This is a genomic window from Marinomonas sp. ef1 (genome assembly GCF_002806845.1).
Lineage (GTDB): Bacteria > Pseudomonadota > Gammaproteobacteria > Pseudomonadales > Marinomonadaceae > Marinomonas > Marinomonas polaris.
The window spans coordinates 1-57,671 of record NZ_NHTT01000013.1 but is presented as its reverse complement, the minus strand read 5'-3'; the positions used below and the strand labels follow the sequence as shown (position 1 = coordinate 57,671).

Annotated in this window: 57 protein-coding genes and 2 tRNA genes (1 of these 59 running past the window's edge); 30 read left to right on the top strand and 29 right to left on the bottom strand. The window is 41.9% G+C overall.

All coding sequences use genetic code 11. The features are described from left to right. Both CCS02_RS17120 and CCS02_RS17115 read left to right on the top strand, forming a co-directional pair. Window positions 1–150 carry the 3' end of a hypothetical protein gene (locus CCS02_RS17120; RefSeq protein WP_100637237.1) on the top strand. Its footprint begins 276 nt before the window's first position, so only the last 150 of its 426 coding nucleotides appear in the window; the start codon falls outside the window, past its left edge; its stop codon occupies window positions 148–150. 11 nt (window positions 151–161) lie between these two features. After that, window positions 162–524 carry a pyocin activator PrtN family protein gene (locus CCS02_RS17115; RefSeq protein ID WP_100637236.1) on the top strand — a complete coding sequence of 121 codons (363 nt, stop codon included), beginning with the start codon at window positions 162–164 and terminating at the stop codon, window positions 522–524. Between the two features lie 34 nt (window positions 525–558). Here the strand turns inward: CCS02_RS17115 and CCS02_RS17110 are convergent, their stop codons facing one another. Both CCS02_RS17110 and CCS02_RS17105 read right to left on the bottom strand, forming a co-directional pair. After that, window positions 559–1,401: an HNH endonuclease gene (locus CCS02_RS17110; protein ID WP_100637235.1), complete on the bottom strand. Its 843-nt coding sequence runs from the start codon at window positions 1,399–1,401 to the stop codon at window positions 559–561. A gap of 50 nt (window positions 1,402–1,451) precedes the next feature. Beyond that, window positions 1,452–2,600 carry a site-specific integrase gene (locus tag CCS02_RS17105; RefSeq protein WP_100637234.1) on the bottom strand — a complete coding sequence of 383 codons (1,149 nt, stop codon included), beginning with the start codon at window positions 2,598–2,600 and terminating at the stop codon, window positions 1,452–1,454. A gap of 171 nt (window positions 2,601–2,771) precedes the next feature. Here CCS02_RS17105 and dusA point away from each other — a divergent pair, with 171 nt between their 5' ends. The 4 genes from dusA to CCS02_RS17085 all read left to right on the top strand — a co-directional run bounded on the left by dusA (window position 2,772) and on the right by CCS02_RS17085 (window position 6,710). Continuing rightward, on the top strand, window positions 2,772–3,809 hold the full coding sequence (gene dusA, locus CCS02_RS17100) for a tRNA dihydrouridine(20/20a) synthase DusA (RefSeq protein ID WP_198515409.1): 1,038 nt from the start codon (window positions 2,772–2,774) through the stop codon (window positions 3,807–3,809). Between the two features lie 5 nt (window positions 3,810–3,814). Then, window positions 3,815–4,765 (top strand): transaldolase, encoded by a 951-nt coding sequence (gene tal / locus CCS02_RS17095; RefSeq protein ID WP_100637233.1) that lies wholly within the window; start codon window positions 3,815–3,817, stop codon window positions 4,763–4,765. A 68-nt stretch (window positions 4,766–4,833) separates the two neighbouring features. Further along, the gene (locus CCS02_RS17090) at window positions 4,834–5,364 is read left to right on the top strand and encodes a sugar O-acetyltransferase (RefSeq protein ID WP_100637232.1); all 531 of its coding nucleotides are present in this window, start codon (window positions 4,834–4,836) and stop codon (window positions 5,362–5,364) included. 221 nt (window positions 5,365–5,585) lie between these two features. Beyond that, window positions 5,586–6,710, top strand: coding sequence for a PQQ-dependent sugar dehydrogenase (locus CCS02_RS17085; RefSeq protein ID WP_072839741.1), 1,125 nt, complete (start codon window positions 5,586–5,588; stop codon window positions 6,708–6,710). Window positions 6,711–6,801: 91 nt separating this feature from the next. Here CCS02_RS17085 and CCS02_RS17080 read toward each other — a convergent pair whose 3' ends face one another. The 3 genes from CCS02_RS17080 to hrpA all read right to left on the bottom strand — a co-directional run bounded on the left by CCS02_RS17080 (window position 6,802) and on the right by hrpA (window position 12,673). After that, window positions 6,802–7,827, bottom strand: a complete 1,026-nt coding sequence (locus tag CCS02_RS17080; RefSeq protein ID WP_232617177.1) for a GGDEF domain-containing protein — start codon at window positions 7,825–7,827, stop codon at window positions 6,802–6,804. 14 nt (window positions 7,828–7,841) lie between these two features. Beyond that, a complete protein-coding gene (locus tag CCS02_RS17075) occupies window positions 7,842–8,732 on the bottom strand; it encodes an MlaA family lipoprotein (RefSeq protein ID WP_100188015.1) in 891 nt (296 codons plus the stop codon). 65 nt (window positions 8,733–8,797) lie between these two features. After that, window positions 8,798–12,673, bottom strand: a complete 3,876-nt coding sequence (hrpA, locus tag CCS02_RS17070) for an ATP-dependent RNA helicase HrpA (protein WP_100637231.1) — start codon at window positions 12,671–12,673, stop codon at window positions 8,798–8,800. 264 nt (window positions 12,674–12,937) lie between these two features. Here hrpA and cysK point away from each other — a divergent pair, with 264 nt between their 5' ends. Then, a complete protein-coding gene (gene cysK, locus CCS02_RS17065; RefSeq protein ID WP_100637305.1) occupies window positions 12,938–13,903 on the top strand; it encodes a cysteine synthase A in 966 nt (321 codons plus the stop codon). A 100-nt stretch (window positions 13,904–14,003) separates the two neighbouring features. Here the strand turns inward: cysK and CCS02_RS17060 are convergent, their stop codons facing one another. The 3 genes from CCS02_RS17060 to CCS02_RS17050 form a co-directional block, all read right to left on the bottom strand. Further along, window positions 14,004–14,252 (bottom strand): hypothetical protein, encoded by a 249-nt coding sequence (locus CCS02_RS17060; protein WP_072839739.1) that lies wholly within the window; start codon window positions 14,250–14,252, stop codon window positions 14,004–14,006. 113 nt (window positions 14,253–14,365) lie between these two features. After that, window positions 14,366–14,965, bottom strand: a complete 600-nt coding sequence (locus CCS02_RS17055; RefSeq protein ID WP_100188018.1) for a class I SAM-dependent methyltransferase — start codon at window positions 14,963–14,965, stop codon at window positions 14,366–14,368. Between the two features lie 90 nt (window positions 14,966–15,055). Beyond that, the gene (locus CCS02_RS17050) at window positions 15,056–15,427 is read right to left on the bottom strand and encodes a hypothetical protein (RefSeq protein WP_100637230.1); all 372 of its coding nucleotides are present in this window, start codon (window positions 15,425–15,427) and stop codon (window positions 15,056–15,058) included. A 112-nt stretch (window positions 15,428–15,539) separates the two neighbouring features. Here CCS02_RS17050 and CCS02_RS17045 point away from each other — a divergent pair, with 112 nt between their 5' ends. After that, window positions 15,540–15,737 carry a hypothetical protein gene (locus CCS02_RS17045; RefSeq protein WP_100637229.1) on the top strand — a complete coding sequence of 66 codons (198 nt, stop codon included), beginning with the start codon at window positions 15,540–15,542 and terminating at the stop codon, window positions 15,735–15,737. 29 nt (window positions 15,738–15,766) lie between these two features. Here CCS02_RS17045 and CCS02_RS17040 read toward each other — a convergent pair whose 3' ends face one another. The 11 genes from CCS02_RS17040 to CCS02_RS16985 all read right to left on the bottom strand — a co-directional run bounded on the left by CCS02_RS17040 (window position 15,767) and on the right by CCS02_RS16985 (window position 26,797). Then, window positions 15,767–16,282 (bottom strand): ClbS/DfsB family four-helix bundle protein, encoded by a 516-nt coding sequence (locus tag CCS02_RS17040; protein WP_100637228.1) that lies wholly within the window; start codon window positions 16,280–16,282, stop codon window positions 15,767–15,769. A 549-nt stretch (window positions 16,283–16,831) separates the two neighbouring features. Beyond that, complete coding sequence (locus tag CCS02_RS17030) at window positions 16,832–17,614, bottom strand: class II glutamine amidotransferase (RefSeq protein WP_100188022.1); 783 nt, start codon at window positions 17,612–17,614, stop codon at window positions 16,832–16,834. Then, on the bottom strand, window positions 17,607–19,475 hold the full coding sequence (locus CCS02_RS17025; RefSeq protein ID WP_100637227.1) for a VWA domain-containing protein: 1,869 nt from the start codon (window positions 19,473–19,475) through the stop codon (window positions 17,607–17,609). The genes CCS02_RS17030 and CCS02_RS17025 overlap by 8 nt, the downstream gene beginning before the upstream one ends. 70 nt (window positions 19,476–19,545) lie before the next feature. Further along, window positions 19,546–20,025: a YcgN family cysteine cluster protein gene (locus CCS02_RS17020; protein ID WP_100637226.1), complete on the bottom strand. Its 480-nt coding sequence runs from the start codon at window positions 20,023–20,025 to the stop codon at window positions 19,546–19,548. Window positions 20,026–20,042: 17 nt separating this feature from the next. Then, the gene (locus CCS02_RS17015) at window positions 20,043–20,336 is read right to left on the bottom strand and encodes a YcgL domain-containing protein (RefSeq protein WP_072839732.1); all 294 of its coding nucleotides are present in this window, start codon (window positions 20,334–20,336) and stop codon (window positions 20,043–20,045) included. A gap of 47 nt (window positions 20,337–20,383) precedes the next feature. Continuing rightward, a complete protein-coding gene (gene rnd / locus CCS02_RS17010) occupies window positions 20,384–21,538 on the bottom strand; it encodes a ribonuclease D (RefSeq protein ID WP_100188025.1) in 1,155 nt (384 codons plus the stop codon). Window position 21,539: 1 nt separating this feature from the next. Next, window positions 21,540–22,133, bottom strand: a complete 594-nt coding sequence (recR, locus tag CCS02_RS17005) for a recombination mediator RecR (protein WP_100188026.1) — start codon at window positions 22,131–22,133, stop codon at window positions 21,540–21,542. Window positions 22,134–22,142: 9 nt separating this feature from the next. Beyond that, window positions 22,143–22,469, bottom strand: coding sequence for a YbaB/EbfC family nucleoid-associated protein (locus tag CCS02_RS17000; protein WP_012070231.1), 327 nt, complete (start codon window positions 22,467–22,469; stop codon window positions 22,143–22,145). Window positions 22,470–22,486: 17 nt separating this feature from the next. Beyond that, complete coding sequence (gene dnaX / locus CCS02_RS16995) at window positions 22,487–24,778, bottom strand: DNA polymerase III subunit gamma/tau (protein WP_100637225.1); 2,292 nt, start codon at window positions 24,776–24,778, stop codon at window positions 22,487–22,489. 205 nt (window positions 24,779–24,983) lie between these two features. Then, complete coding sequence (gene trhO, locus CCS02_RS16990; RefSeq protein ID WP_100188028.1) at window positions 24,984–25,979, bottom strand: oxygen-dependent tRNA uridine(34) hydroxylase TrhO; 996 nt, start codon at window positions 25,977–25,979, stop codon at window positions 24,984–24,986. Window positions 25,980–26,104: 125 nt separating this feature from the next. After that, a complete protein-coding gene (locus CCS02_RS16985) occupies window positions 26,105–26,797 on the bottom strand; it encodes a 2OG-Fe(II) oxygenase (RefSeq protein ID WP_100188029.1) in 693 nt (230 codons plus the stop codon). Between the two features lie 117 nt (window positions 26,798–26,914). On the opposite strand from CCS02_RS16985, the gene CCS02_RS16980 reads away from it, so the two are divergent. Beyond that, window positions 26,915–28,675: a DEAD/DEAH box helicase gene (locus CCS02_RS16980; RefSeq protein WP_100637224.1), complete on the top strand. Its 1,761-nt coding sequence runs from the start codon at window positions 26,915–26,917 to the stop codon at window positions 28,673–28,675. Here the strand turns inward: CCS02_RS16980 and CCS02_RS16975 are convergent. Continuing rightward, window positions 28,672–29,259 (bottom strand): TetR/AcrR family transcriptional regulator, encoded by a 588-nt coding sequence (locus CCS02_RS16975; protein ID WP_100637223.1) that lies wholly within the window; start codon window positions 29,257–29,259, stop codon window positions 28,672–28,674. The two genes, CCS02_RS16980 and CCS02_RS16975, sit on opposite strands and share 4 nt — an antisense overlap. A gap of 82 nt (window positions 29,260–29,341) precedes the next feature. Then, entirely contained in the window at window positions 29,342–30,106 is a 765-nt protein-coding gene (locus tag CCS02_RS16970) for a DUF1499 domain-containing protein (RefSeq protein WP_100637222.1), read from the bottom strand. 298 nt (window positions 30,107–30,404) lie between these two features. Here CCS02_RS16970 and CCS02_RS16965 point away from each other — a divergent pair, with 298 nt between their 5' ends. Continuing rightward, window positions 30,405–31,115, top strand: a complete 711-nt coding sequence (locus CCS02_RS16965) for a tRNA-uridine aminocarboxypropyltransferase (protein WP_100637221.1) — start codon at window positions 30,405–30,407, stop codon at window positions 31,113–31,115. A gap of 57 nt (window positions 31,116–31,172) precedes the next feature. Here the strand turns inward: CCS02_RS16965 and CCS02_RS16960 are convergent, their stop codons facing one another. Further along, on the bottom strand, window positions 31,173–31,655 hold the full coding sequence (locus tag CCS02_RS16960; protein WP_100188034.1) for a DUF2947 family protein: 483 nt from the start codon (window positions 31,653–31,655) through the stop codon (window positions 31,173–31,175). A 164-nt stretch (window positions 31,656–31,819) separates the two neighbouring features. Here CCS02_RS16960 and CCS02_RS16955 point away from each other — a divergent pair, with 164 nt between their 5' ends. Together CCS02_RS16955 and CCS02_RS16950 are read left to right on the top strand one after the other, a co-directional pair. Further along, on the top strand, window positions 31,820–32,011 hold the full coding sequence (locus tag CCS02_RS16955; RefSeq protein WP_100188035.1) for a hypothetical protein: 192 nt from the start codon (window positions 31,820–31,822) through the stop codon (window positions 32,009–32,011). A gap of 150 nt (window positions 32,012–32,161) precedes the next feature. Next, window positions 32,162–32,806 (top strand): HAD family hydrolase, encoded by a 645-nt coding sequence (locus tag CCS02_RS16950; protein ID WP_100637220.1) that lies wholly within the window; start codon window positions 32,162–32,164, stop codon window positions 32,804–32,806. Window positions 32,807–32,855: 49 nt separating this feature from the next. Here the strand turns inward: CCS02_RS16950 and CCS02_RS16945 are convergent, their stop codons facing one another. Then, complete coding sequence (locus CCS02_RS16945) at window positions 32,856–33,884, bottom strand: nucleoid-associated protein (RefSeq protein WP_100188037.1); 1,029 nt, start codon at window positions 33,882–33,884, stop codon at window positions 32,856–32,858. An 86-nt stretch (window positions 33,885–33,970) separates the two neighbouring features. Between CCS02_RS16945 and CCS02_RS16940 the strand changes: the two genes are divergently transcribed. From CCS02_RS16940 to CCS02_RS16925, 4 genes are all read left to right on the top strand, one after another. Further along, a complete protein-coding gene (locus tag CCS02_RS16940) occupies window positions 33,971–34,288 on the top strand; it encodes a hypothetical protein (protein WP_100188038.1) in 318 nt (105 codons plus the stop codon). 109 nt (window positions 34,289–34,397) lie between these two features. Continuing rightward, window positions 34,398–34,820 carry a VOC family protein gene (locus CCS02_RS16935; protein WP_100637219.1) on the top strand — a complete coding sequence of 141 codons (423 nt, stop codon included), beginning with the start codon at window positions 34,398–34,400 and terminating at the stop codon, window positions 34,818–34,820. Between the two features lie 119 nt (window positions 34,821–34,939). Continuing rightward, window positions 34,940–35,569 carry an OmpA family protein gene (locus CCS02_RS16930; RefSeq protein ID WP_100637218.1) on the top strand — a complete coding sequence of 210 codons (630 nt, stop codon included), beginning with the start codon at window positions 34,940–34,942 and terminating at the stop codon, window positions 35,567–35,569. A 180-nt stretch (window positions 35,570–35,749) separates the two neighbouring features. Then, window positions 35,750–36,610, top strand: a complete 861-nt coding sequence (locus tag CCS02_RS16925) for an NAD(P)-dependent oxidoreductase (RefSeq protein ID WP_100637217.1) — start codon at window positions 35,750–35,752, stop codon at window positions 36,608–36,610. Between the two features lie 356 nt (window positions 36,611–36,966). On the opposite strand, the gene CCS02_RS16920 is transcribed toward CCS02_RS16925, so the two are convergent. Continuing rightward, window positions 36,967–37,512: a TetR/AcrR family transcriptional regulator gene (locus CCS02_RS16920; RefSeq protein ID WP_072839718.1), complete on the bottom strand. Its 546-nt coding sequence runs from the start codon at window positions 37,510–37,512 to the stop codon at window positions 36,967–36,969. Between the two features lie 145 nt (window positions 37,513–37,657). Between CCS02_RS16920 and CCS02_RS16915 the strand changes: the two genes are divergently transcribed. Together CCS02_RS16915 and CCS02_RS16910 are read left to right on the top strand one after the other, a co-directional pair. Beyond that, window positions 37,658–38,641 (top strand): NAD-dependent epimerase/dehydratase family protein, encoded by a 984-nt coding sequence (locus tag CCS02_RS16915; protein WP_100637216.1) that lies wholly within the window; start codon window positions 37,658–37,660, stop codon window positions 38,639–38,641. A gap of 4 nt (window positions 38,642–38,645) precedes the next feature. Next, on the top strand, window positions 38,646–38,858 hold the full coding sequence (locus CCS02_RS16910) for an NAD-binding protein (protein ID WP_232728900.1): 213 nt from the start codon (window positions 38,646–38,648) through the stop codon (window positions 38,856–38,858). Window positions 38,859–38,958: 100 nt separating this feature from the next. Here the strand turns inward: CCS02_RS16910 and CCS02_RS16905 are convergent, their stop codons facing one another. Next, window positions 38,959–39,717: a DeoR/GlpR family DNA-binding transcription regulator gene (locus CCS02_RS16905; RefSeq protein ID WP_100637215.1), complete on the bottom strand. Its 759-nt coding sequence runs from the start codon at window positions 39,715–39,717 to the stop codon at window positions 38,959–38,961. Between the two features lie 281 nt (window positions 39,718–39,998). Here CCS02_RS16905 and ltnD point away from each other — a divergent pair, with 281 nt between their 5' ends. From ltnD to CCS02_RS16875, 6 genes are read left to right on the top strand one after another with little or no spacing between them, the layout of a single operon-like run. Beyond that, the gene (gene ltnD / locus CCS02_RS16900) at window positions 39,999–40,901 is read left to right on the top strand and encodes an L-threonate dehydrogenase (protein ID WP_100637214.1); all 903 of its coding nucleotides are present in this window, start codon (window positions 39,999–40,001) and stop codon (window positions 40,899–40,901) included. Window position 40,902: 1 nt separating this feature from the next. Continuing rightward, entirely contained in the window at window positions 40,903–42,156 is a 1,254-nt protein-coding gene (otnK, locus tag CCS02_RS16895; protein ID WP_100637213.1) for a 3-oxo-tetronate kinase, read from the top strand. Beyond that, window positions 42,156–42,788, top strand: coding sequence for a 3-oxo-tetronate 4-phosphate decarboxylase (gene otnC, locus CCS02_RS16890; protein ID WP_012070249.1), 633 nt, complete (start codon window positions 42,156–42,158; stop codon window positions 42,786–42,788). The genes otnK and otnC overlap by 1 nt, the downstream gene beginning before the upstream one ends. Then, window positions 42,788–43,564 carry a 2-oxo-tetronate isomerase gene (gene otnI, locus CCS02_RS16885; protein ID WP_100637212.1) on the top strand — a complete coding sequence of 259 codons (777 nt, stop codon included), beginning with the start codon at window positions 42,788–42,790 and terminating at the stop codon, window positions 43,562–43,564. The genes otnC and otnI overlap by 1 nt, the downstream gene beginning before the upstream one ends. Before the next feature lie 33 nt (window positions 43,565–43,597). Continuing rightward, complete coding sequence (denD, locus tag CCS02_RS16880; RefSeq protein ID WP_072839710.1) at window positions 43,598–44,545, top strand: D-erythronate dehydrogenase; 948 nt, start codon at window positions 43,598–43,600, stop codon at window positions 44,543–44,545. A gap of 36 nt (window positions 44,546–44,581) precedes the next feature. After that, window positions 44,582–46,066, top strand: coding sequence for a GntP family permease (locus tag CCS02_RS16875; RefSeq protein WP_100637211.1), 1,485 nt, complete (start codon window positions 44,582–44,584; stop codon window positions 46,064–46,066). 55 nt (window positions 46,067–46,121) lie between these two features. Here the strand turns inward: CCS02_RS16875 and CCS02_RS16870 are convergent, their stop codons facing one another. Beyond that, the gene (locus tag CCS02_RS16870) at window positions 46,122–47,300 is read right to left on the bottom strand and encodes an NAD(P)/FAD-dependent oxidoreductase (RefSeq protein WP_100637210.1); all 1,179 of its coding nucleotides are present in this window, start codon (window positions 47,298–47,300) and stop codon (window positions 46,122–46,124) included. A 345-nt stretch (window positions 47,301–47,645) separates the two neighbouring features. Here CCS02_RS16870 and CCS02_RS16865 point away from each other — a divergent pair, with 345 nt between their 5' ends. The 6 genes from CCS02_RS16865 (at window position 47,646) to CCS02_RS16840 (ending at window position 55,624) form a co-directional block, all read left to right on the top strand. After that, window positions 47,646–48,230, top strand: coding sequence for a hypothetical protein (locus tag CCS02_RS16865; protein ID WP_100188049.1), 585 nt, complete (start codon window positions 47,646–47,648; stop codon window positions 48,228–48,230). A gap of 102 nt (window positions 48,231–48,332) precedes the next feature. Further along, complete coding sequence (locus tag CCS02_RS16860) at window positions 48,333–49,628, top strand: imelysin family protein (RefSeq protein WP_100188050.1); 1,296 nt, start codon at window positions 48,333–48,335, stop codon at window positions 49,626–49,628. A gap of 90 nt (window positions 49,629–49,718) precedes the next feature. Beyond that, window positions 49,719–51,098, top strand: a complete 1,380-nt coding sequence (locus CCS02_RS16855; RefSeq protein ID WP_100188051.1) for a di-heme oxidoreductase family protein — start codon at window positions 49,719–49,721, stop codon at window positions 51,096–51,098. Further along, window positions 51,098–52,156 (top strand): imelysin family protein, encoded by a 1,059-nt coding sequence (locus CCS02_RS16850; RefSeq protein ID WP_100188052.1) that lies wholly within the window; start codon window positions 51,098–51,100, stop codon window positions 52,154–52,156. The genes CCS02_RS16855 and CCS02_RS16850 overlap by 1 nt, the downstream gene beginning before the upstream one ends. 6 nt (window positions 52,157–52,162) lie before the next feature. After that, a complete protein-coding gene (locus CCS02_RS16845) occupies window positions 52,163–53,269 on the top strand; it encodes a DUF1513 domain-containing protein (RefSeq protein WP_100188053.1) in 1,107 nt (368 codons plus the stop codon). A 111-nt stretch (window positions 53,270–53,380) separates the two neighbouring features. Further along, entirely contained in the window at window positions 53,381–55,624 is a 2,244-nt protein-coding gene (locus CCS02_RS16840; RefSeq protein ID WP_100637209.1) for a GGDEF domain-containing phosphodiesterase, read from the top strand. Window positions 55,625–55,750: 126 nt separating this feature from the next. On the opposite strand, the gene CCS02_RS16835 is transcribed toward CCS02_RS16840, so the two are convergent. From CCS02_RS16835 to CCS02_RS16825, 3 genes are all read right to left on the bottom strand, one after another. Beyond that, the gene (locus tag CCS02_RS16835; protein WP_100637208.1) at window positions 55,751–57,043 is read right to left on the bottom strand and encodes an OmpP1/FadL family transporter; all 1,293 of its coding nucleotides are present in this window, start codon (window positions 57,041–57,043) and stop codon (window positions 55,751–55,753) included. Between the two features lie 294 nt (window positions 57,044–57,337). Further along, window positions 57,338–57,413: transfer RNA gene (locus tag CCS02_RS16830), tRNA-Val, on the bottom strand. A 155-nt stretch (window positions 57,414–57,568) separates the two neighbouring features. Further along, a tRNA-Asp gene (locus CCS02_RS16825) sits at window positions 57,569–57,645 on the bottom strand. Window positions 57,646–57,671 lie beyond the last annotated feature (26 nt).

Here is a 57,671-nt window from a genome sequence, read left to right as displayed (position 1 = left end):
CCGAAACGCTGTAGAGAATTTATAGACATAGCTAAACGATACGGCGCCAAACAATTAGCGCCTAAGCAATGCATTCGGGTACAAGACCCTAAAAAAGCAGGCAAGTTTAAATCGCAATGGAATGACATTCCTGCAAGTTTAATGAGATAAGGAGAAGGATGATGAGCTCAAAAACACTATTTTTATTAATGGCAGAATTTGAAGGACGAGCAACGGTAAAGCTTGAAGATGTGTTGCACTACACCAACTTCAAAACACTGGCAGAAGCCAACAAAGCAGCCAATGCGGGTGAACTAATGATACCCGCATTCAGAATGGCGCAATCTCAGAAAAGCCCGTATCTCGTCCATCTGGAAGACTTAGCGGAAGCAATAGACACAGCAAGACAAGAAGCAAAAGACAGAGCCCTACTACTAAGCGGTAGAGCTCACGTCGTGATTAAGCAACCAAAGAAACAAACGGTAGAGCAATCTGGGCCACTGCGACGTGGCCGACGCACTCAGCGAGAGGTTATATCGGCTTAACCAAGCCAATCTAACCTCATTCAAAATACTAAGCTCAAATGCTATTTATTAAGGATTGTTCTTTTTCAAGTACGGACTTAATAAGAGATAAATTAAAAACTTCAGCATCCACAGCATAATGAGCTCTTCGATGACAATTTGGACAAAGGGCTATTACGTTTTCTGGATGATCAGGACCACCATCACTTAACTGATGAACATGATGTACTTCAAGAAATGGCCCCGTTTGAGTTTCGAAAGGTGCTTTCTGAAAGCAAGCTTCACAAATTCCGTTCGATCTTTGTAAGGCATATTTTTTTATTGCCTGACAGCGATAATATACTTTCTTTATTTTTACTTCCGCTGGAGCGTCAGTAGGAGACACTTGAAGACAGGCCTCTCTCAATTTTGACAAAGTCATCCTATTTAAAGCGCTTACACGATGTTCATCACTTACTTTTGAGACATCAGATTTTAAATTTAAGCCGGAAGAATCAATATCAAGTTTAAAGATAATGGCTTCTCGCATATTACCCTTAGTATCTTTAGCTGGCGCTTTATAGTGATCAATGTACTCGGCTACGCCTTCATATATAACCCTACCTCCTGGACCATTCAAGCCACGAAATACATGTATAGTGACGCCTTTTTTTTGGTGGTCACGAATGCTCGCGTTGGTGCCGGTCATCACCATATCGCCTTTCTGACCCTCACCTGTATAATGAAAAACGCCTTTACTATCTCGCCCATCACTATAACCATGCTTCTCACCTTGATCAGAAGTAAATATAAACATGTATGGTTGATTTGCTGGGGTAGATATTCCACCAAATCGCTGACCACCAAAAGGAACATGTATCTCACTCTGACGAATGTATTCACGACCAACTTCAAACATAATCTCATCCTTTAAAAATGAAAAGCCTCTAGTTCTGTTTATAAAAACCGCTATATCGGCTTAACCAAGCCGGCCTCTCCGAGGTCCTTCACTGGTTCAAAATCCGCGTATTTATCAAACTTCTCAAACTGACTCAAATGAGTGTATCTAGATAAATTATTCCAGGTGCGATGCCCTGACACCAATGCCACTTGAGGAATTGAATAGTGCAATTCAAACAAATGGCTTACCCCCTCATGCCTAAGATCATGGAAGGTTAATCCTTCGATACCAAAATAACCGTAAGCAGCTCTAAAAGCATTACCTATAGTCGCCTCTCCATATGGAAACACCCTTGGGTCATCGCCTTTTCTTGGCTGTCGCTTAATTATCTCAATCGCTCTATGAGGTAGGTAAAGAAGAACATTATTGCCTTTTGTTTGACGAGGATTTTTAAGGTCGCGAATATACACAGTACCGTCTTTAAAATTAACATCATCCCATTCAATACGGTTTATTTCTCCTAGTCGTCGTGTTGAAAATATAGCGAATAAAATGACATCTCTCAGAGGGGTTTTCATACGTGAGCTGATAAGGCGACCAGACTTACTTTTCATCCTATCCTGATAGCTTAACAACTTTTCAAGCTCTTCAAGCGTCACACGACGAGCTCTTTCCACAGACTTACCAATCTTCCCCTGCTTTTTCGACACAATCATTGCATCCGAAATAATCGATAAATCAACATCGATAGACCAAGCAGCACGCGCATGTTGCAACAAGACTCGAATGTAGGCGGCGTCCTGCAATACTGTTTGTGGTGCAGCATTATCTTCCTTGTAACGCTTATTAAAATACTCGATGAATTGAGCACTGGAATGCTCTTTAATGTCCACGTTTTGTAACAAAGGCTCTCTAGACATCAGCCTCATCGTACCGTATTTAGTCTTGCCGAGCTCTGCAGGAGAGCCTTTAAATTCTTCTATATACTTAAGCATTCCCTCGGATATTGAAAAGGAATCGAAGGAGCGACCTAAGTGTAATGACCTTTTAACCTCCGCCTCGCGATTAAGCGCCCAAAGCTTGGCATCTTTAGCTGCAGTTCGACCTTCAAAGCTTGAGGCCTCGCTAAATACTACCTTTCCACCCCGCGCAATTCGAATCTGAGCGATATGAACAACGCTTCCGTTTTTCTTAGTCCTTGTCCTAAAAGTTGCCATATTAATTTAGAATCCTGTAATTTTATGACATAATCAAACGTAACAACCGAGAACGCATGAAAATGCCCTATTTAGGGAATGTTATAAAAAATGCTACACAAAAAACCTGTAGCATTCCGTTAGCATTGTAATACCAAAATACCCCTAAAACGACCCTAAAAAGACGATTAAATGCTACAAGAAAAAACATCAAAAACAGAGCCAAAGCCTTTAGATTCAAGGGGTTCAATAGATAGGCGCTTTAGTATTGCGCCAATGATGGATTGGACTACGTCCGATTACCGAGTATTCGCTAGAAAATTGACGAAAAATACGCTGCTTTATACCGAGATGGTGACCACTGGCGCATTGCTACAAGGCAATCATCCTGAAAGATTCTTACGTTATGATGGTTGCGAACACCCTATTGCGTTGCAGTTAGGTGGATCTGACGCGGTTGCGCTGGGTAAATGCGCAAAAATGGCGCAGCAAGCTGGCTTTGATGAGGTTAATCTTAATGTCGGTTGCCCAAGCGATAGAGTGCAAAATAGTTTAATCGGTGCCTGTTTAATGGCTTACCCTGATAAGGTAAAAGATGCCATGCGCGCCATGCAGGACAACTGCTCTATTCCAGTGACGATCAAACATCGCATTGGTTTGGATGATCAGGAAGATTACAGCGTAGTACGAGATTTTGTTGGCGATGTGGCCACCACTGGCGTGACGACTTTTATTGTCCATGCCCGCAATGCGATTTTGGAAGGTTTGAGCCCGAAAGAAAACCGCGAAGTACCGCCGCTCAAATATCATTATGTGCATCAGTTAAAGAAAGATTTCCCTGACCTTGAAATCATTATAAACGGTGGCATAAAAACATTAGATGAGTGCAAAGAACAGTTAGCGCACGTAGATGGCGTTATGGTTGGCCGTGAGGCATACCATAATCCATGGATTTTAAGCCAAGTCGACGAAGTATTATTTGGCGGTCAAGCTTTGGTTAATGATCGCTACGAGGCACTAGAAGCTTTCGTTCCTTATGTTGAACGCAAGCTGCAAGAAGGCGAACGCTTGATGCACCTAACCCGACACATTTTGGGTATTTTTCAGGGTGAAGCCGGCGGCAAACAGTTCCGTCGCTACTTGTCTGAAAATGGTCACAAAGCTGACGCACAGGTAAATGTATTATTAGAGGCCATTGAATTGGTCAAAAATCATCAACGCAAAGGATAAGAGCAATGAGCAATAAGTTATCTCAGTTAAAAGAGTTCACGACCATTGTGGCCGACACCGGTGATATAACGGCAATCAAAGATTTTTTACCACAAGATGCGACAACAAATCCGTCTTTGATGCTTAAAGCTGCACAAATTCCAGAGTATGCCCCTTTTCTAGATCAAGCGGTTGCTTGGGCAAAAACACAAAGCAAGGATAAAGATCAGCAAATTCTAGACGCTGGCGACAAGCTTGCAGTTATTGTTGGTACTGAAATTCTAAAATATGTTCCAGGCCGTATCTCTACCGAAGTAGATGCACGTTTGTCTTTTGACAAAGAAGCGACACTAGCGAAAGCACGTAAACTGATTGCACTATATGAAGAAGCTGGCGTGTCTCGTGACCGCGTTCTGATTAAAGCAGCGTCTACTTGGGAGGGCATCAAGGCCGCAGAAGAGCTAGAAAAAGAAGGCATCAACTGCAACCTAACGTTGTTGTTCTCTTTTGCTCAAGCACAAGCTTGTGCTGAAGCTGGCGTTTACCTGATTTCTCCATTCGTTGGTCGTATCCTTGATTGGTACAAAAAGTCCACCGGCCAAGAATACACAGCTGAGACTGATCCAGGTGTTGTGTCTGTGACTGAAATCTACAACTATTACAAACAGCACGGTTACAAAACCGTTGTTATGGGCGCGAGCTTCCGTAACATCGGTGAAATCGAGCAACTTGCTGGTTGTGACCGTTTGACTATCAGCCCTAACCTGCTGGAAGAATTGAAAAAAGACGAAGGCAAACTTGAGCGTAAATTGGTTCCAACAACTGACGTGAAACCTGCTCCAGCATCTATCACAGAAGCAGCATTCCGTTGGGCGATGAACGAAGACGCAATGGCTACAGAAAAATTAGCTGAAGGCATTCGTAACTTCGCTGCAGATCAACGTAAATTAGAAATTACTCTAGCGTCTATGCTATAAAATAGAAGCACGTAAGTTAAAAACGCGGCCTAGGTCGCGTTTTTTATTTTTCACAAGAAGAACGAAAGATGACCGAAACAACAGAATTTGAAAAAATGGTTGATGGCGAAGCGTTTAATGCTATCGACCTAGATCTTCGTCTACGAAGAGAAGCGGCTCGTCTTGCCTGTGCTAAATTCAATGCGCATCCAAGTAAGGGTAATCTTCGTCATGTTACGCGTTTGTTTGCAGAATTTGGTAGTGTGGTGATTGAACCGGGCTTTCAATGCGATTATGGTTCGCAAATTCATCTTGGTGAACGAGTATTCATTAATTTCCAATGTATTTTCTTAGACAGCGCTAAAATTCATATCGGTGACGATGTATTAATCGGTCCCGGCGTTCACTTTTATACGGTTGATCATCCTAGGGATGCTGACTTACGGGCCTCTGGCGAATGCTTTGCGCGCCCTATTACCATTGGTAACAAAGTCTGGATTGGCGGCGGTGCCAAAATCCTACCCGGTATTGAAATTGGCAATAATGCCATTATTGCCGCTAATACAGTGGTGACTAGAAATGTAGCTGAAAGCGAACGCTACTTCGGATCGTCACTTTAGATCTTCAATTTAGATAGTTACTTTAGATAGTTACTTTAAGTAGCTACTATTTGCATGATCCCATCAAAAAACATGCTTTAAGACCTTAATTAACGCTTCGCTGAATACTTTATCCAACTAGGCAAGCAATCGGCAATTGTTAAGGAAATGCCTTCCAAAACCCTCATCTTGCGACTATTTTCTATATACTTCACTGAAATTCGCGGTAAGAGGTCGCCTTTATGAAAACTTGGATTCTATTTTTAGCAGGCCTGATGGCGCTAAATGTTAGCGCCTCGGATGCTATCGTTGACGATTCACTAAACATTGATCAAATCACTCAATTTGATGGAATACCTTGGGGTATTGCCATAATCAATGATCAAGAAGCTATTGTCACAATCAAAAAAGGTTCCGCATATAAAGTCGATTTAACTACGGGTAAAAAGCAGGCTCTTACAGGACTTCCAGAGGTGGATAACCGAGGCCAAGGCGGCCTGCTAGACGTGGCAAAATCCCCGCAGTTTAAAGAACAAGGTTGGTTATATTTCACCTATTCAAAACCAACCGATGATGGCTCAAAAACTACGTTAGCCAGAGCTAAATTAGCAGGCAACAAACTAACTGAATGGCATGATTTATTGGTCACAGACTCAGCGACCAGCGAAACCAAGCACTATGGTGGACGTATTGCCTTTGATGACCAAGAGCATGTCTTTTTCTCGGTTGGTGATCGTGGTGTTCGTGAGAATGCTCAAGATTTAACAAACCATGCGGGCAGCGTTATTCGTTTAAATTTAGATGGAAGTGTACCAAGGGACAACCCTTTTGTGACTCATGCCAACATTCGTAATGAGATATGGAGTTACGGACATCGCAATCCTCAAGGCCTTTTTTACGACACAGATACCCATACGCTATGGTCAAATGAACATGGTCCAAGAGGCGGAGATGAAATAAATCTAATACGCCCAGGTGCGAATTACGGCTGGCCAATTGTGTCTTATGGCAAAGAATACTGGGGACCAATCAGCGTCGGTGAAGGGAACACAAAAGATGGCATAGACAACCCTGCTAAGGTGTTTATTCCTTCTATCGCACCAAGCAGCTTGATACGTTACAAAGGTATGTTATTTTCGAACTGGAACGGTGATTTTCTATCTACCGCGCTCGCTTTGAGACATTTAAACAAGATCAAAATTGATAAGAATGGCAAGACAACAGAAACTCGTTACCTAGAACATTTGGATGAACGTCTTCGTTCAATTGCTCAGGATTCAGCTGGTGTGCTGTACATTGGTACAGACTCTGGAAAGGTATTAAAGATTACACTTGCAATAGATAGTGGTCTCAAGAAAGCAAGCTAAGGAGCATTAACAATGCTCCTTCATTTTGGGCTCAATCTATTACTAGCGTCTAATGATTCATTAAATGAACTCATCAAAAACACCTAAACTCTTAATCCATTAAAACAACACAATTCCGACCAAGGCTTTTTGCTTTGTATAACCGCTGGTCGGCAATTCTGTATAAATGCTTAAAATCACCACGCCCTTTCTGACTACAAGACACGCCAATACTCACAGTATAATGAATTTCCAGCTCATCAAAATAAAATAGAGAGTCATCTACATACTGGCAAAATGCGACTGACCAGTTCTTGCTTTGCGCAGCTGGCATAAAAACACAAAACTCTTCTCCACCTAAGCGAAATAGCTGCTCGTTATCATCAACATGCGCCCTTAATCGCTCAGCAAAGTCCACCAGCACCGCGTCACCAACTTCATGCCCATGTATATCATTTATTTTTTTGAAATTATCTAGATCTATCAAAACAAGTGCTAATTCATCGCCCATCCCAGTAACTTGTTGAAGCTGATATAGCGAGTTTTGACTAACATTACGGCGATTGGCAAGACCTGTAAGAGGGTCGGTAGATGCTATTTTCTTTAAAGCATATAACATTTTCTTGTGAACTCGCTCGGCACCGTGAGTTAGCCCCCATAAGAAGACATAGGCTAGAAACAAGTTCACGACAATACTAATTAGACCGTCTTTAAAATCATCATAAAAGCGCAGAAATAGAATAGTACTAACCAAACAAAGGCAAACAGCGCTCAACCAAAAGCCTGTACGTTTACCCAACATAAGATAGGAGGTCATAGGGAAAATAAGCACCCAAACCTGTCGACCAGAATACAGAGGAGAAAAGCTGATTCCGATTAAAATACAGGCAAAGATAAACGCTACATAAAGCGAAACAAACCACTTGTAATGACGCCACTGTATAGGGCAAAACCATACACAAATGGTCAGCATTAGCAGAATAGCTTCTGCCAATGCGACTTGATACTTTGCCGCCATTACATTAAGCACTATCAGTACAAGGCAAGAACTGCCTATCACTAGCAAAAAACCTTTTACTAGCGCTTCATTAAAAAGGCTTTCATTAAACCAATGGGATGTCGACAGCCGCTTATTCATTAAAATAGATTCTGTTATTCGGACCAACTACTGTCCGCGGTGACATCACTCTCTGACGAAATATTGCCATCCGTCGCTGCGGCAGAGTCATCGCCCCAACTATCGACTTCAGCTTCATCCCCCCAGCTATCACTCGCAGAATCATCACCCCAGCTATCGTTTTCAGTTTCATCACCCCAACTATCGTCTGCTGAATCAGTATTTTTGATAGCTTGTTTCTTTGGTGGATTTCCATCGTAAACTTCATATGCTCTATTTTGTAAATACACATCTCGGATAAAGCTGTACCTGTCCCCAACAATCATGCCTTCCGCATTGAGGTAACGTGCTCTTGTTTCCACAACGTCTAAGGCTAATAAACCAAGCTCCTCATCATCATTTAAGTCGAGAATGCTTGTTTCATCAAGGTACGTATATTTAATGGCCAAACCTGAACCATCACGCACAGTAGAAGGACCAAAGAATGGCAATACCAAATAAGGGCCAGATGACACGCCCCAATACCCAAGCGTTTGGCCAAAGTCTTCATCGTATTTTTTTAGCCCCATTTCGCTAGCCACATCAAAAAGACCCAACCAGCCAGCTGTACTGTTTATCAGAAAACGAAAAGTAGACGACGCCGTTGCATCCCATTTACCCTGTAGTAAATTGTTGGTTATATTGCCGATTTCTCCAAGGTTAGAGAAAAAATTGCTCACACCTCTCTGTACGGGATTAGGCGTAATAGCCTTATATCCCTCAGCAACAGGCTTTAAAACAGCACCATCAATTGCATCATTGAAAGTAAACATAGAGCGGTTGAAACCTTCCCATGGATCTTCTTTGGTTTCTACTGGCACCTGTGCACAGGATTGCACAAGCAACAACAAAGAGCCAAAAAGTAAAGTGCCGATTGCTTTAAACATTTTCACTATCCTTAACTTGTAAGACTTCACGCACAGCGTCTGACTAAAAAACCTTATTTATAAAATCAAACCAATTTTTTAACTTCTTGCCATTGCTTATTTAAGCGCTTCTCTGAAATGGGCTCTAACGTGCCAACCGACTGAGCAAACAAAGAAATACGATATTCCTCTAACATCCAACGATATTTGATCAACTCTGGATCATATAAAGCTTTTTCGTCATGGGCTTTTTTCTGTCTGGAATAAGTTTGCCAAAGGCTTTCTAATTCAGACACATATTGGTTTTCTTTGTTCAGATGATTTTGAAAGCGCTCCAAACGCACTTCAATACCTTTAAAATAACGCGGCAATTGCCCTAACCAAAACAAGGGTGTATTACCAATGAAACCGGGGTAAATAAGCTGCTCTAGTTGGACTTTAATATCACCGTAAATTCGTGTCCAAGGCAGAGGAATACTGCCTTTCATCCTCTTTGCCACACCTTGATAAGATGACAACACACGATAAAGCTGTCCCGCCATATCGTTCGCCACGCTCACCAATTGCGGTTTATTTTTCACTAGGCAACTTTCAAATTCTGCTTTTGTGCGGGGCAAAGCACGCCCATCCAAGAAAACCTTGTCTAAAACCGCATTAAGCAAATCATCCAATAAGGTTTCTTTTTGACCTAATGGCGAAAAAATTAGCATAGATTCTTTAAGATGCGGTAGGTTCTTTTGCAGATAACGCATTTCTTTGCTCAATGTAAGTTTAAGCAAAGTGACCACCCCTTTTCGATGGCTTTCCAACGCGGTGTTCTGATCATCAAACATTTTAAGTGACACATGATCGCCTTGTGCCACCAAAGCGGGGAACGCCGTGACCTTAATTCCAGCTTGTTTAATCTCCTGACGCTCAGGAATGCCCTGCTCAGGCCAAGAAGTTAAACCTTCTTGCTCATGTTGTTTGGTACCAAATTTTGCAAAACTTTCTTCAACTAGGTCACTAAACTGAGTTTGAAGCTGAGCAAGATTTTTACCTACTCCAAGCACCTTACCGCGCTCGTCCACTACTTCTAAGTTAAGCGTTAAGTGAGAATCTAGCTTATCGGCATTCCATTCATTAAGCGGAATATCAATCAGCGTTTCGCGCTTAATCTGCAAACTAAGCTGTTCAAGCAAATCACCTTTGTCTTTCGACAAGTTGGGATAAACACGATCAACAAACTGCGGAATCGGCACAAAGCGACGACGCAAAGCCTTAGGCAAAGCCCGCAATAACGCTTCACAGCGCTCTTTGATAAAGCCGGGCACAGCCCAACCTAAATCCTCTAAACTCAGCTGACGTAACAAACCAACTGGGACTTTTAAGGTCGCGCCATCGGCTGCTTGACCCGGATCGAATTTATAATCAATCGGTAAAGCGACACCGTTCAAACCAAAGGAATCAGGAAAGGCAAGATCGTCGACACTGACATCTTGATTAATCAAGTCCTCACGAGTCATTAACAAAGCATCAGGCGAAGTTTTAACGAAATGCTCTAAGCTTTTTAGATTGCGAACATGATCAGGTAATCGAGAATTGTAGAAGGCAAACACCGTTTCATCGTCAACCAGAATGTCACGTTTGCGCAGTTTAGCTTCTTGGGCCTCTAACGATTCCATCAGCGCTTTGTTCTTACGATAAAACGCCTGTTTAGTACGAAGTTCACCTTCCACTAGCCCAGAGCGAATAAAAATCTCGCGTGCTTCTTCAGGATTCACATGACCATAATCAATACTGCGTTTCGCCACAATCACCAAACCATAAAGCGATACTTGCTCATGGGCCATGATGCGGCCTTGATTACGCTCAAAGTGTGGATCAAAGTATTGACGCTTCACAAACGGCGCTGCGTACTCTTCGATCCAAACAGGATCAATTCGCGCCGTGACTCGCGCATACAATTTACTGGTCTCAATTAACTCAGCCGCCATAATCCATTGTGGCGGTTTTTTGAATAACATGGACCCAGGGAATATCGCCAATTTACGCGAACGACAGCCAAGCATTTCTTTGCTGTCTTCCATTTTATTAGCAACTTGCGTAAACATACCGGCCAACAAAGAACGGTGAATCGCTTCGTAATGACGTTCTTCATGCTGGACTTCTTTAAAGCCAAGCTGCTTACAAGCAATCATGATTTGTCGATGAATATCTCGCCATTCACGCATGCGCATGAAATTCAAAAATTGCTTACGGCAATATTGGCGCAATTGATTTTGTGATAAGGCTTGGCGTTGCTCTTCAAAACGTTCCCACAAATTCAAGAACACAGCGAAATCTGAGTCTTCGTCTTTATCGACTGCATGAGCTTGGTCGGACTGAGCTTTTTTGTCTTGAGGGCGTTCACGAGGATCAGGGATAGACAAGGCACTGACAATAATCGCCACTTCTTTGAGCACACTGTGCTGCTCGGCTGCGATTAGAATTCGCCCTAATTTAGGATCGATTGGCAACTTAGCAAGCTGACGTCCAATCGGCGTCAGTCGCTCTTTGTCCAAGGCACCAAGCTCGGTTAACGCTCGGTAGCCATCGTTGATCATGCGTTTTTCTGGCATTTCAACGAAAGGAAATTTCTCAACCGCACCAAGTTTTAAATTGGCCATCTGCAAAATAACCGATGCCAAGTTGGTACGGAAAATTTCTGGATCGGTAAACTCTGCACGATTGTTAAAATCTTCCTCGTCATACAAGCGAATACAAATACCATCCGCTACACGACCACATCGCCCTGCTCTTTGGTTAGCACTGGCTTGGCTGATTTTTTCAATCGGCAACTGTTGGACTTTGGAACGCACGCTGTAGCGACTAATTCGCGCCAAACCCGGATCAATCACGTAACGAATACCAGGTACCGTCAACGAGGTTTCAGCAACGTTGGTCGACAACACAATACGACGACCAGAATGGGATTTAAAAATACGTTGTTGCTCGCTAGCGCTCAATCGAGCATATAAGGGCAGGACTTCCGTGCTGCGTAATTCGGCACGACGAAGAATCTCAGCGGTTTCACGAATTTCTCGCTCACCCGGCAAAAATACTAGAATGTCACCCGCACCGCGATAGCCGGATTGTCGCTCTTCGGCGATCAGCAGTTCTACTGCGTCTAAAACGCCTTGCTCCATACTTTGGTCTTCGTCTAGCTCTTCTGAGTCAGACTTACTGAGCAATGGCTGATAGCGCACTTCAACAGGATAAGTTCGACCTGATACTTCGATGATAGGTGCGTTTTCAAAATGCTCAGAAAAACGCTCAACGTCGATAGTAGCCGAAGTGACAATGACTTTTAGATCTGGTCGAGCCGCCAAGACTTGCTTTAAATACCCCAGCAAGAAATCGATGTTCAGACTGCGTTCATGGGCTTCATCGATAATGATGGTGTCGTATTTATAAAGACGTTTATTTTGTTGGATTTCGGCCAACAAAATACCGTCTGTCATCAGCTTAATCAGTGTTTCTTCATTACTTTCGTCACTAAAACGAACCTGAAAACCTACTTGCTCGCCAAGATTAACTTGCAACTCATCGCTAATACGCTCTGCCACACTGCGAGCGGCAATTCGCCTTGGCTGCGTATGACCAATCAGACCCGCGATTCCGCGACCTGCTTGCAAGCACATTTTAGGCAATTGCGTGGTTTTACCCGAGCCTGTTTCACCAGCAATAATGATGACTTGATTTTCTTGGATCGCTTTGATGATTTCGTCAGCACGAGCCGCAACCGGCAAGCTTTCATCGTAGGTAATCTTTGGCATACGTGACAAACGAGCTTGGTACAGAGTCTCAGATTTTTCGATAAGAGCATTCACTTCAGATTGCATACGATCAAAAGGCAAACCATCCTTTTGACGTTTACTAAGCTGCGCTTGTTTTTGATCAATTAGATGACGATCGCGCGTCATTACGGCATTTGTCGGCATGATAGGTAAACTTGTATCCTTTTTACTTGGCGCAGAGAAAATAGTTGCAATAAATAAAGCGCCGTTTCTATTCGAGGTCGTGGCACACCGCTTCAAGTGAAGCTAAGTTGTTGTACAAAAACCTCTATCTATATAGTTGCAAATTCTAACATCAATCCCAACCTAAGGGTTATAGTGAACAACATTCGCGGCACATCTAATACGATGTTGCCATTACTCTCTAAAGACCAACTAACTACAGATCAACAACAAAAAGGAAATGGTATGTCTCATCAAGTATTTGAAGATAACTCTCTTACCATTGGCAACACGCCACTTGTACGTTTAAACCGTATCGGAAATGGAAATATTTGGGCAAAACTCGAATCTCGTAATCCTGCTTTCTCAGTAAAATGCCGCATCGGCGCCAACATGGTGTGGGATGCAGAAAAGAAAGGCATTCTGAGCAAAGGTAAATCCATCGTTGAAGCCTCAAGCGGTAACACAGGTATCGCCTTGTGTTTCGTTGCTGCATCTCGTGGTTATCCGATTACCATCACTATGCCATCCAGCATGAGTGTGGAACGTCGCCAAGTCATGAAAGCCCTTGGGGCGACTATCGTTCTAACTGAGCCAGCGAAAGGCATGAAAGGCGCCATTGCCAAAGCCGAAGAAATTGCCCAAGACGAAAACTTCGTTTTGCTGCAACAATTCGAAAACCCAGCCAATCCTGAAATTCATGAAAAAACCACTGGCCCAGAAATTTGGCAAGACACCAATGGTGAAATCGATGTTTTCGTCGCAGGTGTTGGTACTGGCGGCACTATTACTGGCGTGAGTCGCTACATTAAAAACACCCAAGGCAAAGCCATTATCAGCGTCGCGGTTGAGCCAACCAGCTCACCTGTTATCACACAAACGATTAACGGTGAAACACCAACACCATCTCCACATAAAATCCAGGGCATTGGCGCAGGCTTCGTACCGAAAAACCTTGACCTTTCTATCATTGACCGGGTTGAACAAGCCTCTAATGAAGACGCTATCGCTATGGCAAAACGCTTAATGCGTGAAGAAGGCATCTTGTGTGGTATTTCTTGTGGTGCTGCTGTCGTTGCTGCGGAACGCTTAAGCAAACTAGCAGAATTTAAAGACAAGAAAATCGTCGTAGTATTACCAGATTCGGGCGAGCGCTACTTGTCTACCGCTTTGTTTGAAGGTGAATTTACCGACAACGAATTGGTTCAGTAATAAACGAAATGTAGGTCGACATAAATGTCGACATAAAACTCGAATCCCTCCTCCTAATGTCTTGCAAGAGGAGGGATTATTTTATTAACGCAAAGCACAATTAATGCGGTTTTTTCGTACCGTAACGAACCATGTCTTTGCCATTTTCAAACACTTCGGTGGTCACATAACGCCCTAACACCAACTGCTGATTATCATCCAGCACTGCCACAAATGGACGACCATTGGCATTATTCGTCGCCAACGCCACGCCAGATACACTGTTCAGACCTAAACCACCCACCTCAACCAAACGTAGAAACGTCTCAAGTTCGTCCAAGGTTTCAATTACATCATTATCATTAATCATTCGTTCTACTCTGTTACACCAATAATGGCGCTAGAATAACAGTAATCACAGCGAGAGAAAAATGGGAAGCCCAACAAAAGTGCTGAGCGTTAGTAATCTCTCATAACTCTTTTTTAGGCTTTTTCTACCACTAGGTAAGTATGAAGTTCAGGATGTTGGTCAAACTCTAAGTGCCTGATAATACAACCAAGCTCAATGAATAACTTTAGGAAACCATTTAAACCAAGTGACGAATAGTAAACTTCTGGCCCCATAAAATTGTTAGTATGAAAACCCTCTTCATCAGTACCACCAAATGAAAAAATCAACACACCACCGACATTCAGACTTTCTACTAGTTTAGTAAGAACATTTCTTTGCTCTGACAAAGGAATATGCCAAATACTGTCCCATGCTGTTATGAAATCGTACTTCTCAGATAGTTCGCATTCACAAATGTCACCTTGCACAAAGCGAATATCCGGATGCTTTTTACGCGCAATATTTAGCATCTCATCGGAAATATCTAAACCTGATGGAGTAAAACCTTCACCTTGGAGTAAATCTATAAAGCGTCCAGTGCAACCGCAGCCAACGTCCAAAGCGTTGCCTCGACTCTTAACAAAACTAATTGCTTTCTTGTGCTGAGAAATCCCATTATTTATATCAAATTCTTCACTATTCCAAATATGAGTGATTTGATTATATGCTTTCCCGATATCTTCTGGCTTCACCCTTTATCTCCCTTATAAAGCCTAACATTGCTAACTGCGACCAAACTCAGAACACTCCAGCGCACGAGGCTCCCAAGCAACTAGTCTTTGTTATGCATCTTGATCTATTCTCAACTGAAATATATTGCCCTCACAGTCATGAGCATCACATACTTTTCGGCCACCAAATTCCCAATTTTTTGGAGGAAAGACAGAACCACCTTTGTTTTTAATCATCTCACTAATTATCTCTAACGGAGTATTAATAAAAAATGTTGGTTTGATCGGAGTACTCGCTCTTGGAGAGTGCAAGTCGGAAACCGTTTTAGAAGCCTCTGTCTCAAGCAACACCAACTCAAAATCGCCATCCGCCAATAAAGCATATGAATTATCCCCTTCAACTTTATTAAGCGCGAAGACGTGAGAATAAAAATCAGACAATCGGCTAACTGAAGAAGCGTACATCACAAATCCTGTTTTCATATGCCTATTCTATGCCTCAATCTTGGTTACACAATGTCGGTAGTTTTCTGGGCATGCACATTAGCTTATCGATGCAACACCTCACCAGTTCTAATATTAAATGAGCCTATACATGGCTGTTGAACGTCACGCCCAAACTCTTCACAAGATAAAAGGTATTCATCTACCGAACAACGAAACTCGGCTTCAAGCTCTTTCAACGTCGTCTCTTCATACGTCACTAATAGGTTTCTTAGATCATTTAGAAAATATGACAATCATTAACGCACCGTTAAGCAGTGAGCAGTACACTGATTACACTGATGTTTAACTGAAGTTAGAAATACCATGTACTGACTATCAGCTTAAGCCGTTACTTTTGTTAAATCGCCTAACTTTAGTACACATATTTTTCATTGGTGATGATGTATTGAACTGAATCATTCGACCTAACGTCCATTTTTCATACCATGTCGTTTCATACAATTCTTCATTGCTTAAACTTGAAACTAAAGAGATAAGCTCGTTAATAGTTGAGTCCAACTCCTTGAGTAAGTCTTCGTATTTCCAGTCACTGTACTCATCATGAAAACTTACAGCCAATAAACCAAGCTGATTCCATTTGTAGCCAGTATCAGGGAAAACCACCGGAAGACCTTGAGACCTCAAACTATGCCACTTCAAGACCAACTTCCCCCAACCAACAAGATAGGCAACAGTGTCACAAACACTAATTTGTGTTCCTTTTATATTACCCTCAAGCTCGCACTTACGTGAAAGTGATTCTGGAACAATCCGGTAATCGTCCATAAGTTTGGGAAATATCGAGTTTATGGCAGAGAGCAACTCATCTTTTGATTGTGGAATTGAGGACATAGTTTCCTCCATTTACATAACATAATAGTTAAAAGGCAGACTTCAGCCTGTCCCAATAAGCGCAACAAATAGTTTGATCCACTTATTAGACGTTGCTCACTATAACCTCACAATTTATCAGGGAAGTATTCAAGTATCTCATCATCAGCATAATTAAATAAACCAGTGGAACGCCAACCTAGTTGAAATGACAACAGGGAACATCAACAAAGCATAAAACCGGAAAAATGAGCGTGCGTATTGTGTTCTTTTAAAAAGAATAAAAAGAAGTTATTTGAAGGGTCAATCGTCCATTAATTTCTTTGCTTTTGATTCCTTTATGTAGCAAATGTACCGCGAGTTAAAGTAGATTTCCAGAGAGGTTGTCGGCACAAGCTTGAAAATCAAAAATTACCACAACCTGCTTTCAATAATAAAACGATGAAAGCCGATGCAAATCCCATAAGCGAGGTCAAATGATAGTCTCGAGCGAGGGGGATTGCTTTGGCTTTTGCGGATGAGAAAACAACCGCATCTTCCGTCTTCCCCTTTCTTCAAGGGTAATAGACTTTAGTTCGCTTTGATCTGGCAAACCACTTCGCCACCTTCAAACACACATAGCTCGCCTTCTACCATTTGCTGCCACGTTTCGTCATGAGTTAATGGTTGTGTGGCGATGACGGTGACGACGTCTTTGTCTGTGGTGACTTCTTTGAAATCAATAATGACATCTTCATCTGACAAAGTGGCTTTCTTAAATGGCGCTCGACGGGTAATCCAATGCAATTTGGTGGTACAAAAGCAATATAAGCGCACACCATCAGACAGCATCATGTTAAACACACCACGTTTTTTTAGCTGCAAAGCTAATGCCGATAGCGCTTCAGACACTTCTGTTAAGCTTGGTTCCTGATCACCAAAGCGTGTTTGTAGTTGCTCAACGATCCAACAAAAAGCGCGCTCGGAGTCTGTGCTACCCAATGGGTGATGAAAAGTAATCGGTAAAGAATCCGCTGCTTCTAATTGCCCGTTATGAGCATAAGTCCAAGTTTTACCCCATAACAAACGACTAAACGGGTGTGTATTTAATAAACACACCTCACCTACGTTGGCTTGGCGGATATGACTGATCACGATATCGCATTTTAATGATGTGTTGCTGATGACTTCCGCCATGTCCGAATCAGCACTCGGTCTTGGGTCGTGGATCGCCCAAACATAGCCATCACGATACATAGCCATTCCCCAGCCATCTTTATGAGGACCAGTACGCCCGCCACGTGCACGTAAACCAGAAAAACTAAAACATATATCGGTCGGCACATTGGCGCTCATGCCCAATAACTCACACATCGTCTAGACCATCTCTTCTAAGGGATTGATTTTTCTTTATACGACGATACAAAAATATACCGCCAGCTATCACCACAATGCCACCTAGATTTAGTGCGGCATACAAAACCCATTCTGATGTTGATAGATTGTTCGCTTTATCTAAAACTTGATCAGCTACAGACTCTTCCGTTGCTGAACTCTCTTTTGGTAATGGATCAGAAGTTTCTGCAACATCGTCGACAATAGACACAGATGGTGGAACGAACACAGGAGCCACATCATTGTTAGACGAAGGTTCTGACATATTGAGTGAACTATTCATACCGCCATTCACCAAAGTAACGATTGGCGCGCCATTTCCTTGTCGATCAAAGTGCCACATCGGCGTCCAATAATCAAAACGCTGTCCAGTTTGAGTCATACCAATCAACTTAGCTCGGACATTAACATTATCGCCCGGAGAAACTGGAATGATTTTTTCCCAATAACCTTGCCCAACAAGGGGCATTTCTTCCGTCTCGGTGGTGCCATTATTGTAGGTAAACTCAAGCTTCACATTAGAACGCAGCATGTTCAGTTTTAAGTTCACAGGCTTCGCAGAAAACGCGACTAAATTACCGCCAGGACTCGTACCTTCGAATTCAATAGCAGGATGAACGGTAAAAAACTGACTAAGCTGGCGAGAGAAGGTTTTGCCATCTAATAAGCTGACAAGCTCATAATTGCCCGGTTCGTTAATGCCGTCTAAACGCTGTTTAAATTGCTCATTCGTTCTCACCGTATCCTGAGAGAAAATAGTCTCTTTTTGTTCGCCACTTAAACGTACTAACGTTTGTTTTACGTCCAGTAGATTCAGCACTTTGTCGTCTTTGATTAGCTCATTTTTTTGAAACAAGCCGACAGTTGAATAAATAGGTTCATTCTGAAATATCACGGGTGCGACAGGTGTTGCTTGCGCGCTTAAATCTGTAATCACGCGAATGCTGCTTCGATCAAGATCAACATTATTGACTTGCCATGTACCTGACGCAGGACCGCGAACTGTTATTAGGGTGTAATGATCCGAACTAGAGACAGATACTTCGGCATTGCTAGCCAGTGACAATAACTTACCATCAGGTTTGACAATATGAGGCTGTATACCGTTTTCGTGGAAAACAACAAGAGTAAGCTCTTGGATCGCATCGTCCACTGTAAAACGATTACCATCGAATGGTAATTCATCCGAGGGTGAAGCTTGGGAGAAAATACGGTCAAATGTGTCCAATAAGTCTTCAGGAATAGCGACTTCAGTGTGTGTTGCGTCAGTGCGCAATGACAAGGATTCAAGTAACGCTTTGTCGGTGTAACCCGTCATAGAAATAGTATGAAGATGAATACCACGCTCTTCTAACTTGGACGTTAATTGATTAAGAATACGATCACGAGAAGCTTTGTTCACCGCCTCTTCCAAACTGATGTCTACCATGCCATCAGTAACTAAAATCCAATGACGATTAAAGCCAGGCTTTAGGTTTCCCGAGTCGGGTGTTTCCAACAAAAGCTTGATAATGGCTTCTAAATCGGTTTTGACATCTTGCGTCACATAACTATCTACATAGCTCGCCAGTTTAGTTTTATTGGCTTTATTAACGATGGCTTCAGGTAAGAGCACTCTAGGCTCCTCGCCAAACAACCAAATCCCTAGTGTGGCTTTTTCTTCAGGCGCAAGATTAGAAATAAGACGCAACGCCTCAGATGTAAGCTTATCAGGATCACTGATCAACATACTGCCAGAGGCATCAACAATAACACGGAACTGAGTGTCCGCTTTACTCAACGGCATCCAAAAGGATAAAACAGCCACTAACAACACAGTATTTATTTTCAACCACTTCACGTTTGCGAACTCCTTGAACTACTTTACTTTGCTGAATTTAGCGACCATTTGCCGTAACTAAGCCGAGATTTCAAATTACATCATACGGTTCCGGCATACCATGTACCCATTTAATAACATGGGTTTCCCACTCTTCTTCATCAACGGTATTTTCATTCACCGCATAATGGCGAACGGTTAGCCCTTGGCGAAGCATTTCTTTATCACTACCAACCACCAAAGGGTGCCAATTCGGCAAGTCTTTGGTTTCGTACAATACACGATAACTACAGGTATCAGGTAACCAATGAAATTCGTCAACCTGATCAGGTGTTAGCGTAATACATGTCGATACTTTATCTTGTCGAGTTTCATAGACCTTACACTGGCAAGAACCAATATTCAGTTGATGACAAGATAAATTGGTATAAAACACCTCTTCGGTTTCATCGTCTTGTAATTTTTGCAGGCAACATTTACCGCATCCATCACAAATAGATTCCCACTCCACTGGAGACATTTTCTCCAGTGGAGTGGTTTTCCAAAAAGGCTCGTAACGCTTTGCAATCATTCTCTAAATCCAAGTAATTAATAAACCGCTTGCGTCGGTGTTTTATATAAATCCAACAAATACTCTTCCTTCACTGGCGGTAATTGCAAATAAAAACCTTTTTCACGAATGCCTTTAGTGACACTTTCTGGTGTCGCGCGAGCTAACTTACTCTCATTGGTCAACAACATGGTCATCGCACTGATGCCTTTGCCAAACCGAGTCATAAGCTCTTCAGGAATTTCCTTCAGCCCTTTGCTTTTTTCTACATACAAGTACATTCCATCATGCTTACTGGAACGAAATACTTCTACGATTAAATGCTGTTTCATATTTTACCCTTGGCGCTATAAGGCCATTTTAGGACTTTTAAATCTTTCTATTTTTTAAACCTATTCAATATAGGATCAACAATCACATCACGACGCCAGCCAGTCATTGCAGGATTTTGCAAGTCAATCTCAGTACCTTCATACAAATGACGCACTAATGGATCCAATAACTTACGCTTCATCATAGCTTCCGGCGCAATATTTAACATCTCAGCTTTATCACGAATAAACGCTTTAATTGCTTTCGTTAAATCACCGGCCTGAGATGGTAAAGGGATTTCCAACGGCAATTGATATTCATCAGGTGACAATTCATTCACCAAAGCGACATTTTGCAAAATAACCTCACCATACAAACGGTGCTGACGGCCAGTTAGCTCTTCCGCCTCAGAAACTGCTTTATGATGTGTCGGCAAGGTTTTCGCCAACGACCAAAGAGTACGATCTTTTAAGATCTGCCCTTTCGGAACATCTTCTTTACGAGCTTGCTCATCACGCCAAATAAACAGCAAACGCAATAAAGTTAAACCAGCTGGCGTCAAACGCCACGCGGTTTTAATGCCATCCCAGTTTTGCTCTGGATCAGAGTTCATCTGGTATTGCCATTTCAATGAATCGCAATCTTCCATTGCCCATTCGAGCATATTTTTCGCTTCTAAACGGGCAATTTGCATTGGATAGACTTTTGCCAGATAAACCACATCAAGCGCTGCATAACGCTTTTGTGCATCCGTTAAAGGACGTTGAACCCAGTCTGAACGAGTTTCATCTTTCGCTACTTCAATTTGCAAATATTCATGAATCAGCTTCACATAGCTTAGCGACCATTGCGCGCTAGCATAGGCTTCACCAATTTGAGTATCGTAAAAAGGCGTAGGTAACACACCTAACAAACGATCAAAAACATCCAAATCTTCGGAACAAGCATGAAACACTTTCATCACCGAAGGGGCCACCATCAGGTTACGAAGAGGTTCCCATTCGTCGATGCTCAATGGATCAATCAGTACGGCTTTCTCGCCTTCACTAATTTGAATGAGCCCCGTAATTGGAAAATAGGTTGTGCGACGAATGAATTCTGTATCGACCGCAATTACCGGCAAATCTGCCCAATAATCACACCAGCTGGCCAGCGATTCATTATCCGCAACCCACACTATATTCAGAGCATCATCATTCAGAGCATCATCTTGATCATTCATACTAGAGCTTCTTCCGTCCCTCTAGCGCTAAAGCCAGAGTGTTTCCATCAACGTATTCCAGTTCACCACCCATAGGCACTCCATGGGCAATACGACTGACATTGATGTTCAATGTTTTTAATTTTTCAGCAATATAGTGACAAGTCGCCTCGCCTTCTACTGTTGAGTTAGTGGCAATAATCGCTTCTTCCACTTCATTATGCTGAACCAAAGTTTCTAAACGATCTAAGCCTAATTCTTCCGGACCAATGCCATCAATCGGTGACAAATGTCCTAGCAAAACAAAATAACGCCCAGAAAAGCTACCGGCAGATTCGATTGCTACAACGTCCGCAGGTGTTTCTACAATACATAAATGCTTTGCATCACGCTCAGGATCTATGCAAATCCCGCACTCCGACTCTTCGGTCAAAGTACGGCAACTTGAACAACGCCCGACTTTGTCGAGCGCCTCGCGCAATGCATTTGCTAGTCTATCTGCCCCTTGATGATCACGTTCCAATAAGTACAACGCCATTTTTTGTGCCGATCTTGGTCCAACACCCGGCAAACAACGTAATGATTCAATCAGTTCTTTAATTAAGGGACTAAACAAGGCTCGCTCCTAGAAAGGCATCTTGAAACCAGGTGGCAAAGACATACCCGCTGTAGCAGCAGCCATTTTTTCTTTTTGAGTCACTTCAATATTACGCACTGCATCATTCACGGCAGCCGCGATCAAGTCTTCTAGCATTTCTTTGTCATCACCAAACAAAGAGTCATCAATAGAAACTCGTTTCACATCATGACGACCTGTCATTAGGATTTTAACTAGACCAGCACCCGCTTGGCCTTCTACTTCCATATTGGCAATTTCTTCCTGCGCTTTCTGCATGTTTTCTTGCATCTGCTGCGCCTGGCGCATCATGTTACCCATACCACCTTTAAACATAACTTTTGCTCTCCAATTTAAGCTTTAACTTTAACCGTATCGTAAACCAACTGCGCGCCCATCGTTGCCGACAAAGCTTGCACAACTGGATGTGAATTCAAATGTGTAATTGCCACTTGCAAGGCTTCTGCTCGCTTACTAGCGGCAAATTCTTCTGCGGTAACACCTGTGGTGTCTTCCACTGTATCTATAATCAAAGGCACCGTCATTGCAAAGAAATCACTCAGTGCACCTTGTATTTGTTCGTAACGTACTTGGTTCAACATATGCCCGTATTCTAATGGCACTTCAAGGCGAACACCTTGGTCACTTGCATCCACCAAGCTAGAATTCATTAAAATATTTTGCACTAAACCTGTCAAAGGTAAACGCGGCGCCACCAGCCACCAAAGCTTCATGGTGAGTTCATTAAAATGACTCATCTCCGGCAATGGCATACCTAATGCAGGTTGAGCAATGGTATTAGGTACTTTGGAAAGTCGCGTGTCTGGTTCTGTGCTTTCTTCGACGACAGAGGATTCTATAGGTTCCGCACCTAAGGCATCGACCAAGTCTGCCGCAGGATTAAATGGATCGACAATATCAGCAATGGCACGTTCTTCAGCTTCTTCTTCGTCCTCATCCTCATCACTTTCATCTAACAATTCTTTTGTGAATCTATCTTCAGCAATAACAAAAGATTTAGGCTCAAGTTCAGGCTTGCTAGCAGTATCTACCTGTATGTCTGGCTCTTGCTGAGCAGTAGGCTCTAACGCAATGCTGACGGCCTGCAACTCTACATCAATAGACTTTTCTAGCTCACTGCTTTCTACTGCTGCGATTTCAACATCATCTAAAGTGATGGATTCAACATCTTCTTCAATATGGTCCTGAACAGCCTCACTCTGAGCGCTTTCGCTGTCAACAGAGACATGTTCAACAAAATATTCTTCAGCGACGACAGGTTCCGGTGCATCTTCCCAAGGCGGATGTTCAGCAGGTGCTGTAGACCGAACTGACTCTTGCACAGGTTCTGGCTCGATCATTTGCTCAGCAGGCTTAGTGACTAACGGCTCTTCTGATTCAGCTGCTAATGTTTTTTTTTCTGTAATCGGCGAAGACGGATAGTCAGGTTCTGCCGTTTGGTACATTGTTTCAGGCAATGTTTCAGATGATGCTACTGGCACAGTGTCTGTTTGAGCATTCATTACAGGCGGCGCATTATGACTAACCGCCATTGGCGGTACTGGACGGAAGGCTATCAGCCTTAGCATCAGCATTTCAAAACCCGCACGTGTAGAATGTGCTAAATGCAAATCACGACGGCCAATCAATAGGCTCTGATACATGATTTGTATTTCTTCAGAACTAACACTAGCAGCAATAGCTTGAATACGCGCCAAGTCACCCAGCTGATCCATTAATGCGCCCGGGACTTGTTGCTCTATCGCCACACGATGCAACACATCTAATAAGCTGCCGCATATAGCCGTAAAATCTGGCTGATAGTCAGCAAGTTGCTCTATACGAGTTAAGACTTGCGCCGCGTTTTTAGACGCAACACTTTCTAATAAATCTAGTACTTGCGCTTGATTCACCAAGCCCAACATTGCCGTCACGCCAGATTCCGAAATCGTGCCATTACCAAAGGCAATCGCTTGATCCGTCAAGCTCAACGCATCACGCATACTGCCATTTGCGGCTTGGCCAATTTGCCAAAGCGCAGGCTGATCAAAGTTAACTTCTTCGGTAGTAAGCACGGTTTGCAAATAATCCACCACGCGTTGCGGGGTCATATTTTTAAGGTTGAACTGCAAACAACGTGACAAAATCGTCACAGGAAGTTTCTGTGGATCGGTCGTTGCTAGTAAAAATTTGACGTGTGCTGGCGGCTCTTCAAGAGTTTTTAACAAGGCATTAAAGGAATGAGTCGACAACATGTGCACTTCGTCTATCAGGTAGACTTTAAAACGGCCACGAGTTGGCGCGTATTGCACGTTTTCTAATAATTCGCGGGTATCTTCTACTTTGGTACGAGATGCCGCATCCACTTCGATGAGGTCGACAAAACGACCTTCAGCGATTTCTCGGCAACTATCACAAGTTCCACAAGGCTCAGGCGAAATGCCATTGGTTTCACAGTTCAAGCATTTAGCGAAAATACGCGCGATAGTGGTTTTACCAACACCGCGTGTCCCGGTAAACAAATAGGCGTGATGCAAACGCTGTTGGCGTAAAGCATTCACCAACGCTTGAAGTACATGGTCTTGCCCAGCCATTTCAAGGAAAGTCTGTGGGCGCCATTTACGTGCTAAAACTTGATAACTCATGATGGATACTGGCTGATAAAAAGCGATTTTTTATTGTACGGCAGTACGAGCAATTTCGAAACCACTCTTAGTGCACAGGACAGCAGGTAATTAGGAGAAATAACAAAAAACTTCGCTATAAAGATCAATAGCTTAAATTTAGAACACATTTTCGCCCGATCTATCACCTGAAAATCTAAGTGATAGATCGAACAAAATCCTTCTGCTAGTTCGCTTTCGCTGCGCGGACCTTACGCTGGCGTTCTTTTTCTAGTGCTTTTTCAACACGATGTTTTTCAACCGCATCTAATACTTCTGCACCAATATGCTCTTCACCACGAGAACGAGCAAGTTGAACTTGACGCTCACGTTCGATAAAACGCTGGCGCTGTTCATCAGTGTATTTATCTACACAATGCACACAACTCACGCCTTGAATATAATGCTCGCTTTGTTTCTCTTCTTCAGTAATAGGCATACGACAAGCATGACATTGGTCGTATTCACCTTTTTGTAGATCATGATTTACAGAAACACGATTATCAAAAACAAAACACTCACCCTCCCACAGGGTTTCTTCTTTTGGTACTTCTTCCAAGTACTTCAAGATCCCACCTTCAAGGTGATAAACCTCTTCGAAACCTTGTTCTAGCATATAAGCTGTGGATTTTTCGCAACGAATACCCCCAGTACAGAACATGGCAACTTTTTTGTGTTTCGCTGGATCCATGTTTTCTTTTACGTAAGCAGGAAACTCACGAAAAGTATCAGTTTTTGGGTTAACCGCGTTTTTGAACGTACCTATTTGCACTTCGTAATCGTTACGCGTATCAACCAAAACCACATCAGGATCAGAGATCAACGCATTCCATTCACTTGGCTTAACATAAGTTCCTACTACGCGCTTAGGATCAATACCTTCAACGCCCATAGTGACGATTTCTTTTTTAAGCTTCACTTTCGTGCGGTAGAAAGGCATATCTTCGTCATAAGACTCTTTGGATACAATCTTATCCAAACCTGGCTGCTGATCTAACCAAGCCAACATGGTATCAATACCCTCACGAGTACCGGCAACCGTACCGTTAATACCTTCACTAGCCAGCAACAAGGTACCGCGTATACCGTTGTCTTCTAAGGTTTTTTGAATTGGTTCACGAAGGGACTCAAAATGAGGCAAGGCGACAAATTTATAAAGGGCACATACTACGACTTTAGACATAACTCTCTCCTATGCGATCTGGAACGTAAAACCAGAGCAATTAAACAAGGCGCGCATTATAGAGAGTTATAAACCATTTTTCGAGGCCAAATCCAAAAAAACCACACAAACAAGAGGGAGTAAATTTATTGGCCTGGATCAAGTGTAGAGCCTGTGGTGTTATTAACACGGAACCAGCCTGCAATACTGTGCCGTGTTCGTTTAGCCACCATCACTTCATGATAAAAGCATTCACTCAGAAACACAGCCAAACGACCTTTTTTAGGGAAAAAACGCCCGACTTCGATAGAAGGATCATTTTCATCATAAATAACCAGTTCGCCGCCATCACCATCTTGCCAGCCTTCGTTTAAATACAAAACGGTAGACAAAATACGATTACTTTCACCTTTGAAAGCATCTATGTGTTTTTCATAAAATGCGCCTTCCTCGTAACGAGCAAAGTGTGCCTCGTAATCAAACAAACCGAGAAACAAACGACGATTCAGCGCAACACGTAAGTCAGCCATCATTTTTAAGAAATCTACACGAACGGGCTTATCCGGATCTATCCACTGAATATAATCACGACGAGAATCTAATACGATTTGATGATCCTGTTTTCGTCCTACGCCAGCCTGCAACATAAAGACGTTTTGAATACTTTCTGCTTCATCCATCAAAGCTTGAGTAAAATCTGTTGAAAAAAAGTCATCCTGAACGCTCCAACCTTTTGTCTGCAGGTCCATTAGCAAATTAGCAAATGGTTCTTCTCGACTAAAAGCTGGGATAGAGTTTTCAACATATAAACGCTTAGCAGGCAGGACTTCAGTAGACATAGATAGGTTCGTCACTTATAAAAAATCACTTGTAAAAAGGCAAATAACTACAGCAGCTATGATACTGTAGCCCAACAAACAAGACATCAAGATTTCGCCAGATAGATTTAAAACACCATGACCCAAACCTTTCAATTACGAGACTATCAAATTCAAGCCGTTGAGGCCTCTTTGGGACACTTTCGTAATAGCGATGACCCAGCCGTTATTGTGCTTCCCACAGGCGCTGGCAAAAGCTTGGTAATTGCAGAACTTAGTCGACTCGCCAAAGGTCGAGTTGTTTGTCTGGCGCATGTGAAAGAATTGGTTGAACAAAACCACGCTAAGTTTCTAGCAACAGGCTCCTCAGCAGGGATTTTTTCTGCTGGCTTAAGCCAAAAAACCAGCACAGAGAAAACCACCTTTGCCAGCATTCAATCACTTTCCGCAAACCTTGCTGATTTCATCGAGCCAGTCAGTTTAATAATCATCGATGAATGCCATCGAGTTGGCATGGAAGAAAGCGGTCAGTACAACAAAACCATCGAACATTTTCGAGCCCTAAACCCAAAAGTAAAAATTCTCGGCTTAACCGCCACGCCCTATCGTTTAGGCAGCGGCTGGATCTACCAAAATCATTACCATGGCTACACGCGAACCTGTACAAACTCGTTATTCAAGAAATGTATATTTGAACTACCGCTGCAACACATGGTTAAAAAGGGTTATTTAACCCCGCCAATCCATTACGATGCGGCCATTGCCCATTATGATTTCAGCCTACTGACCGAAAGTTTAGATGGCGAGCAAAACAGCGATGACATCGCGCTGAACGAGCTCATTCATAAACACCCTCGGGTCACTAAAGCCGTCACCGAACAAATATTGCAGCTTAGCCAAGATCGCCAAGGCGTAATGATTTTTGCTGCGACCATCGATCATGCAAAAGAAATCGCCAGTTACTTGCCCGCCGATAAAACCGCACTAATAACCGGCAAAACAAAACTCAAACAACGAGATTCATTGATCGCAGCGTTTAAAGCCAAAGATATTAAATACCTCGTTAATGTTTCGGTACTAACCACAGGATTTGACGCACCGCATGTGGACGTAATTGCTATATTGCGCCCAACCCAATCGATCAGTTTATTTCAACAAATCGTTGGTCGTGGTTTGCGTTTAAGTCCTGGCAAAAAAGACTGCTTAGTCTTGGATTATACTAATAACGGCTACAATATCTTTCAGCCAGAAATTGGTGAGAAACGCCCAACACAAGATTCTGTCGCCGTACAAATTCATTGCCCAGTCTGTGACTTCGCCAATACTTTTTGGGGAAGAAAAGATGCCGAAGGCAACATTCTTGAGCATTTTGGGCGCCGTTGTCATGGCCTAGTGGAAAACGAACAAGGTGAAGAGCAACAATGCAGCTATCGTTTTCGCTTTAAACGCTGCCCTTATTGTAATGAAGAAAATGATATCGCCGCACGACAATGCCAGCATTGCGCAGAAAAGCTTATCGATCCAGATGATTTACTAAGAAGTGCGCTCAACCTAAAAAACAACAAAGTGCTACGCTGTTCAGGCATTACGCCAGAATTAAATATGAAAGAGAAAAGTATCAAGATTATTTATCACGATGAGGACGGATTGACGCTATCAGAGACATTCCGCTTTAATTTCAAGAAATCACGACAAGCGTTTAATGATCTGTTTGCGCGCAGAATAGCCAACGCAAGCCAATCTATTCAATTTGATAAACTTGAAGAAGTAGAACGCTTTTTACCTTACCTTCCAACGCCCGATTTCGTCATCGCTAAGAAGCAAAAACAACACTGGCAAGTCACAGAGCGATTATTCGACTACCAAGGCCCCTATCGAAAAGCCAACGAACTTGGCTAAGCTTTATTTTTTAGCGCATTACGATAAGACATCTCAAACGGTAGATTCATACGCTTTAAATGATCGATCGCAACTTGCCCAAGAACACCTTTTGGCACTCCCGTTAGCAAAACGAACCAATAGTTAGAAATCATATTTTCCGCAAAAATACTTGCTGTTTTATCGTCCACGCCCACTTGCTTAAAACGCTTGATAATACCTTCTGAAATTACGACCATTTGATTAGTGTGAAAGCCACCTTTTGCCAAGCTGTCCAACAACACTTGGCGAGTAAATTCTGCGTACGCATCATAAAACTCAAACAGCACTTGTGCCATTTGCAAAAGGTAATCAATTGGAGACGAACTGGCTTTTTGAGAAGCGACGGCAGCACGAAGCGCCACATCCATCTCATCAAAAAAGATATCTTTTACTAGGGAGAGCTTATCAGGAAAGTGAACAAATAAGGTTCCGACAGCAATGCCAGCTTTATCACTTAAATAACGGGTACTGGTTGCTTCAATGCCTTGAGCCAGAAAAGCTTGCTTAGCAATGGTTTTGATTTTAGATCGCGTATTGGCTTTTTGTTGCTGACGAAGACTCACCTTAACATTCCCCTAAGTAAGATATTAAGAGAGTTTAGCGTGTCTAATTTTCAAAGACGAGTGTAATTTAATACATGAAACATTAACGCATAGAACTTAGATTAGGCATAGATGATCGACTTAGAGACTCAGAAAGATCTGTCATAAAGGACACGATTCGCTCTGCATTCACTCCAAAATCACCACTCCCTACCCTTGAACAGGAACGCATATCAATTCGAATTTTCTTAGGCTCTATCTGAGTAATACGAATCACCACATCATCTCGAAAGCCAAAAATAGGCGTACGAGCCGTTGCTTCGATAATACCGGCTCCGGAATACATTGCCACCACATCCCAGCCACGTTCCTCAACCAACGCTGTTATAGCTGAATACACTGCTGTTTTGCTTTTTGTAGAAAATAGAGGCTGAACATCAGGATAATACTTATGCTGAATAGGTGCCCATTCACTGTTATAACGCAGATCATTTTCTTGAGATTTTCGAATGAAGTTAACATTTAGAAAAGCGGGAGGGACATCTGTATCAGTCGTAATATCATTTATGTCAGGTAAACCAGAGCGCTGCAGATAAAAACCAATCCACATAATGCTATACACCAGCGACACGATCAGCACTAAAAAGAAAAATCTCTGACACGCTATATTTTTTTCTTTCCGACAAACACCTAGTGACACAGCAGCAAGCAAGGATAAAACTAAAGAGGCAAATACGCTTTTGCGAAGCATAGAAAAACCAGTTATTGGCTCAAAAATCCCAACTCGAACACCGGCAATAGATATAAACGCTATACACCCTACTAACATGAGAAGAACATATAAAACCGGAGAGATATAACGACTCATAGACAACTCATAGCGAAAAAATAATATCTCACACCTTATCGCGACTTGAAGACAACGAACAGGAGCAACAAGCCTGTTTCAACGCATTCCTTTGTATTTGCATATTTTGTGTAAAGTTTTCCGCAAGACATCTTAAAGAAGAGACGTTTTTGTTAACAATTTGAAACATTTAACTCATATTAGCTCTTACTTTAATCACACCACTAAAATATGAAAAATCAACATGAGACCTGCCTCACTCTAGACATTTCAAACAAAAAGCTGATAATGGCGCCGTTAAAAACAGAGCATAAATCACATGAAGGTTACGTCAAACAAACACTGTGTCGACATATTGCGCGAGCAGTGTAAAACAGACTCGATGAGGCCCTTCATCGCGAGAGGTTCCAACGCCATTCGCTGCCCTCATTGTCTAATGGCGGAATTTGCCTGCTTTTGTCACTTAAGGGAAAACCAAACCTCTCCTATAGAATTTATTCTGCTTTTCCATCGTGATGAAATCCACAAACCCACCAATAGTGGCAGACTTATCGCTGATTTATATCCAGATGACACTCAAGCCTATTTGTGGAGCAGAACCGAGCCACAACAAACGTTGCTAGATCACATAGAAAGCAAACAAGGGAATTGCACGATATTATTCCCAAACACAGAAACAGCTCAGGCACAGAAAAGACAAACAAGAAGTGCTGCCCCATCAAGAAATAAAGGCGATGAAAAACACACTTTTATTATCTTGGATGGGACATGGAAGCAGGCTAGTAAAATGTTTCATCAAAGCGAGTGGTTAAAAGACATTCCTCACTTTGAGATAAACAGCGAAGCGCAGCGCTCTTTTCTTGTTAGACACTCAAGCCATCAAATGCAATTTGCCACCGCTGAAGTTACCGCTATGTTGTTCGACGCACTAGGGCATAGCGAACACAGTCAACAGCTACTTAGCTACTACCAAGCTTTCAACGAGCATTGCATGATCAGTCGAAAACGTGGCAACAACGAGCGCCTGTGAAAGATAATTACAAAAAAAGAAAGCCTGCCAAAACAATGAAATACATGAATCTGCTAATTAAGATTCTCTAAACAGCAAATTTACCCAACCATTAGAATGAAACTGTACTGCTTGTTTTTTCTTTTTACCGACCAAAACAGGCCCATTATCGAGGAACAAAAATGCTTTCCATGTGCGTTTAAAAACGCCCCAAGGAAGTTCAAAAACTAACTCGTTATGGCAGCAAAAAAACACCGTAGTATCATCACCCCAAGCAGAAAAATGCGCCAAGATCCCCTCCGGCAATGATGCCTGTTCACTATCCCACGCTTTTTCCCACTGAAGCTTACCATCTGGAGCCTGTGTGCTGGCTTTCTTTAACCATTCTCGATCCGAAAAATGATCGGGATGTATTTGTTCATCACTAATGTAATCGCGCCAAATCTGGCCTGCACGCTGCTCACTTAACAAGCGAATTTCTTGCAAGTCTTCTGGCTCAACTTTTGGATCATTACGTTTAAAAATCCAACTCTTTGAAAACTGTTCTAACGATTGGTACAAGGAGGTTTCCTTAAATGTGTTCTTATCTAATAGATATAAAAAATGATGAAAAAAACTAACCTAACAAGTGAAAAAGGATCGTTTGTTCAATTGGTCAAGCTTAACTAATATTAGTATTGTTGTAATAAAACAACATTTCTTAATTAGCAAATCAGGAGAATACTATGGACTCTCAACAACAATACGAAGCACTTTTAGCAAAATGGGGCTACGCAGATACTACAGTTGAAGACCACGCTCGCCGTCAAAGACGTGCTCGCCGTGTTAAAGCTGTTGTTACTTTCTTTAAAACAACTGTAAAAGCAATCAAAAAAGTAAGCGCTCGTCCTCAGCAACTTGGTCAAACAAGTAACTAAGCTCCACAAGAATAAGCCCATAATAATTGGGTGTTAGTGTATCGTAAATAGATCTTTTTAAGGGGAGAAAAATAATAAAACCCCCTCCCTTCCTTAACCCCCCTCAAATTCGTTATCATCAATACTCATTCACAACAAAATATCTTCTTTATGACTTACTCTTACAAAGCAATAATCTTTGATTGCGATGGTGTCATTGTCGACACAGAAAACATATCCAATACTATTTTAAAATCCATGCTTAGTGAATGCGGCCTTGAACTCGACGACGAGACTTTGCACGCAAAATTCACCGGATTCACCAACAAAGAAAACCTCATCAATGCCGAAAAATTACTTGGTAAGCCATTACCAGCGAACTTTGATGAAGATTATAGACAGCGTTTTCATGCCATCATCGAAGCTGATCTAGAACCTATTTCCGGTGTGCGAGATTTACTCAGTAAAATAACAGCCCCCATTGCCATGGCGACCAATGCACGACGCCAAGAAATGAACTTCAAATTAGACAAAATTCAATTGTCTGAGCGATTTTCTACTCGTTTCTGTGTCGAAGATGTGGCAAATGGCAAACCAGCGCCAGATCTTTACCTAAAAGCAGCTCAAGCATTAAATGTCGATCCGAAAGATTGCTTAGTAATTGAAGATTCTATTGCAGGAATTACGGCAGGACGAGCTGCTGGAATGAGAGTACTAGCTTTTAGCGAAACCCTTGATGAGAAAATGCAAGCTGCCGCAGGTGCGACTGAATGCTTTAAAACCATGAAAGAACTAGAAGGCTTGTTGGGTCTTTAACAAACCTTCTAACGTTCATTCAAATTAGTTCGACTTGTCTAACACAAAATCAGTTAGACATTGCCTGCAATTGTTTCAGCAGACTCTTCGGCAAGTCTTTAATAGTAAGCGTGCCAGAGTCTGCATTAAACACAATCGACTCAGCCAGCAGCTCGCTATCAAAACTAATCGTCAAAGCACGAGAACTGCCGGACAAACGCGTCAATTTTTTCAGTGCGGCTTTTTCGACAAAAATTTCTTTTTCCATCTTAAAGCTATCTGAATCGGCAATTTCTAAAAACTTATTTGCCTGCTCAACAGAAAATCGAGATTCAACCTGAGAAGCAATATCTTTAATCGCCAGAGGTTCACGGTCTTGCGCTTTCGCCTGACAATGCTCAGAAACCACTTTCTTGAATTCATTCGCCTGCTTAGAGGGAAACCCTTCTGACTGACAAAACGCCGCCGTCAAATCTACTAGCTTACGCGTTTCTTTTGCCGCGACTTTAGGTTCATCACAACCAATAAACTGAGTAAAATACTCACTCTCGAATTTTGGCGCACGACCAAAACGAAACGAAATATAACGACCTTCATCGCCAGCTTGCCACGCTGTCAAATTGATACGCAACGACATGTGAAGCTTTTCCATCTCAATCTGCTCAATTTGAGACAAACTAAGATCCGCACCAAGGCCTATGCCTTTTTTGCGTTTCAGCATCACTATGTACAAGAAATGCGTATCGTGAAGCTCGTAATGGTTAAACCACAACAAACCACCTTCGGCTTCTTCAACAGGCTCTAAATATTTTAGGAACTCCGCCGCGCAATCTTTGGTAAACCCCGCAAAATCCACAAAGGTATCGTTTTTAAAATTCTTAAAAAGTAGAGCGGGTAATTGCGCGCCCTCCTCACTTCCCTGAGGGTTAACAAAACGCCCTGTATTCATACCAGAACGATTAAATAGATTCGTCACCTGAGCAGACAGGGCTTCGGCTTGCCCATCAACTGGGTTCTCATTTGGACGCGCAATAAGTATCGCTTTACGCTCGCCTTCATGCTTTTGAATCTCGTGCACAATTAAGTTGCTAATAGACACCAGCTACCTCTTACGTTTAATATGGATGATTACGATCAATTTTTAACCCATCGACTTACTAAAGGATCTTCCCAAACCAAAACACTATGATAAAACCAAAAACCACAAAAAGAGACACACGAAAAGAACTTGAGTCTCTGGTAGATCAATTTATCAAGAAAAACGGAACGATCCAGCAAGTCAACATGGGGGAATCCGGTTTAGTTGATGGCAAGTATAACACGAGCCATATGGGCTTTAACGAGCCAAAACAAGATCGCACACCATTAAATCACGTTGTTGCCGCTATTCAACAACGAAAACACAGCAAATCCCCTCCACCAGCACCAACCAAAAAGCGCCCTAAGAAAAAAATCATCTATGATGACTTCGGCGACCCTCTTCGTTGGGTCTGGGAAGAATAACAAGACTTACCACTCCAATTAAAAAGGAGTCTTCTGTCTATTGTTTTGAAATGCCAAGCTGATACTGCAATAATACTCCCGAATATTTTCACCAAAATAGGGAGTGATCATGTCTATTCGATACCTACATGCCATGATAAGAACAGATAAACCAGAAGAAAGTCATACCTTCTATACTGAAGGCCTAGGCCTCATTCAAACAAGACGTATGGACAGTGAGAAAGGTCAATTTTCGCTTATCTACTACGCTACTGAGCAAGGTGCGCCAGAAGTAGAACTAACTCATAACTGGAGTGATCGCACTTACACTGGCGGCGACCAATTCGGCCATCTAGCCTTTGAAGTAGACAACATTTACCAAGTATGTGAAAAGCTACAATCTATGGGAGTAACCATTTTACGACCACCTCGCGATGGGCATATGGCTTTTGTCAAAGATCCCAATGGCATTTCGATCGAATTGTTGCAAAAAGATGGCTCCCTTGAAAGCGCTGAACCATGGGCATCCATGGAAAATACCGGTAGCTGGTAATTACATAAGTTTACAAAAAAAGCGATTTATTAAACAACGCTACAAAAATACGATAGTCTTATTGCCTTGTATTTCTTAAGCTAACAGAATCGTAGAACTTAAAGGGTAGCAATAGCGCCATGAAGACTCTCATTAAAACCATCGCACTAACAGGAATATTACTGGTTTACGGGCATCTATCTGCTGCCGAAAGCCTATATGCTTCCAATGTACAGTCTCGATTGGCTGATGCAGATCGAGATGGCGTTATTGATGCTCGAGACCTTTGCCCAGGCACCACTGAAGGCGCAGCTGTAGACAACTATGGCTGCCCTAACCAAACGACCAAACTACTCTCAGTAGAACTAAACATTCTATTTGATACAGGTAAAGCTGATATTAAACAGCGCTTTTATTCTGAGCTGAAAGATCTTGCTAAGTTTTTAAAAGAACACCCAGCAAGCACAGTGGTCATTGAAGGCCACACAGACAGCCAAGGTTCAGCAGAGCTAAACCAAGAGTTATCTCAACAACGCGCCTCAGCGATTGCTGACGTGCTGGTAGATAGTTTTAGAATCCAAGCAGACCGTGTAAAAGGCATTGGTTATGGCGCAACCCGCCCTATCGCAGATAACGACACAGAAGACGGTAGAAAACTAAACCGTCGAGTTGTGGCTGAAGTCTTCGCCAAACAACAGTTTGCCAACGAACGTTGGACAATCTATAGCGTAGACAAAAACGGCAGCACCGCGCTAAACAACAGAAACTAAGCGCTTAGCAAATAGACCCCCCAGAAAACCAGTCATGATAAATGACTGGTTTTTTTTTGGTTTGGAGATAGAAGCCATCTAAAAGCTAAGCCATTTTTCATTTCCTATCCCATTTTTGAGCAACTCCACCTTTTCTATTTGTTACACTGTCAGAAATAACACCAAATAAGAGAGAGTTTTATGGCTAGTGTTGGGTTTTTAGGTTTAGGCATCATGGGTAAGGCGATGGCAGCGAATTTGGTTAAGGCTGGATTCGATGTGACGGTATGGAATCGCAATTCAGAAAAATGTGCTGAGTTAGTCGCATTGGGAGCTCGCCAAGGTTCAACACCAAAAGACGTTGCTGCTAATTGCGATGTTACCTTTGCGATGGTGTCTGATCCTGAAGCTGCGTTAGCGCTTTGCCAAGGTCCGGATGGTGTTGTAACAGGTATTGGCGCTGGTCGTGGTTATGTTGATATGTCGACAGTAAACGACACAACCTCTAAAACCATTGCTGGTTTAATCAGCCAAGCTGGCGGACGTTTTTTGGAAGCACCGGTTTCTGGTACGAAAAAGCCCGCTGAAGACGGTACTTTGATCATTCTCGCCGCTGGCGATCAATCCCTTTATGACGATGTTAAACCTGCGTTTGAGGTGATGGGTAAAATGTCACCGTATCTTGGCGATGTCGGCCAAGGCGCTAACATGAAGCTAGTCGTTAATATGATGATGGGCGGCATGTTAAGCATTTTCAGCGAAGGCATGTCTTTGGGACAAAAAGCTGGTTTAGACGGTCAGCAGATTTTAGACATCGTCGATGCTGGCGCCATGTCGAATCCGATGTTTAAAGGCAAAGGCGCCATGCTGCTGAATGAGAACTACACCACCAGCTTTCCGCTTAAACACATGCAAAAAGATATGCGCCTTGCGGTTGCCCTAGGCGATCAACTTGAGCAACCTTTGCCAACTGCAGCAATTGCCAACGAAGCCTTTAAACAAGCAATAAAAGCAGGCTTTGCGGAGGAAGACATTGCCGCGGTTTATAAAGTGATAAAGTAGTCATTGCAGTAACATTTAAGAAGTTAGTTGAGTACTCCACTAACTTCTTTTCTCTTATCTCTTCTCAGTGTGTTATCTAAATTCATGGATCTACAGTCCACAGTCCACAGTCCACAGTCCACAGAATTGTAGTATGAGCTTTTTTATCCTGAAGGCAGCGTCCTTACATGAGCATTTTTTGAGAAAAATGGAATCTTAAAATTCAGCTGCGATGAATCTCAGTGAGACTAACTAAAAGAATAAGCCTCTGAATATCTAACACATAAGTGCAATCAGCAACACCATACAAAACAACATCCCATTAAGAGAGTTATTAAATTAAGCAGCTCAGCACTTACCTTCGTTTCATGTCATATTTAAAAAGCAGGTTCGACAGTTTTAATTATAATGTCAATTAATAGGTCAATTTGATTTGTTAATGTCTCTAAAGTCTGAGCATTAGCCTTAAGTCCGCGAGAAGTAACTGAAAAAATGTAAGCTAAATCTTGAGCATCCAAACTAGAATCCGTTGGCAAAACACCTCTAATTAACTCAGCAAGCATAGCCTGAAAAATTTCATAGTGATTATTAACTGCATCAGGTGCATAAGAAGATACATTTTGTAAAATATCTCGCCCTGTATCCAACACTATCACTGAAGCTGCTGGTTGAAGCGTCCAAACATCAAAAAAACGCTCAAGCTTTCTGCGAAACGATAGATCAGACAAAGCTAATCCTTCTGTCTCGCAAATATTATGCTCTAGTGATTCATTGATTAGACCAACGACAATCGACTCTTTATTTGGATATGACTTATAAAGAGTAGTTCGAGAAATCTGACAGGCATTGGCAATGTCTGTCATGGTCACTTTAGGGTACCCATACTTCAAAATAAGTTTCTGCGCTTCTCTGAGAATAATCACGTTAAATTCTATCCATCTTCTGTAGATACGAAAGCATGCCTAAAAAACATATTGGCATCAAGTGTTAACCTGTTAAGTTACCCAAAGGTGGACAAAATTACATAATGTGTTCACATGTAAAATCACGAGTTTATATAGGTGCACTATGAAAATTTTTATATCTGGCGTTACAGGTTATGTTGGACGGAATGTCGCTAGACACTTAGCTCAGTCTCATGAGATCGTTGGTCTTTCACGAGACACAGAAAAAGCCAAAATCCTTAAAGATACCTCGTTAACATTCGTATATGGAGATCTACATCGCCATGCACTAAGAAATGAGCTAAAAGACTGTGATATCGTAATTCATACAGCAGCGGATACAGACCACAAGAACCTTTCCAAAAACCAATATAAAACGAATGTCGATGGTACAGCCCAACTGCTCACAGCCGCTAAGGTAGCTGGAGTGAAACGGTTCATTCATATCAGCACTGATTCAGTAGTACTGACAGGCAAGCCTATGAAAAATGTGTCGGAAGACGCCTCATATCCAAAAAAGAGTGTAGGAGACTACTCACACACCAAGCAACTAGCGGAAAGGATAGCGTTAAATGCGAATTGTGACGCTTTCACTGTTATTGTGCTGCGACCTCGCTTTGTCTGGGGGCGCGACGATACAACAGCCATGCCACAAATACTAAAGGCTATTGAAAATCAAACATTTTCCTGGATCGGCGGCGGACACTATCTCTCGTCAACGACGCACATTGCCAACTTATGCCATGCCGTTGAAGCCTCTCTCTATCGCGGCACCCCTAAGGAAATCTATTTCATTAGCGATGGCGATGATAGACCCTTCCGAGAGACCATTTCTGGCCTAATCGAAGCCCACGGACTAACTGTTCCAGATAAAAACATCCCTGGTTTCATTCCTCTAGTAATTGCAAAGTTAGACAGCTTACGCCGTCGTCTAGTCCCTAAAAGCAGTCCACTTCCTGTTACTTTTCAAGAATACGCCACAAGCGCTGTAGAAGTTACCCTAGACATTACCAAAGCCAAACAAGATTTAAGCTATCGTCCAATTATGACATTTCAAGCAGGGCTAGATGAATTAAAGACAACGAAGTCTACCAAGCAGCTATCATAATGTAATGAGCCGAGTTGGTTTCTTGCGGTGGGCGGCAGCTTTCACTCGGCTTCCGCTCAAATACATGCAAAAAGACCTGCGCCTTGCAATTGCCCTAGGCGATCAACTTGAGCAACCTTTGCCAACCGCCGCGATTACCAATGAAGCGTTCAAACAAGCGATAAAAGCGGGCTTTGCGGAGGAAGACATTGCCGCGGTTTATAAAGTGATAGAATAGTGGCTGTTTCAGGATGAGAGGAAAGGTAATGTGCGCATGCAAATGTAAGTATATCTTCCCTCTTCTATCTGTTTCTGACTAAAGATCGATAACTAACACATCATGCTGTTAAAATATCTATACCTTTATCTTTCAATTCATTAAACGCGCTTTCTGGCAATCCTGAGTCGGTAATAATGGTATCAATTCGCTCCATATCCAATGCATGAAAGGCGGCAATTTTCCCATATTTAGAGGTGTCGGAAACCAGACAGACAGCTTTCGATGATTTAGCAATAGCATGCTTAACAATGACTTTATCTTCATTTGGTGTAGATAGACCTTTCAAATTCCAAGACGAAGTCGAGATAAAGGCGATATCGATGTTCATGCTTAATAAAAAATCGGCCACTTTTGATCCAACGGTAGACTGGTTCTGTCGGTCGATTTTTCCGCCTGTATGGTAAATATCGTTAGCAGAATTTGCCATTAGGAAAGCCGATATAGCAAAGTCGTTAGTGATAATGAGCAGATCATTTCTTTGCGTTATTTGATGAGCAATTTCTAACGTTGTGGTTCCTGCATCAAGGTATATCGTCATATTTGGAGCAATGATACTCGAAGCCAACTTGCCAATTTGCTCTTTCTCAGTTGCAAACTGTGTGATTTTAATATCATGCGAGAGCTCAATATGAATGTTTCTTGCTAGCTGCACGCCTCCAGAAACTGAACTAACTTTGCCAATAGCCTCAAGTTTTTCAATATCTCGGCGAATAGTCATATGAGACACATTAAATAAATCAACCAGCTCTGAAATACTCACTACTTCTTGATTCTTTAATAATGTCAGGATCTTTCTTTGCCGCTCTACTGGAATCATCTTTCCGCCGTTCAATTCGCAAAATTACTTCCACTGCAGCTTAACAAAAAAAAACCGCCATGTGAATTTATGTGAAAAAGTATCAATACAATCCATGAAAGCACTAGTTTTCACGCTATCCATCACTATAGCAACACAGCGCATAGACAAAAAACACAAAAACCTTTCAGGCCATGTGTTAATTATTGTTGAAATATGTGAAATAAAGCGTTTTAATCATTCCTATCGATTATAAAATCACAAATCTGAACATAAACTAACAATAATTCAGTAGGTATTGTATGACAAATAAAGCGAAATCCGTTGGCGTGATCGGACTAGGCTCAATGGGCATGGGCGCAGCTAAGTCTTGTATTAACGCAGGATTGGACGTCTATGGTTTTGACTTAAACCCTAAAGCCTTGGAAGAACTAAGCCTAGCAGGAGCTAAAGCAGTTTCTAGCAGCGCTTTAGATTTTGCCGAGCAATTAGACGCTGTCTTAGTGCTTGTTGTAAACGCAAAACAAGTAAACGCTGTACTTTTTGGCAGCGGCTTAGCCGCCGCACTAAAACCACAAACTGCCGTCATGGTGTCTGCAACTATTTCTGCTGAAGATGCTAAAGCCATTCACCAAAAACTCTCTCAATACCAATTATTGATGCTCGATGCGCCCGTGTCTGGCGGTGCAGCGAAAGCGGCAACAGGTGACATGACTGTCATGGCATCCGGATCGCTAGAAGCCTTCGAGAAACTACAGCCTGTCCTAGATGCGACAGCGGCTAAAGTCTACAACATTGGCGAAGAGATTGGCCTTGGTGCGACGGTTAAAATCATCCATCAACTGCTCGCTGGTGTACATATTGCTGCTGGAGCAGAAGCGATGGCGCTTGCTGCTCGTGCAAACATCCCGCTTGATCTTATGTATGACGTTGTCACAAATGCTGCTGGCAACTCTTGGATGTTTGAAAACCGCATGAAACATGTTGTCGATGGCGACTATTCACCTAAATCTATGGTGGATATTTTTGTTAAAGACTTAAACCTTGTTGCAGATACCGCCAAAGAACTTAAGTTCCCTCTTCCTTTATCTAGCACTGCTTTAAATATGTTCCTTTCTGCTAGTAACGCAGGTTTCGGCCAAGAAGATGACAGTGCGGTTATCAAGATCTTTGATGGAATCAATTTACCAGGCGTGGAGAAGTAATATGTTATTAGGTGTTATTGCCGACGACTTTACTGGTGCTACCGATATTGCAGGTTTTCTTGTTGAAAATGGCATGCGTACTATTCAAGTGAACGGCATCCCTTCAGCAAATACGGAGATAAATGCAGACGCTGTCGTCGTTAGTTTAAAGTCGCGCTCATGCCCGACCGAACAAGCGATTGAACAATCTGTTGCGGCTCTGAAATGGCTTCAAGCACAGGGCTGCAAACAATTTTATTTTAAGTACTGTTCAACCTTTGATAGCACGGCTAAAGGCAACATCGGTCCAGTAACGGATGCGCTTCTGGATGTCTTAGGCGAAGACTTTACTATTGTCTGCCCTGCCCTGCCAGTTAACGGACGCACTGTTTTTAGCGGCCATCTTTTTGTGCTTGGTCAGTTGCTCAGTGAATCAGGTATGCGTAACCACCCAGTCACTCCAATGACTAATTCTAATCTTATGGATTTGATGGACGCGCAATCTAAAGGCAAAACGGGACTGATTAATTATCAAAGTATTGAGCAAGGCGCAGACGCCATTATTGGTGAATTTGCTGAGCTAAAAGCACAAGGAAAACGTTACGCCGTTGTCGATGCTTTTACAGCGGAACACCTTAATGAGATTGGCAAAGCAGTTAGCTCATTGAAATTAGTAACTGGCGGTTCAGGTTTAGCATCAGGTATTGCAAAAAACTGGGGGGAACACTTACAAGACCAAACCCAAGCAAAACAAGCAGGTCACCCAGCCAAAGCACCAACCGTCATATTTTCAGGCTCATGCTCTGTCATGACCAACAAGCAAGTTGAGCTTTATAAAGCCAAAGCGCCTTTCTTTACCCTTGATATTGAGCAGTGCATGAGCAATGAAAACTACGTCAACGATGTGTTTGATTGGGTTGTCAGCCATGCTAACCAATCATTGGCCCCTATCGTTTACGCCACGGCGGATGCTGAAAAGCTCAAAACGATTCAGCAGCAATATGGCGCTGAGGCGTCCAGCCAAGCCGTTGAAACTCTCTTTAGTATGTTGGCTATCAAGCTGCAAGATTCCGGCATACGTAATTTTATCGTTGCAGGTGGCGAGACGTCAGGCGTTGTAACTCAAAGCCTAAAAGTCGATAGCTTTCACATCGGTCCTCAAATTGCCCCTGGCGTGCCTTGGGTAAAAGCGATCAATCAAGATTTATCGCTGGCGCTAAAATCTGGCAATTTTGGCGACGAGAACTTTTTCACCACGGCTCAGGGGTACTTTTAATGAATGAAGCTGAATTGAGACAACAGATGGTCGACTTAGCTCGCTCTATGTTTGACCGTGGCTACGCAACAGGTGGTGCCGGTAATTTATCGTTGAAACTACCTAATGGTCATTTCTTAGCGACGCCGACGGGGTCATCTTTTGGTCGCTTAGTTGCAGAAGACCTGTCTGTCGTTGATAAAAACGGTAACCACCTATCTGGTAAACGACCTTCAAAAGAAGTGGCTTTTCATCTAGCCATTTATGAGAAAGATCCAAACTGCAACGCTATCGTGCATTTGCACTCTACTTATTTGACGGCGCTTTCTTGTCTAGAAAATCTGGATCCTAGCAACGCCATCAAAGCATTTACGCCTTACTACGTGATGCGAGTCGGTGAGCTTCCGGTTGTCCCTTACTATCGCCCAGGCTCCCCACATATTGCTGAAGACCTTGCAAAACTGGCGGGCAAATATCGAGCGTTTTTGTTAGCTAATCATGGGCCAATCATCACTGGTAGCGATTTTTTAGATGCTGTTGATAATGCAGAAGAGCTAGAAGAAACCGCTAAATTGTTCTTTTTATTAGCAAACAAACCTACTCGTTATTTAACCGATGACGAAGTAACTGATCTAAAAGGGAGAGGCAAATAATGGCTAAATTTGCAGCAAATCTAACCATGTTATTTACCGATGTGCCGTTCTTAGAACGCTTTGAACGAGCACATAATGCGGGCTTTAAAGCAGTTGAATATCTATTTCCTTATGCTTTTGACGCTGATGTCTTAGCGTCTAAATTAGAGCAATATGAATTTGAACAGGCTTTGTTTAACATGCCTCCTGGCAACTGGGATGCAGGTGAACGAGGCTTTGCCGCTATCCCAGGCCGTGAAAAAGAATTCCAACAAAGTGTAGAAACCGCTTTAACCTACGCAAAAGCGCTTAACTGCAAAAAAGTACATGCTATGTCTGGCATTGTTGATCAAAACTTCACCCGTGAAGAACATATCAACACATTCATAAATAACATTCGCTTTGCCGCAGACGAATTTGCTACGCACGGTATCGAGCTCATGATTGAGCCACTGAATAACCGTGATGTTCCTAACTATTTTATTGCTCATCAAAGAGAAGCTGCTGAGCTAATAAGACAAGTAGATCGACCAAACGTCAAACTTCAATTAGACATTTATCACGCCCAAATTATGGATGGTGATCTAACCCACCTAATTCAAGATCTTGCTGATGTCACCGGTCATATTCAAATTGCTTCTGTCCCTAAAAGACATGAACCATCTGAAGGCGAAATCAACTATCCGCATTTATTCAACATATTGGACGAGTCTGGATATAAGGGCTGGATTGGCTGTGAATACAATCCAAAAAACACCACAGAAAGTGGCTTAGCTTGGGTCAAACCTTATTTATAAAAAAGTCAAAATAAAAAGTATAAGGATAAAAATATGAATATTGTCATTACTGGCGGAGCTGGTTTTTTAGGTACTGAACTATTAAAAAATTTATTGGAAAACTTCCATACAATAAACAGTATTAAAATTGTTGATAGAGTTTCATTAAATCCAGGTTTGATAACAAGTAACAGAATCCAATCTATTATTGCTGATATTACCGTTGCAGAAGAAGTTAAAAAGATCATTGATAAAGAAACAACTCATGTTTTTCATCTTGCGGCAATCGTATCAAGCCATGCGGAAGAAGATTTTGAACTTGGTATGTTGGTTAATTTAAAAGCGACTCAACTTTTATTGGATCGTTGCCGCGAAGCCAACACAAATATTCGCTTTGTTTTTTCAAGTTCTCTTGCTGTATTCGGCGGACAACTACCAGAAAAAATCGATTACATGACAGCAATGCAACCTAGTTCATCTTATGGCACTCAAAAAGCCATCTGTGAATTATTAGTGAATGACTATGCGCGAAAAGGCTTTGTTGATGCTGTATCTGTGCGCTTACCTACCATTTGCATACGCCCAGGAACACCGAATAAAGCGGCATCTTCTTTTGTTAGTGGCATCATTCGCGAACCCTTAAAGCATGAGAAAACCAACTGCCCAGTCGATCTAAATCTACCCCTGTGGGTATCCAGCCCAAACACTGTCATTAAAAATATTGTTCACGCCAGTCAGATCAATACAGATAGTTTAGAGGGATTTAGAACCATTAACCTACCGGGCTTACAAACATCTCCAAAAGAAATGATTGAATGCCTTTCCAGCGAATATGATGAGTCTTATCTTGGTTTTATTTCCTATGAAAAAGACTCAAAGATCGAAAAAATCGTTTCAAGCTGGCCAAAATCCATTAATAACGAAAAAGAGCTATCACTAGGCTTTATAAAAGATAGCAACTTCAATTCGATATTTAGTGAATATGTAGAATCAGTAAAATAAAAAATAATCTCTAATAAAAATAAAGGAAATAAAAACATGCTACCTATATCTGTAATCGGCTTGATAATAGCTGTATTCGTTTTAATATTTTTAGTATTAAGAACAAGAGTTCACGTGTTAATTGCCATGCTAATTGCAGCATGCATTGCCGGTTTAATCGGTGGGTTGAGTGTTGATGAAACCATGTTAGCCATTAGCAAAGGATTTGGTGGAACATTAGGCGGTATCGGTATTGTTATCGGTTTAGGCGTCATGATGGGGGCAATTTTAGAAACCTCTGGTGCTGGCGAATCAATTGCTTATCACTTCATCAAGTGGCTAGGGAAGAAAAAAGAGGAAATGGCTTTAGCTATTACAGGCTACATCGTCAGTATTCCTGTTTTTGTGGACAGCGCACTGATAATTTTGTACCCGATTGCTAAGTCTTTAGCAAAAAAATCCGATCGCTCTATCTTAACCTTAACAGTAGCGCTTGCTGGTGGTTTGGTTGTTGCCCATCACTGTATTCCACCAACACCTGGCCCATTGGGCGTAGCAAGTATCTTTAATGTCGACTTGGCTTCTATGCTTGGTTTTGGTCTCTTAATCGCCATTCCTTGTGTATACGGTATTGTTTTGTATGCTCGCTGGTTGGAAAAGCACTTCCCTGAATTTTCAGTTTCACCAACTTTAGCCGCTGATGACGATCTTAAGAAAATCCATGATGATTACATGGCTTCTAAGGAGTCAAAAGAACTTCCTTCGCTGATTAAATCAATCATGCCGATTGTGGTTCCAATCGTCCTAATTTTAATTAAGTCGCTTATGAGTCTTGCCGAGAAACAATTCGGTATGGAAGGCTTATCTACTAGCGTCGTTGGTGTTGCTTTTAACTTCCTTGGTAATCCTATTATTGCGCTTTCAATCAGTACATTACTTGCTGTGTATACGCTAACGCCTTATTTGGATAAAGAGACAACAACCCGGAAACTAGAAGAAGGCATATCTACTTGTGGCATCATTCTTTTGGTAACAGGCGCAGGTGGTGCATTAGGCAGCGTATTACGTGAATCTGGCGCAGGTGCAGAAATTGCTAACCAAATTGTTGCTCTTTCTATATCGCCAATCATGATCCCGTTCATTATTGCGACCTTAGTTAGAATCATCCAAGGAAGCGGCACGGTGTCGATGATTACTGCAGCCTCTATCTCAGCGCCAGTACTAGCAGAAATGCAAGGCGTTAACATGCTGTTTGCTGCGTCTGCCGCAACTATGGGGAGTTTGTTCGCTGGTTACTTTAATGACAGCCTATTCCACATTGTTAACCGTTTAATGGGCGTTACTGAAGTGAAAAAACAGTTGGTGATCTGGACTGTTCCAACAACAATAGCTTGGGCTATTGGTGGATCACTTATCATGATCCTGAACCTAATATTCGGCAGCCTAGGCAGCATCTACGATCCTGTACTACCCTTACTCGTATTAGCTGGCTGTATCTTGTTTGTAAAAAGCCAAAGCAAGCCACAAATCAAGACAGCTTAATAGATATAATTAAATAAGCATCAAAGGGCCGACAGTTAAATGTCGGCTTTTTTTTTCAAACATACTGTCCTGCACAAAACCCGCTCGCCCATGCCCACTGGAAGTTATAACCACCAAGCCAACCTGTTACGTCGAGCACTTCACCAATAAAATAAAGCCCTTTTTGTTTTTGTGATTCGAAGGTTTTCGAGGAGACTTCGTTGGTGTTTACGCCACCTAGAGTTACTTCTGCGGTGCGATAGCCTTCGGTACCATTAGGAGCGATGTCAAAGTTGGCAAGATAATGAAACAGGCTGTCGATTTGATCGTTGGATGTTTGTGCGCTTCGCTCGGTTAACCAAGGTAATTCTATTTTAATTAGCTCTACCAATCGCTTTGGTAATAAATTTGATAAGAATCCTTCGTAGCTTTTTTTCGGAGTACTTTGGCGCACAGCAAGTAAGTCGTCTAACGATAAAGTCGGTGCGATATTAATGTTGAGCGCTTCGCCCGGTTGCCAAAAATTGGTTATTTGCAAAATAGATGGGCCACTTACGCCACGATGAGTAAACAGCATTGGCTCTTGAAAAGTCACACCACTTGCTGTTGCGGAGATCTCGCACGCAATACCTGACAATTCAGCTAGTTGTGCTTTACGATCTGGTTGTACCGTAATAGGCACTAAGCTAGCACGAGTTGGTAAAATATTGTGTCCGACTTGTTTAGCGATGTCGTAACCAAAGCCTGTTGCACCCATGGTTGGAATCGACAAACCACCAGTGGCAACCACGAGGGATTCGCAAGTAAAGTCCCCTTGGTTAGTTTTAATAACGGTCTGCCCGTCTTGAAAATCAATATTATGAATTTTTGTATTTAACTTTAACTCTGCCCCAGACCATTCAAGCTCTGTCAGCAATATATCAAGCAGGTCTTTTGCGGAATGTTCACAAAATAATTGTCCTGGAGTTTTCTCCACATAATCTAAACCATGACGATCCACTAGATCAACAAAGTCTTGCGACGAAAAACGACGTAGCGCAGAAATACAGAAGTATGGGTTGTCAGATAAAAAATGTTTAGGAGCAGCATCCATGTTAGTAAAATTGCAACGACCTCCACCAGACATAAGAATTTTTTTACCTGCTCTATTTGCGTGATCCAACACCACCACTTTTTTACCTCGGTAGCCTGCTGTTGCCGCACACATTAAACCAGACGCTCCGGCACCAATTACGATCACATCAACTTTATCCACAACCTACCCCATCACTTATTTGTGGCTGCATTATAGTGTCTGGGTCATTTATTACCATCGAATCGGGTGTGTTTTTCGCCAAATAAAAGCAAAAAAAGAATTACAAAATCTTGTCCACAGAAACCGTTAAGAAGGCTGTGGGAATCATGAATATTCCCTTAAAATTCAATACACTAAATAAAATCAAACATTATTTGTTAATTTTTTTAAAAACATCAAACAGACCAAAACCAAGAATTTTTTTGAGAAATGCAAACTATTTTTAAAAAAGACTCTGTACAAATATACTGTCTGAATATACAGTACTGTACAAATAAACAGTAAAGATATTTTAAGGATGTGGATATGATCAAGCTAATAAGCCCTACTCATACTATTCATAAAGTTGCACTTTTTGGCATCATCGCCTTAGCTTTGTACGCGCCAGCAAAGGATCTAGTTGAATTTGCAGAAACACATTTTGCAAAAGAAAGCATTCAGATTGTTGATGCATCATTTGGTACTAATATGCCTTGGCAGGAAGCAAGCTCTTCTTATGTTAAAGTCAGCCAAAATGCACAAACAAGCCTATCCAGTTCTCAAATTATCTATACGAAATTACGCTTTACTAATCCGACGTCTGAACCACAAACCTATCGTAAGATTTGGTTGAATTTCTCTCACGCAAACGGTGATCAGGAATACACTACGGATTACACCTTATATAACACTGAAACTCGTCAGCGACTTATTGGGCAGTCAATTCAGTTAGGGGCTAACAGCAGTATTGATGTAGTTGCAGCGTATCGATTCATTCCTAGCTATAAGAACAAATCACCAATCAGCATGAGTGTTTCTTGGGAAGGACAGAATCTTTTAAGAGATAAAGCATGTGAATATGACCTTCACAATACGGCAGGCAATACCTTTCAATATCAGTGTGGGAATTAATAGTTCCCCACTATTAATGTAAAAAATGTGCAAAGACAGTCATTGATAATCGTTTTCATTTCTAATATTATGCTTTAACAAAATAATATTGGAGCTTCAGACATGAAACGATTGTTAACCCCCATCGCAATTTGCGTTACTGGTGCGATGCTTACAGCCTGCGGACCAGCTACCGTAAAAAAAGAATCTAGCGTTATCACAGCAGATTCAGTTGTCGTTCATTATGCTGATATTGCCGAAGCTGTTTATGGTGACTCTTTAACAACTGCAAAAACACTTCGTTCCTCTATTGATACATTCTTAGCTAATCCTACAGAAGTAAACTTGAAAGCCGCTCGTACTGCATGGGTTGCTGCTCGTGTTCCTTATCAGCAAAGCGAAGTCTATCGCTTCGGCAATCCAATTGTGGATGAGTGGGAAGGTAAAGTTAACGCTTGGCCATTAGACGAAGGCCTGATCGATTACGTTGCAGCAGACAGCTACGGAACCGAATCCGATTTAAACCCTCTTTATGCTGCAAATGTTATCGCCTCTACAAGTTTGATGATTGGCGGCGTGAAAATAGATACAACCAATATTACTCCTGCACTTATTGCCGACAGCCTTCAAGAAGCTGATGGCGTAGAAGCAAATGTCGCTAGTGGTTATCACGCCATTGAGTTTTTACTATGGGGTCAAGATCTAAACGGCACTAATCCTGGAGCGGGCGAACGTCCTGCTACGGATTTTGATCTAAATAATTGTTCAAATGGCAACTGCGATCGTCGCCGTGACTATTTAGTAGCGGCTACCGATTTGCTTATTTCCGATTTAGAAGAAATGGCGAATAATTGGAAACAAGGTGGCGCTGCACGTGTTGCATTATTGGAACAATCACCAGAACAAGGCCTATCTACTATTCTTACCGGTATGGGAAGTTTGGCATATGGCGAATTAGGTGGCGAAAGAACTAAACTTGGTTTGATGTTGCACGACCCAGAAGAAGAACATGACTGCTTCTCTGACAATACACATTGGTCACACTACTATGACGCTAAAGGCATCAAAAATGCCTATCTAGGTGAGTACAAACGTGTAGACGGTAGCTGGGTTAAAGGTGCATCTCTATCTGATCTTGTCGCTAAGCAAAACCCTCAGTTAGACACAGAAATGAAGCAAAAGCTAAACGAAACAGAAGCTGCTGCACAGGCAATGGTAGATGCCGCTAAAAAAGGCCAGACCTTTGATGTTCTAATTGCGATGAATAACACTAAAGGCAATCAACTGGTACAAAACTTTGTTGATTCATTAGTTAATGAAACACGTACTACTGAAGAAGTCATTCATGAGTTGAACCTTGAAGGTATTGCTCTTGAAGGGTCAGACAGCTTAGACAACCCAAGTGCGGTATTTCAATAGAGAGCAGAATAATCTACCACCCTATAAAATTAACGAATGGGATACCAAGGAAGATGTGTCATTTAGTCAGTTAATGGTATTTGTCTATTTATGACAGCAAATGTAAGAAATGGTATTTTTCTAGTAGCTGGCGTTTACGCCAGCTTTTTTTGTTTTCAGAACACAGCTGTAGCCAGTGATTATTCAACACCTCTTGTAGGAATTAAGGTTGAAGACAAACTCGACTTTCATATTGGCGAAGGTGTATTTCAAAAGTTTTGGGTACCAGCACCCTCTTCGACGACCGCTAGCGATGGTTTAGGTCCGCTATTTAATACTCGCTCGTGCAATAATTGCCATGTCAATAATGGTCGTGGTCACGCTCCAGAAGCGAATATAAGTGGCGCATCCGTTCCTTCTTTTTTAATTAAGCTAGGAAAGTCTTACCCTGCTTACGACAACAAGACCAATAAAATCTATCCTCACATTGGCGACAAACGTTATGGACATCAGTTACAAGGCCAAAGCTCTCCAGGTATTTCGCCTGAAGGCGATTATTACCTCACCTACAGTACGTACACTGAAACACTAGACGATGGTACAGAAGTCAAACTAAGAAAACCCAAACTTCATTGGAGCAAGCTTAATTATGGCGACTTCGAAAGCAACACTGGCTTTACCATGCTGGTATCACCAGCTTTGGTTGGAATGGGGTTATTAGATAACATTCCTGACGAAATAATTATATCTGGCGCCGATCCTGACGATACAAATAACGATGGCATTAGTGGACGTGTCAGCTGGATATTCAATGGTGAAAAAAAGGTCATTGGTCGTTTTGGCTATAAAGCCTCTGTGGCAAGTGTTAGCGCGCAAAATCAGTCTGCATTTAATACCGATTTAGGACTATCGACGCCGCTTAATCCGTCACCGTCGGGCGACTGCACAGCTTTTCAACGCGATTGCATGGAAAGCCCAAATGGTAACAGTCCACATTTAGATAATTTGGAAGTCGATAAACAGCAAGCTAGATTGGTCGATCTTTTTGTATCATTGTCTTCACCTCCAGCAATGCGTAATCTAACCAGCGACATTTTTTTAGACGGAAAGCGCTTTTTTGAAGAAGGAGGTTGCGCTAGCTGTCACATTCCCAAAATGAAAACGGGCAATAATTCAGATTTTGCGGTATTAAATAATCGTACTTTTTACCCTTTTACAGACATGCTATTACACGATATGGGACCAGAACTCGCTAGTGGATTTCCAAGCTTTTCAGCATCCTCGAGCGAATGGCGAACAGCGCCATTATGGGGCATTGGATTATCTGAAAAAATCTCAGGCCGTGTTGGCTTCTTGCATGATGGTCGTGCTCGAACAATAGAAGAAGCCATTCTTTGGCATGGCGGAGAAGCTAAACGTAGCAAAGAATTTTATAAGAATCTAAACAAAGAACAACGCAAAAAACTCATTTACTTTTTGGAGTCGCTTTAATGAAACATTTTCCTAAGCTAATAGCCCTAGCCATTAGCGCTTCCACACCTCTGCTTGCCTTAGCTGGTCAGTGGGAAGGTCCACTCGACGGCATCGTAGCCAACGTGGTCAAACAAGGCTATGAATCCTATTCTGAATCATCAAAGACATTACAACAACGCACAGATGCACTCTGTGCTTCACCATCTAAAGAAACACTTCATGACGCGCAAGACGCGTTCCAGACCAATGCGTTGGATTGGCAGCAGGTTCAGTGGCTAAACTTTGGCCCCGTCACTTACTTTATGCGTTACTACGCTTTTGAGTATTGGCCCGACAAAAAAGGCGTAACTCAACGTCAACTAAGAGCTCTAGCACAAGGCGATCCTGCAGTTATGGATGCACCAAAATTCTGGACATCAGCGAGTATTGCGGTACGCGGCTTAACGGCAATCGAAAGTTTGCTTTACCACCCTGATTTCGAGCCAATACAATCCGCCGAGCATTGTCGTTTGCTTGAAAAAGTCACAGCTCATCACTTAGAAAGTGCTGACGCTGTCGCAAAGCAATGGCAAAATGGAACAGCGCAAGATTGGGTATTTGACGAAGAAGGCACTGGCTTTGATCCAGAAAAAGTCGCACTAGAATTGTTTTTACAGCAATGGATCGAGCATATGTCGGCGGTTAAAGACGCCAAGCTTGAAACCCCGATAGGCTATAACAGCCGTGAAAACCTAAAACTTGCCGAATTTTACCGAAGCGATCTTTCCTTAAGAGCCATCCAAAAGAATTTGCAGTCATATCGTGAGATTTATCATGCAGGCTCACCGTCTTTGTATGAAATCGCCAAACAGAAAAATCCTGAGCTAGCTGAACAGTTTGAAGTACAACTAACGCAGAATATTAAATTAGCACTTCAATTACCGAGTGATTTTTTCCATGCAAACCATACACAAGAAGATCGTATTGCTCTAGCGAAACCTTTAGTGAAATCGATATCTAATAGCCAGTCTTATCTCGCCAGTATGGTTACTCAACTAGGCTTCCAGATAGGCTTTAATAGCAGAGACGGAGACTAACCATAGATGCTTTCAAGACGGTCTTTCCTTGCGATGAGTGGCGCAGTCATTACTGCACCATCATGGGCAACATTAACCCAACAGGATGCAGGTAAGAAACTTTACGCCTCCGCATATTCTTTGAATAAACAAGAACATTTTTTTGGTCTATTCGATGAAAAAGGCGACATAGTATGGAATGTTCAACTTTTAGATAGAGCACACGCTCCGGTTGTCCACCCTAGCCAAAGCATTGTTGGTATTGTTGCCCGAAGGCCTGGTTTTTTTATAGATTTCTTTAATGTATCGACTCATCAAAGAATAACGAGAATCGAGCCTATTAAAGAACATCATTTTTATGGTCACGCTCTTTTTACCACTGATGGCAAACACCTAATCACTCAAGAAAACCACTACCCATCCGGACAAGGTAAAATATTTGTGCGCGATTGGCCAAGTGGCCAGGTGATTCAATCTTTTAACAGTAATGGTATTGGCCCTCATGAGTCCGTTCTTTTAAATGACCAAGTATTAGTGATTGCCAATGGTGGATTGATGACTCATCCAGACGAAGACCGAAAAATCTTAAATCTGGATACCATGAAGCCAAACGTTACTTATCTAAATCTAAAAGATGGTAGCATTTTAAATCAGTCTGCCAATAGCGATGATTTACACCAATTGAGCATCCGACACCTTGATGTAAACCAACAAGGAATCGTTGCATTAGGTTTTCAATATCAAGGCGAAATGTGGGACCAAGTACCATTAGTTGCCCTATCTCGTCTTGATCAGTTAGAACTAGAATATCTGCCTATTCCAGAAGAAGTGAGAGTTAGATTTAAACAGTACTGTGGCAGCGTTTGCTTCGATAGCTCAGGTGAAATACTTGCTATAAGTACACCTAGAGGTGGATTAGTTGCCTACTGGCATGTGAGCTCAAAAACCTTCTTAGGAGTGGAAAACTGCCGAGATGTTTGCGGTCTGGTTGCTACAGACAACGCCCATGAATTTTTACTAACAAGCGGTATTGGCTCTCAACTAAAAAGCAATCCTGTACAAAACGTCAGCAAAGAGCTCAAAAAATACACAACCTTACATTGGGACAATCATTTACGACAAATAAACACATGATTTTTTAATTTAAATTATAAACTGGCATAGTCAAATTCTTGATTTTTAGGTACTGTCTATTGAAAGCCGCAAATAACTGCGGCTTATTTTTTCGCATTATGAAGTTTATTAATGTTTATCAATTTTCTTAAAAATTATTTTTTGGTTGATTCAGCGCAATCTGCAGGAGGCGATGAAAAAGCACTCCAGCAAAACGCTTTACGAATTTTACTCGCGCTGACGACCTGCATCTTTATAGTGTCAGAAATACATTCGTTATTTATCCCAAGAGACCTCTCCTTTTTAGGAATCAATAGCGTGTATTTATGTCTTCTCGGAGGGCTACTTTACTTCAGTAAAAAACACACAAAGATTACAGCAGTTTTATTTCTTATCACTCTAATCACAACAAGCCTTCTGCTACTGGCATTCAGCGATGAATTTCATGCTGAAAAATACGCTTTAGTATCTCTATATTCTTTACCACTCATTACTCGCTTGCTTTTCAGCTTTAAAGCCTCCTTAGTAGCGATGATTATTAATATCTATCCTTTTTACTTGGTGACTAGTGATAACACCCAAATAGACATCGCATCTTCTTTCTATTTTCAGTTACTCACGTTTGTTACACTGAACATTGGCTTACCTTTCGCAGTCTCAAGAATTATTCAAACTCTCGAAAACAACACCTCTCACATGCGATTGCTTTATCAAAAACTTAATGATAATTACGCCATGTATGAGGAATTTTTTGAGAACACAGGGACGCCTACTTTACTTTGCGATCAACGAGGCAAAATCCTCAAAGCTAATCAATTAGTTCGTGAGTTACTTACAGATTCCCCACAAAAAAACATATCAGATTCAACCATTACTGATTGGCTATCTCCTCTTGGTGAAACTGGTCGTTTTTTTTGGCAATCAAACATAGCGGAATGCACACTAAAGCAAAAAACAAACATACACATTGAGATACGTAGAGCATCGTTAACCCAACATGGTTATTATGTTCTTCATTTGCAAAACACGACTCAATTAAAAGCAATACAGCAAGAACTTGAAAACACACAACAAACTAACAGTCGTTTAGCACACTTTGATTTACTCACACTTTTACCTAACCATAGACACTTCTGTAGACAAGTAAATCAACGCATTGATGAGCAAGACAATCACTTAACTGGTGCTATGTTCATTATCCGTATCAGCCAGTTTAAATTACTAAATAAACAATACGGTAAAGATAACGCCAACAAAGTTATTCTCAATTTCTCAAAAACACTGCAAAAAAAGCTATCCGAACAAGCCATTATTGGTCGCTTACGAGGCGTAAAATTTTCCTGTTTTGTACCATTAGGACAAGCTTATTTAATTCAAAAAAACCTATCTGCCCTCATACATTCTGTACTACCTAGCCAGATAACAGTTGATGGCAATAGATTAAATATGGACTATCAAGTTGGTATAGCCTATTACCATACCGACGGTAAAACGGCAGAAGAACTATTAGAACACTGTGAAATGGCATTAGAGTATTCGACAAGTACAGATAGATTCTCATACTACAACCACAGCCTCGAACAAAAACTCATTGAAGAACACAAGCTTGGCCTAAAGTTGAGTACAGCCATTAAAAATAAAAAAATAGTATTATGGCTACAACCACAAGTATCGCCAAATGGACAAATCCGCTCCTTTGAGGCTCTCGCTAGATGGCAATGTGATGGACAATTTGTTCCACCTACCACTTTCATTAAAATCGCAGAAAAATTAGGCTTACTTCCGCTACTTGCCGAAAACCTAGTACGCGAACTCGTAAGCACTCTCACAGAATGGCATAAAGAGCATATTCATACTCCAATAGCCTTTAATCTGGCTGGGCAAGAACTTATGAATGATTCATTTTTTGCTCTGTTGATGGCATTGATTGCTGATAACCCATGGTTGAGTGATATGTTAGAACTTGAGATTACAGAAACCAGCCCAGTAATGACTCACCCGCTTATACACAAGCGTTTAAGAAGCTTATCTCAATATGGCTACTCAATTGCCATTGATGACTTTGGCACAGGTCAGGCGTCACTGGGACAGCTTGTAGACATTCCCGCTAACATTCTCAAAATAGACCGTCGTTTTGTTTCTCCCTTGCCTGGCGATCAACGTCATGTAGATATAGTGAAATCCACCATACAACTAGCAGAATCACTTGGCATGAAAGTGATTGCAGAAGGTATCGAAACCAAAGAACAAGCTAATCTGCTGGCAGCACTAGGCTGCCAGACACTACAAGGCTATTACTTTGCCAAACCTTCCCCTATGTCAGACTGGACAGAAAGAGATAACGCCAAAGCAAAAGAACTGCGCATGGTATATTAAGACACTTTATCAAAAGTAATAAAAACAACGCCTTCCTCAAAATATCATCAAATGCCAGACACAAAAAAGCCAGAGTTCAAATTGAATTCTGGCTTTTTTAAAGTGCAATAACTATGAAGGGATGACTTAGAACGCCATGTTCATAGCAACAGAGACAACATTGGCTGAGGATTCATAATCTGCGTTTAACTTCCCACGAGCAGAATCTTCAGTTAAACCACTACGATTAACTGAAACATCCTCTATCATCACATGGGTAAAGGCGAAGGTAGCCGATGTCATATCATTGAAGTTATAAGTCCCGCCAATAGAGATCCATTTACGATCACCATCCGGTGTACGAGCAGAACGATACTCATCAGTAACAGGCGAATTATCCATAGCAACACCAGTCCGTAAGGTCAACTTATCAGAGTAGAAGTAAGTCAAGCCCGCAGAATACATCCATTGATCTTCAAAACCAAAAGTAAGTACTGAGTTACTTTGCGCGCTATCAAAGTCAATATTAATACCATCCATTGACCCCCAACCCGTTCTAATAGCAGTAAGACCTAACACTAATTTGGGTGTCAAATCCTGCTCAACACTCAATGTCAGTACTGAGGGAAAAGTAATTGAGTCACTTACAGAAGCATCAGAAAGTTTAGCATATCCTGCTAAAGCGCTATTCACATCAGTATATTTTACATCACCCTTGAAATCAAAATCCACTTCACTACGATACCCTAAACCTACACGTGTACCTTTTCTTGGTTCTAATGCCACACCCAAACTATATCCGTAACTTATATCGTCCGCCTCAATGCGACCAACGCCCTCTCTTAAAGGAGCATTAACTGCACCTACAGACGATTCTAAGACAACTTCCGCACGATGCACTTGAATACTCGCACCTAATGACACCCAATCATTCATACGATGTGCAAGAGCAAAACTTAATGCAATATCTTGAATTGCTGTTTCCGTAGCATGAAAACGGCCAGCCCAATCTTGACCATAATCACCCGACAAACCAAACGGTACGTTTAACGAGATGCCAGCCACAGTCTTATCATTAATAGGTTTCGCAAAATAGAAAGCAGGAACTAAAGTATTATCAACAGAATCATTTGTCGCGCCATCTGCAGTTAAATCTGTACCCTGAGCATCTGATGCAGAATTTACTGTCACATCCATACTTGGCATGACATAAGCACCCGATGCATAAACTGTTGTCTCTTTAGCATTTACAAAGAGCGCAGGGTTCCAGAAGCTGGCAGAAATATCTTCATTAGAAGCCGCTACACCACCTAAGGCCTTACCTGAAGCTGTAGCACTGTGATCATTTAAAGCAAAACCTGCAGAATAAGCTGATGACGCTGCTGCCACAGAGACCGCAACAAGACTTGCTCTAAACATGAATTTTGAGGAAGTAGTCATAAATAAGCTCCATTGTTATTTTTATTGGAAATTTTATTTTTTATCATTGTGTCACTTATACGCTTCAAGTATAGAAGCACATAGCCTGATATTACCAGCAAGTATTTCTTACGCAATACAATATTTACACAATATTAGGCTAAAAAGGAAAAATAATGATAAGTAATAGATAAACTTACAATATAAAAAATAATTTTGAGGGATTTACCATAAAAAATACGAAGGAAGGTAAATTTTTGAGCTGAATAAGATTTTTGATTAGGTAGGAAAATAAATAGGGAATAATTAACGATATGGTGGGTGTGGAGAGGTTCGAACTCCCGACATTCGCCTTGTAAGGGCGACGCTCTCCCAACTGAGCTACACACCCAATCATGATTTTATCAATATAATGTGGAAGTTGTTCAACTTCGAGGTATAAGAGCTTTATTAGCATAAAGACTAATAATATAAACTACAGCCTCACAATGTGAGGTGATTACCTTTTCCTGAGTTAATATAACTAAATATTAGAACTGAGAAAAATGGCGGAATGGACGGGACTCGAACCCGCGACCCCCTGCGTGACAGGCAGGTATTCTAACCAACTGAACTACCACTCCAACACAATCTAGCTCTTTACTTATTG

Bases quoted from the DNA above. Each gene is read 5' to 3' on its own strand.
- CCS02_RS17115 (WP_100637236.1), top strand. From the start codon at position 162: ATGAGCTCAAAAACACTATTTTTATTAATGGCAGAATTTGAAGGACGA.
- CCS02_RS17110 (WP_100637235.1), bottom strand. From the start codon at position 1,401: ATGTTTGAAGTTGGTCGTGAATACATTCGTCAGAGTGAGATACATGTT.
- CCS02_RS17105 (WP_100637234.1), bottom strand. From the start codon at position 2,600: ATGGCAACTTTTAGGACAAGGACTAAGAAAAACGGAAGCGTTGTTCAT.
- dusA (WP_198515409.1), top strand. From the start codon at position 2,772: ATGCTACAAGAAAAAACATCAAAAACAGAGCCAAAGCCTTTAGATTCA.
- tal (WP_100637233.1), top strand. From the start codon at position 3,815: ATGAGCAATAAGTTATCTCAGTTAAAAGAGTTCACGACCATTGTGGCC.
- CCS02_RS17090 (WP_100637232.1), top strand. From the start codon at position 4,834: ATGACCGAAACAACAGAATTTGAAAAAATGGTTGATGGCGAAGCGTTT.
- CCS02_RS17085 (WP_072839741.1), top strand. From the start codon at position 5,586: ATGAAAACTTGGATTCTATTTTTAGCAGGCCTGATGGCGCTAAATGTT.
- CCS02_RS17080 (WP_232617177.1), bottom strand. From the start codon at position 7,827: ATGAATAAGCGGCTGTCGACATCCCATTGGTTTAATGAAAGCCTTTTT.
- CCS02_RS17075 (WP_100188015.1), bottom strand. From the start codon at position 8,732: ATGTTTAAAGCAATCGGCACTTTACTTTTTGGCTCTTTGTTGTTGCTT.
- hrpA (WP_100637231.1), bottom strand. From the start codon at position 12,673: ATGCCGACAAATGCCGTAATGACGCGCGATCGTCATCTAATTGATCAA.
- cysK (WP_100637305.1), top strand. From the start codon at position 12,938: ATGTCTCATCAAGTATTTGAAGATAACTCTCTTACCATTGGCAACACG.
- CCS02_RS17060 (WP_072839739.1), bottom strand. From the start codon at position 14,252: ATGATTAATGATAATGATGTAATTGAAACCTTGGACGAACTTGAGACG.
- CCS02_RS17050 (WP_100637230.1), bottom strand. From the start codon at position 15,427: ATGAAAACAGGATTTGTGATGTACGCTTCTTCAGTTAGCCGATTGTCT.
- CCS02_RS17045 (WP_100637229.1), top strand. From the start codon at position 15,540: ATGGCTGTTGAACGTCACGCCCAAACTCTTCACAAGATAAAAGGTATT.
- CCS02_RS17040 (WP_100637228.1), bottom strand. From the start codon at position 16,282: ATGTCCTCAATTCCACAATCAAAAGATGAGTTGCTCTCTGCCATAAAC.
- CCS02_RS17030 (WP_100188022.1), bottom strand. From the start codon at position 17,614: ATGTGTGAGTTATTGGGCATGAGCGCCAATGTGCCGACCGATATATGT.
- CCS02_RS17020 (WP_100637226.1), bottom strand. From the start codon at position 20,025: ATGATTGCAAAGCGTTACGAGCCTTTTTGGAAAACCACTCCACTGGAG.
- CCS02_RS17015 (WP_072839732.1), bottom strand. From the start codon at position 20,336: ATGAAACAGCATTTAATCGTAGAAGTATTTCGTTCCAGTAAGCATGAT.
- rnd (WP_100188025.1), bottom strand. From the start codon at position 21,538: ATGAATGATCAAGATGATGCTCTGAATGATGATGCTCTGAATATAGTG.
- CCS02_RS17000 (WP_012070231.1), bottom strand. From the start codon at position 22,469: ATGTTTAAAGGTGGTATGGGTAACATGATGCGCCAGGCGCAGCAGATG.
- dnaX (WP_100637225.1), bottom strand. From the start codon at position 24,778: ATGAGTTATCAAGTTTTAGCACGTAAATGGCGCCCACAGACTTTCCTT.
- trhO (WP_100188028.1), bottom strand. From the start codon at position 25,979: ATGTCTAAAGTCGTAGTATGTGCCCTTTATAAATTTGTCGCCTTGCCT.
- CCS02_RS16985 (WP_100188029.1), bottom strand. From the start codon at position 26,797: ATGTCTACTGAAGTCCTGCCTGCTAAGCGTTTATATGTTGAAAACTCT.
- CCS02_RS16980 (WP_100637224.1), top strand. From the start codon at position 26,915: ATGACCCAAACCTTTCAATTACGAGACTATCAAATTCAAGCCGTTGAG.
- CCS02_RS16970 (WP_100637222.1), bottom strand. From the start codon at position 30,106: ATGAGTCGTTATATCTCTCCGGTTTTATATGTTCTTCTCATGTTAGTA.
- CCS02_RS16965 (WP_100637221.1), top strand. From the start codon at position 30,405: ATGAAGGTTACGTCAAACAAACACTGTGTCGACATATTGCGCGAGCAG.
- CCS02_RS16955 (WP_100188035.1), top strand. From the start codon at position 31,820: ATGGACTCTCAACAACAATACGAAGCACTTTTAGCAAAATGGGGCTAC.
- CCS02_RS16950 (WP_100637220.1), top strand. From the start codon at position 32,162: ATGACTTACTCTTACAAAGCAATAATCTTTGATTGCGATGGTGTCATT.
- CCS02_RS16940 (WP_100188038.1), top strand. From the start codon at position 33,971: ATGATAAAACCAAAAACCACAAAAAGAGACACACGAAAAGAACTTGAG.
- CCS02_RS16935 (WP_100637219.1), top strand. From the start codon at position 34,398: ATGTCTATTCGATACCTACATGCCATGATAAGAACAGATAAACCAGAA.
- CCS02_RS16930 (WP_100637218.1), top strand. From the start codon at position 34,940: ATGAAGACTCTCATTAAAACCATCGCACTAACAGGAATATTACTGGTT.
- CCS02_RS16925 (WP_100637217.1), top strand. From the start codon at position 35,750: ATGGCTAGTGTTGGGTTTTTAGGTTTAGGCATCATGGGTAAGGCGATG.
- CCS02_RS16915 (WP_100637216.1), top strand. From the start codon at position 37,658: ATGAAAATTTTTATATCTGGCGTTACAGGTTATGTTGGACGGAATGTC.
- CCS02_RS16910 (WP_232728900.1), top strand. From the start codon at position 38,646: ATGAGCCGAGTTGGTTTCTTGCGGTGGGCGGCAGCTTTCACTCGGCTT.
- CCS02_RS16905 (WP_100637215.1), bottom strand. From the start codon at position 39,717: ATGATTCCAGTAGAGCGGCAAAGAAAGATCCTGACATTATTAAAGAAT.
- ltnD (WP_100637214.1), top strand. From the start codon at position 39,999: ATGACAAATAAAGCGAAATCCGTTGGCGTGATCGGACTAGGCTCAATG.
- otnK (WP_100637213.1), top strand. From the start codon at position 40,903: ATGTTATTAGGTGTTATTGCCGACGACTTTACTGGTGCTACCGATATT.
- otnC (WP_012070249.1), top strand. From the start codon at position 42,156: ATGAATGAAGCTGAATTGAGACAACAGATGGTCGACTTAGCTCGCTCT.
- otnI (WP_100637212.1), top strand. From the start codon at position 42,788: ATGGCTAAATTTGCAGCAAATCTAACCATGTTATTTACCGATGTGCCG.
- denD (WP_072839710.1), top strand. From the start codon at position 43,598: ATGAATATTGTCATTACTGGCGGAGCTGGTTTTTTAGGTACTGAACTA.
- CCS02_RS16875 (WP_100637211.1), top strand. From the start codon at position 44,582: ATGCTACCTATATCTGTAATCGGCTTGATAATAGCTGTATTCGTTTTA.
- CCS02_RS16865 (WP_100188049.1), top strand. From the start codon at position 47,646: ATGATCAAGCTAATAAGCCCTACTCATACTATTCATAAAGTTGCACTT.
- CCS02_RS16860 (WP_100188050.1), top strand. From the start codon at position 48,333: ATGAAACGATTGTTAACCCCCATCGCAATTTGCGTTACTGGTGCGATG.
- CCS02_RS16855 (WP_100188051.1), top strand. From the start codon at position 49,719: ATGACAGCAAATGTAAGAAATGGTATTTTTCTAGTAGCTGGCGTTTAC.
- CCS02_RS16850 (WP_100188052.1), top strand. From the start codon at position 51,098: ATGAAACATTTTCCTAAGCTAATAGCCCTAGCCATTAGCGCTTCCACA.
- CCS02_RS16845 (WP_100188053.1), top strand. From the start codon at position 52,163: ATGCTTTCAAGACGGTCTTTCCTTGCGATGAGTGGCGCAGTCATTACT.
- CCS02_RS16840 (WP_100637209.1), top strand. From the start codon at position 53,381: ATGTTTATCAATTTTCTTAAAAATTATTTTTTGGTTGATTCAGCGCAA.
- CCS02_RS16835 (WP_100637208.1), bottom strand. From the start codon at position 57,043: ATGACTACTTCCTCAAAATTCATGTTTAGAGCAAGTCTTGTTGCGGTC.